The sequence below is a fragment of the Streptomyces sp. NPDC020362 genome, assembly GCF_040642095.1.
In the GTDB taxonomy this organism is placed as follows: Bacteria; Actinomycetota; Actinomycetes; order Streptomycetales; family Streptomycetaceae; genus Streptomyces.
In genome coordinates, this window is the sequence record NZ_JBFAET010000047.1 from 1 (window position 1) to 56,651 (window position 56,651).

General features: G+C 71.7%; 46 protein-coding genes and 1 pseudogene. 19 read left to right on the forward strand and 28 right to left on the reverse strand.

Annotated elements, in window-relative coordinates:
- Positions 1-509 precede the first annotated feature (509 nt).
- Entirely contained in the window at positions 510-2,633 is a 2,124-nt protein-coding gene (locus AB0H32_RS19170; RefSeq protein WP_361121551.1) for a fructose-specific PTS transporter subunit EIIC, read from the forward strand.
- Between the two features lie 276 nt (positions 2,634-2,909).
- The gene (gene lepB, locus AB0H32_RS19175; RefSeq protein WP_361121554.1) at positions 2,910-3,590 is read left to right on the forward strand and encodes a signal peptidase I; all 681 of its coding nucleotides are present in this window, start codon (positions 2,910-2,912) and stop codon (positions 3,588-3,590) included.
- Positions 3,591-3,685: 95 nt separating this feature from the next.
- Here lepB and AB0H32_RS19180 read toward each other — a convergent pair whose 3' ends face one another.
- The 6 genes from AB0H32_RS19180 to AB0H32_RS19205 form a co-directional block, all read right to left on the reverse strand.
- The gene (locus AB0H32_RS19180) at positions 3,686-4,666 is read right to left on the reverse strand and encodes a cation diffusion facilitator family transporter (protein WP_361121556.1); all 981 of its coding nucleotides are present in this window, start codon (positions 4,664-4,666) and stop codon (positions 3,686-3,688) included.
- Between the two features lie 132 nt (positions 4,667-4,798).
- Complete coding sequence (gene manA / locus AB0H32_RS19185) at positions 4,799-5,950, reverse strand: mannose-6-phosphate isomerase, class I (RefSeq protein WP_361121559.1); 1,152 nt, start codon at positions 5,948-5,950, stop codon at positions 4,799-4,801.
- A 107-nt stretch (positions 5,951-6,057) separates the two neighbouring features.
- Positions 6,058-7,185: an SIS domain-containing protein gene (locus AB0H32_RS19190; RefSeq protein WP_361121562.1), complete on the reverse strand. Its 1,128-nt coding sequence runs from the start codon at positions 7,183-7,185 to the stop codon at positions 6,058-6,060.
- Positions 7,186-7,401: 216 nt separating this feature from the next.
- A complete protein-coding gene (locus AB0H32_RS19195) occupies positions 7,402-7,572 on the reverse strand; it encodes a Trm112 family protein (protein WP_359063054.1) in 171 nt (56 codons plus the stop codon).
- A 351-nt stretch (positions 7,573-7,923) separates the two neighbouring features.
- Positions 7,924-9,288: a phosphomannomutase/phosphoglucomutase gene (locus AB0H32_RS19200; RefSeq protein WP_361121565.1), complete on the reverse strand. Its 1,365-nt coding sequence runs from the start codon at positions 9,286-9,288 to the stop codon at positions 7,924-7,926.
- A 162-nt stretch (positions 9,289-9,450) separates the two neighbouring features.
- Entirely contained in the window at positions 9,451-9,876 is a 426-nt protein-coding gene (locus AB0H32_RS19205) for a DUF3499 domain-containing protein (protein WP_361121568.1), read from the reverse strand.
- Positions 9,877-10,182: 306 nt separating this feature from the next.
- Here AB0H32_RS19205 and AB0H32_RS19210 point away from each other — a divergent pair, with 306 nt between their 5' ends.
- Positions 10,183-10,635 carry a metallopeptidase family protein gene (locus AB0H32_RS19210; RefSeq protein WP_361121667.1) on the forward strand — a complete coding sequence of 151 codons (453 nt, stop codon included), beginning with the start codon at positions 10,183-10,185 and terminating at the stop codon, positions 10,633-10,635.
- 260 nt (positions 10,636-10,895) lie between these two features.
- On the opposite strand, the gene AB0H32_RS19215 is transcribed toward AB0H32_RS19210, so the two are convergent.
- From AB0H32_RS19215 to AB0H32_RS19225, 3 genes are all read right to left on the reverse strand, one after another.
- Positions 10,896-12,407 carry a DUF5719 family protein gene (locus AB0H32_RS19215; RefSeq protein ID WP_361121571.1) on the reverse strand — a complete coding sequence of 504 codons (1,512 nt, stop codon included), beginning with the start codon at positions 12,405-12,407 and terminating at the stop codon, positions 10,896-10,898.
- Complete coding sequence (locus AB0H32_RS19220; RefSeq protein ID WP_361121574.1) at positions 12,404-16,039, reverse strand: glycosyltransferase; 3,636 nt, start codon at positions 16,037-16,039, stop codon at positions 12,404-12,406. The genes AB0H32_RS19215 and AB0H32_RS19220 overlap by 4 nt, the downstream gene beginning before the upstream one ends.
- 213 nt (positions 16,040-16,252) lie before the next feature.
- Positions 16,253-16,516 (reverse strand): WhiB family transcriptional regulator, encoded by a 264-nt coding sequence (locus tag AB0H32_RS19225; RefSeq protein WP_003975777.1) that lies wholly within the window; start codon positions 16,514-16,516, stop codon positions 16,253-16,255.
- A gap of 632 nt (positions 16,517-17,148) precedes the next feature.
- On the opposite strand from AB0H32_RS19225, the gene AB0H32_RS19230 reads away from it, so the two are divergent.
- From AB0H32_RS19230 to AB0H32_RS19245, 4 genes are all read left to right on the forward strand, one after another.
- Positions 17,149-17,703 carry a cysteine dioxygenase family protein gene (locus AB0H32_RS19230; protein ID WP_361121577.1) on the forward strand — a complete coding sequence of 185 codons (555 nt, stop codon included), beginning with the start codon at positions 17,149-17,151 and terminating at the stop codon, positions 17,701-17,703.
- Between the two features lie 74 nt (positions 17,704-17,777).
- A complete protein-coding gene (cofD, locus tag AB0H32_RS19235) occupies positions 17,778-18,761 on the forward strand; it encodes a 2-phospho-L-lactate transferase (RefSeq protein WP_361121580.1) in 984 nt (327 codons plus the stop codon).
- On the forward strand, positions 18,758-20,074 hold the full coding sequence (locus AB0H32_RS19240) for a coenzyme F420-0:L-glutamate ligase (protein WP_361121583.1): 1,317 nt from the start codon (positions 18,758-18,760) through the stop codon (positions 20,072-20,074). Before cofD ends, AB0H32_RS19240 begins: the two co-directional genes overlap by 4 nt.
- Before the next feature lie 175 nt (positions 20,075-20,249).
- On the forward strand, positions 20,250-21,260 hold the full coding sequence (locus AB0H32_RS19245) for a DNA-3-methyladenine glycosylase 2 family protein (protein ID WP_361121586.1): 1,011 nt from the start codon (positions 20,250-20,252) through the stop codon (positions 21,258-21,260).
- 597 nt (positions 21,261-21,857) lie between these two features.
- Here the strand turns inward: AB0H32_RS19245 and AB0H32_RS19250 are convergent.
- Positions 21,858-22,940, reverse strand: a complete 1,083-nt coding sequence (locus AB0H32_RS19250; RefSeq protein WP_361121589.1) for an NDP-sugar synthase — start codon at positions 22,938-22,940, stop codon at positions 21,858-21,860.
- 198 nt (positions 22,941-23,138) lie between these two features.
- A complete protein-coding gene (locus tag AB0H32_RS19255) occupies positions 23,139-24,533 on the reverse strand; it encodes an N-acetylmuramoyl-L-alanine amidase (RefSeq protein WP_361121591.1) in 1,395 nt (464 codons plus the stop codon).
- A gap of 129 nt (positions 24,534-24,662) precedes the next feature.
- Here AB0H32_RS19255 and AB0H32_RS19260 point away from each other — a divergent pair, with 129 nt between their 5' ends.
- From AB0H32_RS19260 to AB0H32_RS19275, 4 genes are all read left to right on the forward strand, one after another.
- The gene (locus AB0H32_RS19260) at positions 24,663-25,418 is read left to right on the forward strand and encodes a TIGR03089 family protein (protein WP_361121594.1); all 756 of its coding nucleotides are present in this window, start codon (positions 24,663-24,665) and stop codon (positions 25,416-25,418) included.
- A 334-nt stretch (positions 25,419-25,752) separates the two neighbouring features.
- A complete protein-coding gene (locus AB0H32_RS19265; protein WP_361121597.1) occupies positions 25,753-26,934 on the forward strand; it encodes an LCP family protein in 1,182 nt (393 codons plus the stop codon).
- A gap of 230 nt (positions 26,935-27,164) precedes the next feature.
- Positions 27,165-28,904 carry an LCP family protein gene (locus tag AB0H32_RS19270; RefSeq protein ID WP_361121600.1) on the forward strand — a complete coding sequence of 580 codons (1,740 nt, stop codon included), beginning with the start codon at positions 27,165-27,167 and terminating at the stop codon, positions 28,902-28,904.
- Positions 28,905-29,034: 130 nt separating this feature from the next.
- Positions 29,035-30,630, forward strand: a complete 1,596-nt coding sequence (locus AB0H32_RS19275) for an LCP family protein (RefSeq protein ID WP_361121670.1) — start codon at positions 29,035-29,037, stop codon at positions 30,628-30,630.
- A 312-nt stretch (positions 30,631-30,942) separates the two neighbouring features.
- On the opposite strand, the gene AB0H32_RS19280 is transcribed toward AB0H32_RS19275, so the two are convergent.
- On the reverse strand, positions 30,943-31,971 hold the full coding sequence (locus AB0H32_RS19280) for a glycosyltransferase family 2 protein (protein ID WP_361121603.1): 1,029 nt from the start codon (positions 31,969-31,971) through the stop codon (positions 30,943-30,945).
- A gap of 250 nt (positions 31,972-32,221) precedes the next feature.
- On the opposite strand from AB0H32_RS19280, the gene AB0H32_RS19285 reads away from it, so the two are divergent.
- Positions 32,222-33,607: an LCP family protein gene (locus AB0H32_RS19285; RefSeq protein WP_361121606.1), complete on the forward strand. Its 1,386-nt coding sequence runs from the start codon at positions 32,222-32,224 to the stop codon at positions 33,605-33,607.
- A gap of 94 nt (positions 33,608-33,701) precedes the next feature.
- Here AB0H32_RS19285 and AB0H32_RS19290 read toward each other — a convergent pair whose 3' ends face one another.
- Positions 33,702-34,250: an acyl-CoA thioesterase gene (locus AB0H32_RS19290; RefSeq protein WP_361121609.1), complete on the reverse strand. Its 549-nt coding sequence runs from the start codon at positions 34,248-34,250 to the stop codon at positions 33,702-33,704.
- A 119-nt stretch (positions 34,251-34,369) separates the two neighbouring features.
- Here AB0H32_RS19290 and AB0H32_RS19295 point away from each other — a divergent pair, with 119 nt between their 5' ends.
- A complete protein-coding gene (locus AB0H32_RS19295) occupies positions 34,370-35,662 on the forward strand; it encodes an LCP family protein (RefSeq protein ID WP_361121612.1) in 1,293 nt (430 codons plus the stop codon).
- An 80-nt stretch (positions 35,663-35,742) separates the two neighbouring features.
- Here the strand turns inward: AB0H32_RS19295 and AB0H32_RS19300 are convergent, their stop codons facing one another.
- Together AB0H32_RS19300 and AB0H32_RS19305 are read right to left on the reverse strand one after the other, a co-directional pair.
- On the reverse strand, positions 35,743-36,105 hold the full coding sequence (locus tag AB0H32_RS19300; RefSeq protein ID WP_361121615.1) for a four-helix bundle copper-binding protein: 363 nt from the start codon (positions 36,103-36,105) through the stop codon (positions 35,743-35,745).
- 206 nt (positions 36,106-36,311) lie between these two features.
- Positions 36,312-37,469: an acyl-CoA dehydrogenase gene (locus AB0H32_RS19305; protein ID WP_361121618.1), complete on the reverse strand. Its 1,158-nt coding sequence runs from the start codon at positions 37,467-37,469 to the stop codon at positions 36,312-36,314.
- Positions 37,470-37,649: 180 nt separating this feature from the next.
- Between AB0H32_RS19305 and AB0H32_RS19310 the strand changes: the two genes are divergently transcribed.
- Positions 37,650-38,993: a UDP-glucose/GDP-mannose dehydrogenase family protein gene (locus tag AB0H32_RS19310; protein WP_361121621.1), complete on the forward strand. Its 1,344-nt coding sequence runs from the start codon at positions 37,650-37,652 to the stop codon at positions 38,991-38,993.
- Positions 38,994-39,213: 220 nt separating this feature from the next.
- Here the strand turns inward: AB0H32_RS19310 and AB0H32_RS19315 are convergent, their stop codons facing one another.
- Positions 39,214-39,720 carry a CGNR zinc finger domain-containing protein gene (locus tag AB0H32_RS19315; protein WP_361121623.1) on the reverse strand — a complete coding sequence of 169 codons (507 nt, stop codon included), beginning with the start codon at positions 39,718-39,720 and terminating at the stop codon, positions 39,214-39,216.
- Between the two features lie 129 nt (positions 39,721-39,849).
- Between AB0H32_RS19315 and AB0H32_RS19320 the strand changes: the two genes are divergently transcribed.
- The gene (locus AB0H32_RS19320; RefSeq protein ID WP_361121626.1) at positions 39,850-40,209 is read left to right on the forward strand and encodes a VOC family protein; all 360 of its coding nucleotides are present in this window, start codon (positions 39,850-39,852) and stop codon (positions 40,207-40,209) included.
- Positions 40,210-40,249: 40 nt separating this feature from the next.
- Here AB0H32_RS19320 and AB0H32_RS19325 read toward each other — a convergent pair whose 3' ends face one another.
- Positions 40,250-40,609 carry a MerR family transcriptional regulator gene (locus tag AB0H32_RS19325; RefSeq protein ID WP_361121629.1) on the reverse strand — a complete coding sequence of 120 codons (360 nt, stop codon included), beginning with the start codon at positions 40,607-40,609 and terminating at the stop codon, positions 40,250-40,252.
- Positions 40,610-40,672: 63 nt separating this feature from the next.
- On the opposite strand from AB0H32_RS19325, the gene AB0H32_RS19330 reads away from it, so the two are divergent.
- Positions 40,673-41,803 (forward strand): alkene reductase, encoded by a 1,131-nt coding sequence (locus tag AB0H32_RS19330; RefSeq protein WP_361121632.1) that lies wholly within the window; start codon positions 40,673-40,675, stop codon positions 41,801-41,803.
- Here the strand turns inward: AB0H32_RS19330 and AB0H32_RS19335 are convergent.
- Genes AB0H32_RS19335 through AB0H32_RS19345 form a run of 3 tightly spaced genes read right to left on the reverse strand, consistent with a single transcriptional unit; the run spans position 41,752 to position 44,593 of the window.
- The gene (locus AB0H32_RS19335; RefSeq protein WP_361121634.1) at positions 41,752-42,930 is read right to left on the reverse strand and encodes a dipeptidase; all 1,179 of its coding nucleotides are present in this window, start codon (positions 42,928-42,930) and stop codon (positions 41,752-41,754) included. The genes AB0H32_RS19330 and AB0H32_RS19335 overlap by 52 nt on opposite strands.
- Before the next feature lie 5 nt (positions 42,931-42,935).
- The gene (purE, locus tag AB0H32_RS19340; protein ID WP_361121637.1) at positions 42,936-43,457 is read right to left on the reverse strand and encodes a 5-(carboxyamino)imidazole ribonucleotide mutase; all 522 of its coding nucleotides are present in this window, start codon (positions 43,455-43,457) and stop codon (positions 42,936-42,938) included.
- Positions 43,454-44,593, reverse strand: a complete 1,140-nt coding sequence (locus AB0H32_RS19345; protein WP_361121640.1) for a 5-(carboxyamino)imidazole ribonucleotide synthase — start codon at positions 44,591-44,593, stop codon at positions 43,454-43,456. Before AB0H32_RS19345 ends, purE begins: the two co-directional genes overlap by 4 nt.
- A 182-nt stretch (positions 44,594-44,775) precedes the next feature.
- On the opposite strand from AB0H32_RS19345, the gene AB0H32_RS19350 reads away from it, so the two are divergent.
- A complete protein-coding gene (locus AB0H32_RS19350; protein WP_361121643.1) occupies positions 44,776-45,279 on the forward strand; it encodes a GtrA family protein in 504 nt (167 codons plus the stop codon).
- Positions 45,280-45,430: 151 nt separating this feature from the next.
- Here the strand turns inward: AB0H32_RS19350 and AB0H32_RS19355 are convergent, their stop codons facing one another.
- The gene (locus AB0H32_RS19355) at positions 45,431-46,702 is read right to left on the reverse strand and encodes an ATP-binding protein (protein ID WP_361121646.1); all 1,272 of its coding nucleotides are present in this window, start codon (positions 46,700-46,702) and stop codon (positions 45,431-45,433) included.
- A 172-nt stretch (positions 46,703-46,874) separates the two neighbouring features.
- On the reverse strand, positions 46,875-47,552 hold the full coding sequence (locus AB0H32_RS19360; RefSeq protein ID WP_020940464.1) for a response regulator transcription factor: 678 nt from the start codon (positions 47,550-47,552) through the stop codon (positions 46,875-46,877).
- 493 nt (positions 47,553-48,045) lie between these two features.
- On the opposite strand from AB0H32_RS19360, the gene AB0H32_RS19365 reads away from it, so the two are divergent.
- Positions 48,046-49,551, forward strand: a complete 1,506-nt coding sequence (locus AB0H32_RS19365; RefSeq protein WP_361121649.1) for an oligopeptide:H+ symporter — start codon at positions 48,046-48,048, stop codon at positions 49,549-49,551.
- Positions 49,552-49,622: 71 nt separating this feature from the next.
- On the opposite strand, the gene AB0H32_RS19370 is transcribed toward AB0H32_RS19365, so the two are convergent.
- The 6 genes and pseudogenes from AB0H32_RS19370 to AB0H32_RS19395 form a co-directional block, all read right to left on the reverse strand.
- Positions 49,623-50,912, reverse strand: coding sequence for a hypothetical protein (locus AB0H32_RS19370; protein WP_361121673.1), 1,290 nt, complete (start codon positions 50,910-50,912; stop codon positions 49,623-49,625).
- A 2-nt stretch (positions 50,913-50,914) separates the two neighbouring features.
- Positions 50,915-51,997: a hypothetical protein gene (locus AB0H32_RS19375; protein ID WP_361121652.1), complete on the reverse strand. Its 1,083-nt coding sequence runs from the start codon at positions 51,995-51,997 to the stop codon at positions 50,915-50,917.
- A 278-nt stretch (positions 51,998-52,275) separates the two neighbouring features.
- Positions 52,276-53,037, reverse strand: a pseudogene (locus tag AB0H32_RS19380) (hypothetical protein); the annotation flags it as partial.
- Between the two features lie 274 nt (positions 53,038-53,311).
- Positions 53,312-54,013: an LPXTG cell wall anchor domain-containing protein gene (locus tag AB0H32_RS19385; protein ID WP_361121656.1), complete on the reverse strand. Its 702-nt coding sequence runs from the start codon at positions 54,011-54,013 to the stop codon at positions 53,312-53,314.
- Between the two features lie 165 nt (positions 54,014-54,178).
- Complete coding sequence (locus AB0H32_RS19390; RefSeq protein WP_361121659.1) at positions 54,179-54,739, reverse strand: ATP-binding protein; 561 nt, start codon at positions 54,737-54,739, stop codon at positions 54,179-54,181.
- A gap of 317 nt (positions 54,740-55,056) precedes the next feature.
- A complete protein-coding gene (locus AB0H32_RS19395; protein ID WP_361121661.1) occupies positions 55,057-55,434 on the reverse strand; it encodes an STAS domain-containing protein in 378 nt (125 codons plus the stop codon).
- A gap of 244 nt (positions 55,435-55,678) precedes the next feature.
- On the opposite strand from AB0H32_RS19395, the gene AB0H32_RS19400 reads away from it, so the two are divergent.
- Complete coding sequence (locus AB0H32_RS19400; RefSeq protein WP_361121664.1) at positions 55,679-56,584, forward strand: RNA polymerase sigma factor SigF; 906 nt, start codon at positions 55,679-55,681, stop codon at positions 56,582-56,584.
- Positions 56,585-56,651 lie beyond the last annotated feature (67 nt).

Consider the following 56,651-nt stretch of genomic DNA (forward strand, 5'->3'; position numbering starts at 1 on the left):
TCGGCGACCTTGAAGTCCTGCCGGTTGTCGACAGTCGTCATTGCGAACTGCTCCTCGGGATCGGGTCGAGGTGGGTACGGCTGGTCTGCGCGGCGGCGGACACAGGTGTGCCCGAGATGAGGACACAGGCATGCCCACGTACGCGCAGCGCAGTCCGTCGGAGGCCCTCTCTCCCTCGGTCGGTCCGCATCAGGACCGCCCGACCGCCATCAGCAGCGACGTCTGGCTCTGTCCCAAGCTACACCGGAGCGCCCCGCCGACCCCAGTCCGCCTCCGGACAGTTCGAGCCGATCGAGGAGCTCGGCCGGGGGCGGACGGGGGGCATCGAAGCGGTGGGCCGGTGCCCGGAAAGCATGGGGCACGAGCCAACAGACCAGGATGAACAGGGAATTTCACGTCTTTGAGCGAGAGTCGCGGTGTTGCAGGATGCAGGGTGATCGGGAGTTCCGATCGATCTCGCGGGGCGACCGGGACGGCGCCTCGTGTGACGACGGCGTTAGGAGATCGACGTGACCAGTCCGACCGGCCCTCCCCCCACGGGCAGCGGCGATGACCAGCGGCAGCGGATCAAGCTGCTCGCGGTGACCGCGTGCCCGACCGGCATCGCGCACACGTACATGGCGGCGGAGAAGCTCGCGCAGGCGGCGGCGAGCCGTGGCATCGAGATGAAGGTGGAGACCCAGGGATCCATCGGAGCCGAGAACGTCCTGGATGACAACGATGTCAGAAGCGCGGACGGCATCATCGTCGCCGCAGACAAGGATGTCGACCTGAGCCGTTTCGCGGGCAAGCGCGTGCTGACGGTCCCGGTCGCCGAGGGCATCCACCACCCGGAGCGGCTGATCGAGCAGGTGCGGTCGGCGCCCGTGCACAGGCCCGACGGGGCTTCCGCCGGACCGGCGGCCCCGGCGGGCGGTGGCAAGGAGCGGAGCGCGGTCTACAAGGCGCTGATGAACGGCGTCTCGTACATGATCCCGTTCGTGGTCGTCGGCGGTCTGCTGATCGCGGTCTCGCTGGCGTTGGGCGGCCATGCGACGGCCAAGGGGTACGTGATTCCGGAGGGCACCTTCTGGGCGCATGTGAACGCGATCGGCGGGATCGGCTTCCAGCTGATGATCCCGATCCTGTCCGGATACATCGCCTACGCCATAGCCGACCGGCCGGCCCTGGTGCCCGGCATGATCGGCGGCTGGATCGCCAACACGGGGGCGCTCTACGACTCCAAGGCGGGCGCAGGCTTCATCGGGGCGATCGTGACCGGGTTCCTCGCCGGCTATCTGGTCCTGTGGATCAAGAAGGTCCGGGTCCCGAAGTTCGTGCAGCCGGTCATGCCGATCATCGTCATCCCGATCGTGGCGACGACGGCGCTCGGACTGTTCTTCATCTACGTCATCGGCAAGCCGATCTCCTGGGTGTTCGAGCACCTGACCAGCTGGCTCGGCGGGATGACCGGCACCAGTGCGGTGCTGCTGGGCCTGATCCTGGGGCTGATGATCTCGTTCGACATGGGCGGGCCGGTCAACAAGACCGCGTTCCTGTTCGGTGCGGGGCTCATCGCGAGCGGCAACCAGACGGTGATGGGCATGTGCGCGGCCGCCATTCCGGTGATGCCGCTGGGGCAGGGCCTGGCCACGCTGATCCGCAGGCGGCTGTACACCGAGCAGGAGCGGGAGACGGGGCTCGCGGCGCTGTTCATGGGCTGCTTCGGGATATCCGAGGGAGCCATCCCGTTCGCAGCGGCACGGCCCGCGCAGGTGATTCCGGCCAACATGCTGGGCGGCGCGGTGGCCGGTGCGGTCGCGGGGCTGGCCGGGGTGAAGGACGCGGTGCCGCACGGCGGGCCGATCGTGGCGGTACTGGGTGCCGTGAGCGGCGTTCCGATGTTCTTCGTGGCCGTGGCGATCGGCACGGTGGTGACGGCCTTGACGACGGTGACGCTGGTGGACGTGGCCGAGCGCAGGAGGGGTCCCGCGTCGCCCGGCGGGTTTGAGCCCGTGCCGGCCGGGGCCGGTGCGGTCGTTCCCGGCCAGGCCGGGCACGAGCCCGTGACGGTCGGCGCCGCTGCGGTGGTCGGCGCCGCCCCGTCGGCCACCGCTTCGGCGGTCGTGGAGCCGGTGGCCCATGGCTCGTCCGCCGAAGGGGCGGCCGGCGGTGCGGGTGCCTCCGGTGAGATGCCCGAGGTGCTCTCCGGGCACCTCACGGAGCGGACGGTCAGGACCGCCCTCGCCGCGGACGGCAAGGAGGCCGCGATCCGGGAGATGGCGCAGCTGCTGAGCCGCAGCGGGCGGGTCACCGATGTCGAGGAACTGGTGGCGGTCGCGCTGCGGCGCGAGGAGCAGGGGACGACCGGGCTCGGTGAGGAGATCGCGATCCCGCATGCGAAGACGGACGCGGTGACCGCACCGGTCGTCGGGTTCGCGCGGTCGGACCGGGGCGTCGAGTGGGGGTCGCTGGACGGTACGAAGGCCCGGCTTGTCTTCATGATCGCGGTTCCGGAGGCGGCAGCGGGCGACGAGCATCTGCGGATCCTCGCGCTGCTGTCCCGCAAGCTGATGGACCCCGGCTTCCGGGAGCGGCTGCTGGCGGCAGCGGACGAGCGGGCCGTGCTCGACGTGCTCGGGGAGGTCGGATGAGGTGACGGGAGGGGCCGCGCGGGTCTGCCCCCGGCAGCCTCAGGCCCGCACAGCCCCCACCACACGCACCACGCGCTCCGCGCACCCCAAACGCACCACACGTCGCGCGCCGCGCACATCACGCACCGCGCGCAGCAAACGCACCGCACATCACGCACCACGCGCACCACGCGCCCTGCACACACACCGCAGGCACCACCCGCACCACCCGCACGGGGAGTTCACAGTGGGTCGCTATTCTCCGCGCCGCGGACGGACCGCGTGGGGAGGACGGACATGGCAGGCAGAGGGCGGGGACTGGGAATCGCGGCGCTCGTGGTGGGGCTGCTGGGGCTGGCGCTGGCGGTCGGCACTTTCGTCCATCTGCGGACGGCATACGGAGCCTCGACCATGTCGGGCAGCAGCATGACGCCGACGTACGAACAGGGGGACCGGATCATCTGGGAGCGTGTCGACGGGAGCGAGGTGCGGCGGGGCGACATCGTGATGTTCACGGCGCCGCCGTCCTACGGTGTCGAAGGGCTCCTGATGAAGCGGGTCATCGGCGTGGGCGGTGACCGGGTCGCGTGCTGCACGACCGTGGGCTCGCGGGAGCGGGTGACCGTGAACGGGAAGCCGGTCGAGGAGCCATACGTGTACCGCAACGACCCCGACGGCGTGCACAGGCCGTACGACGTGAAGGTTCCGAAGGGCCGGCTGTTCCTGCTGGGCGATTACCGCGCGAACTCTCAGGATTCGCGTTTCCACCTCGACGAGCAGGGCGGGACGGTGTCGGCGGGCGCGGTGCAGGGCCGGGTGACGGACGATCGTACGGACCCGGCGCTGCTCGTCGGTGCCCTGTTCCTCGGGGGCGTCCTCGTCCTGACCGGCATGGGGCTGGGGATCGGGGCGTGGGCCGTACGGCGGCGAAAGGCGGCGCAGGTGCCGCCCGCGCCGTGGCCGGTGCAGCCGGTCTGACCACGACGTGCGTCCGGCCGGGAGGACGGACGAGGACGGACGACGGACGACGGGGCCCGCCGGACGATCGGCGGGCCCCGTGGCCGTGCAAGGGCTCAGTGGCCGGTCGCGTGCGGGTTCGGGCCGCCCGGGGTCGCCTCCGGGTCCGGCCCCTTGGCGGCCTCGGCCTCGCTGTAGATGTCCGGTTCGAGGTAGATGACGCGGGCGATGGGGACGGCGGCGCGGATGCGGGCCTCGGCCGCGTTGATGGCGTTCGCGACCTCGGCGGCCGTGTCGTCGTGTTGCACGGCGATCTTGGCGGCGATCAGCAGTTCCTCCGGGCCGAGGTGGAGGGTGCGCATGTGGATGACGCCGGTGACCGTGTCGCCGTCGACGATCGCGGCCTCGATCTGCTTGACCACGTCGATGCCCGCGGCCTCGCCGAGCAGCAGCGACTTGGTCTCCGCGGCCAGGACGAGCGCGATCAGGACGAGCAGGACACCGATGCAGACCGTGCCGACGCCGTCCCAGACGCCGTTGCCGGTGAGCAGGGCGAGGCCGACGCCGCCGAGGGCGAGGACCAGGCCGATGAGCGCGCCGAAGTCCTCCAGCAGGACGACGGGCAGCTCGGGCGCCTTGGCACGGCGGATGAACTGCGACCAGGACAGCGTGCCGCGCAGTTCGTTGGACTCCTTGATGGCGGTCCGGAAGGAGAAGCCCTCGGCGATGATCGCGAAGACGAGGACACCCACCGGCCAGTACCAGTGCTCCACGTCGTGCGGGTGGCTGATCTTCTCGAAGCCCTCGTAGATGGCGAACATGCCGCCGACCGAGAAGAGGACGATCGAGACCAGGAAGGCGTAGATGTAGCGCTCGCGGCCGTAGCCGAAGGGGTGCTGCGGGGTCGCCTCGCGCTGGGCCTTCTTGCCGCCGATCAGCAGCAGGAACTGGTTGCCGGAGTCGGCGAGCGAGTGCACGCCCTCGGCGAGCATCGACGAGGAGCCGCTGAACGCGAACGCCACGAACTTCGATGCCGCGATCGCGAGATTGGCGCCGAGTGCCGCCACGATCGCCTTCGTACCGCCTGACGCGCTCATGTGTCCGCGTTGTCCCTTCGCCCTCGTACGTCTACGCCGCCCAGGCGTGTGCCCGGCTTTGCCCCTGCTTTGCCGGTGGGTCATTCTTGCAGCCCGCCGGGGCGGCGGTGCGTCAGGTATCCACAGCCCCGGTCATACGATCACAGTGGCACGGAAGACGGTGCCCGCGCCGGACACCTCGGCCTTCTCGCCCGCCGGGACGAAGACCGACCGGCCGGGGGCGAGTTCGTGATCGCCCGCCCGGACGGAACCGGCCGTGCAGAGCAGGATCTGCGGGGTGTCCAGGGTGAGGTCGTGGGCGGCGGCGCCCTCGGGGAGGACGTACCGGGAGAGCCGGAACTCGTCGATCGGCGTCTCGTAGACCTCCTCGCCGTCCGGGGAGGCCTCGGGGCGCAGCACGCCCGGGTCGCCGGCCTCGAAGCGGACGACGCGCAGGAGTTCGGGGACGTCGATGTGCTTGGGGGTCAGGCCGCAGCGCAGGACGTTGTCGGAGGTGGCCATGATCTCGACGCCGAGGCCGCTGATGTAGGCGTGCGGGATGCCGGCGCCGAGGAACAGGGCCTCGCCCGGCTGCAGGCGGACGTGGTTGAGGAGCATGCCCGCGATGACGCCGGGGTCGCCCGGGTAGTGGTGGGCGAGGACCGCGTAGGGGGCGTAGTCGCCGCCGAGACGGGTGCAGGCGGCGGCGGTCTCGGCGACCGTGCGGGCCATGTCCTCGGGGTCGGCGGTGAGGATCGCGGTGAGCACCTCGCGCAGGGCCGCGTCCTCGGGGTGGGCGTGCAGCACGTCGACGTACGGCTTGAGGGAGTCGACGCCGAGGCCTTCCATGAGGTCGGCGGCCCGGACCGGGTCACGGAAGCCGCACAGGCCGTCGAACTCCGTGAGCGCGCAGATCATTTCGGGCTTGTGGTTGGCGTCCTTGTAGTTGCGGTGCGGGGCACCGACGGGGATGCCGCGCCGCTCCTCGTCGGCGTAACCCTCCTTGGCCTGCTCCAGGTTGGGGTGCACCTGGAGGGAGAGGGGGGCGCCGGCGGCGAGGATCTTGAGCAGGAACGGCAGCCCCGGGCCGAACTTCGCGACCGTCCCGGCACCCAGTTCGCCCTTCGGATCCGCCTCGATGACCTCGAGGAGCGTCCCGCGCCCGGTGCGCGAGGGTGCGCCCGGGTGCGCGCCCATCCACATCTCCGCCTGCGGTTCGCCGGTCGGCTCGTCGCCGAGCAGGTGCGGGATGGCGGTGGGGGAACCCCAGGCGTAGGGGCGGACGGTGTTGTCGAGGCGGTCCATGTGGTTTCTCTGTCTCCCTGCGTACGCTGCTCGGCCGGCGCCGGGGCCGGTTCCGTACCCATGATGGGCGCGGGTCGGCCGGCCCTGAGGGCCGACCCTGAGCAAGGTCAGGCCCCGGAAGCGAGCGCCAGGTAAACGGCGGCGAAATCCGTGATGGCGATCAGTTCCGCGAGGGTCTCCAGTTCGACGCCCTCCTCCGGTTCGAGTTCGCTGATCGGGGTGTCGTGGCTGAGGGCCAGGTCACGGGCGGCGGGGGCGGCGGTGAGGCCGCCCATCGGGCGGTCGCGGAGCAGCACCACGCGCGCGTGCATCGCGGGCGTCTCCTCCACGCGGTCCCGGAAGAAGTCGTCCGGATCGGCGCTGGCCGCGAGCGGGCCGGCCAGCAGCGCGCTGTGGGCGGCGAGCGCCTCGGGGAGTTCGGCAACCAGGGCGGGGCGGCCGGCGAGCTCGGCGAGGGCGGCGGCGAAACGGCGGCCGGCGGGCCCGGCCGAGCTGCCTTCCGTCCATACGACGGGCAGCGCGTCGGCGAGCTCGGCGGCCAGGGTCTTGGCGGGGTTGCTGTAGGTCACGATGGCCGGGCCGCAGCGTTCGGCGATCTGGTCCAGACGGTCGGCGACCTTCTCCAGGTCCTCGGGCGCGGCATCGAGCAGGCCGATGCGGTCGAGGAGCGCCAGCAGCGGGGTGAACAGGGCCCAGAAGACGCCGGGCGAGGACGCGGCGAGGGGCTCTTCAAGGTCGTACGGCGCCGTCGCCATCGGGACGAACAAGCCGTGCGCGCCGGTCACCGCCTCGGCGAGCGGGGTGCCGGCCGGGGCCACGGCGGCGACCGAGCAGCCGTGGCGGTAGGCCTGCTCGGCGAGCAGGGAGAGGCTGGGTTCGGTGCCGTCCGGGGTGGCGATCAGCAGCAGGTCGACGGAGCCGGCCCAGCCCGGGAGTTCCCAGCGCAGGGCGCCTGCGGCCGGGGCGACGCCGGTGGGGGCCAGCCGGGTGACGGGACTGCCGGGGCCGGCCAGGCTGCCGAGCAGGTCGGCGGTGTGGGTGGCGGCGGCTCCCGGGCCGGCGATGAGCACGGCGCGGGGGCGGCCGTCGGGCTTGAGATCGCCCACGCCGGCCTCGGCGGCGTGCCGGGTGGCGGTGCGGACGCGGGCGCCGGCCTCCGCCGCACCGCGGAGGAGGCCGCGACGGTCGGCCTCGGCGAGGTCCTGCGGGGTGTCGAGCAGCGATTCGTCGAGCATGGGCGGCAGCCTCCGATCACCGGGGGTCGAACGCGGGGTGAGCACCTCGTCGTCACGGGGGGTGAGCACCTCGTCGTCACGGGGGGAGCCCTGTGCGCGGGGCTCTACGTCCCTTCGTGCGGGCTCTACGTCCCCTCGTGCGGGACTGGCCCTTTCATCCGGGACTGACGACCCTGTGCGCGGGGCTACGGCCCTGTGCTCAGGGTGGTGGCCGTCTTACGCGGGGCGGCGGGCCTCGTCGACGAGCAGGACCGGGATGCCGTCGCGGACGGGATAGGCCAGGCCGCAGTCCTGCCCGGCGCAGATCAGCTCGGTGTCCTGCTCCTTGAGAGGGGCGTGGCAGGCCGGGCAGGCGAGGATCTCCAGGAGGCCGGCTTCGAGCGGCATGGGGTGTCCCTTCGGGCTGATACGGATTTGCTGATGTGCTGGTCAGCGTACCGCTGGTGGAGGGGTTGGGCCGGGCCTCGCGCGCCGTCCAGGGGGCGCTGCCCCATGGACCCCGGGTTTTTCGCCCGCCCTCCCTCGCGCTCGCGCGCGCAGCGGGGCCCCGTCCCGGCCCGGTCGGCCGGGAAGCGAGCTCCCGGGGGGAGGGCTCGGGCGGCCGAGCGGACCGGGCCGGCGTGAGCGGGCGGGAGGCCCGAGGTCCGGGCCCGATGTGGACAGGCGGGAGGCCCGAGGCCCGGGCCGGACATGGAGCCCCCAGGTCCGGGCCTGACGCGCAGCTGCCCTGTCCCGGGCTCAGGCCCGGATGATCGCCAGAGCCTCGTCGCGGATCTTGTTCATCGTCGCCTCGTCCTTCGCCTCCGCGTTCAGGCGCAGAAGCGGCTCCGTGTTGGACGGGCGGACGTTGAACCACCAGTCGGACGCGGCGACCGTGAGGCCGTCCAGGTCGTCCAGGGTGATGCCGTCGCGGCCCTCGTAGGCGGCGCGGATCGCGGCGAGACGAGCGGCCTGGTCGGCGACGGTGGAGTTGATCTCGCCGGAGCCGGCGTAACGGTCGTACTGGGCGACGAGGGCGGACAGGGGGCCGTCCTGACCACCGAGCGCCGCCAGGACGTGCAGGGCGGCCAGCATGCCCGTGTCGGCGTTCCAGAAGTCCTTGAAGTAGTAGTGGGCGGAGTGCTCGCCGCCGAAGATCGCGCCGGAGCGGGCCATCTCCGCCTTGATGAAGGAGTGGCCGACGCGGGTGCGGGCCGGGGTGCCGCCGTTCTCCTTCACCACCTCCGGGACGGTGCGGGACGTGATCAGGTTGTGGATGACGGTGCCCTTGCCGCCGTTGCGGGCCAGCTCGCGTGCGGCGACCAGCGCGGTGATCGCCGACGGGGAGACCGGGTTGCCGTTCTCGTCCACGACGAAGCAGCGGTCGGCGTCGCCGTCGAAGGCGATGCCCAGGTCGGCGCCCTCCGCCGGGACCCGCTTCTGCAGGTCCACGATGTTGGCCGGGTCGAGCGGGTTGGCCTCGTGGTTGGGGAAGGTGCCGTCCAGTTCGAAGTACATCGGGACGAGGGTCAGGGGCAGGCCCGCGAAGACCGTGGGGACCGTGTGGCCGCCCATGCCGTTGCCCGCGTCGACGACGACCTTCAGGGGGCGGATGGAGGCCAGGTCGACGAGGGAGAGCAGGTGCGCGGCGTAGTCGTCCAACGTCTCGCGCGTGGTGAGGGTTCCCGGCTCGGCGGCGGGCTCCGGGGCGCCCGACTCCAGCCACCGCTCGGCCAGTTCGCGGATCTGGGTGAGGCCCGTGTCCTGGCCGACGGGGGCGGCGCCCGCACGGCACATCTTGATGCCGTTGTACTGGGCCGGGTTGTGGGAGGCCGTGAACATCGCGCCGGGGAGGTTCAGTGCGCCCGAGGCGTAGTACAGCTGGTCCGTGGAGCACAGGCCGATCTCGGTGACGTCCACCCCGCGGTCGGCCGCGCCGCGCGCGAAGGCGCGGGACAGGCCGGGCGAGGAGGGGCGCATGTCGTGGCCCACGACGATCGCCGCGGCGCCTGTCACCTCGGCGAAGGCGGCGCCGAAGAGGCCGGCCAGCGACTCGTCCCACTGGTCCGGGACCACTCCGCGTACGTCGTACGCCTTCACGATCTGCGACAGATCACCAGCCACGGCCAACCCTCCTGAAAGTCCTATGGGTGAGCACAAACTACCCGTCAGGGGTAAGGGCGAGGTGTGCGGACACCATGTGGACTCCCAGCCGTAACCCCTGACGGGGGTGGCGAGGAGTCGCGTGCGGTGGCGTTCGGGGGCCGTGCGCCGGTGGGAGGGGCGTCAGTTGTCCGGGGAACGCAGGACCCGCAGATGGCCTCGGCGGGCCACCTCCATGGGGTCCACGGTGCGTGCTCCGCCGCCGCCCGCCTGCGCCGCCCGCTGCTGGGGCCGGGCCGCCTCGCGCACGGCGTTGGCGAGCGCTTCCAGATCGTCCCCGCTGGGCCGTGCGGGAGCGGAGCCGTCGAGGAGGCGGACGACCTCCCAGCCGCGGGGGGCGGTGAGGCGCTCGGAGTGCTCGGCGCACAGGTCGTAGCAGTGGGGTTCGGCGTAGGTCGCGAGCGGGCCGAGGACCGCGGTCGAGTCGGCGTAGACGTACGTCAGCGTCGCGACGGCGGGTCGGCCGCAAGCGGTGCGCGAACAGCGACGTACAGGGCTCACGACGTTGGACGGTACCGCACTCTTGAGCGGGCCGCGACGACTCTCCACCGGGTCACTCCACCGTGTCGCCTTGTGAAACACCGCACACATCCTACCCAACACGCCCTGCTGACCTGCACGGACGGGTTCACGCAAAGTCCGCGGCCGGGCTGCGCATGGTCATGAGTCGGTACAAACAACGTCAATTGGCTTGAGTTCGGTGGTCTTGGAGGGTTACGGAAACGAGCCAGACCTTGGCCGGAATGGTCAAGCTTCGACATACGGTCGTTAGTGGCTTGTTGCCGTGCGCTCGGCGGCGGGTTGGCGCGTGGGGGCCGGGCGGGCCGAGCGCGCGGGGACTACGCTTCACCAGTGATGGACAACCGTGTACCACCCCGCGCCACCGGCCCCGGGCCCCGTCGCCGTGATCGTCACGGGCGGGGCATGCGCGGGCCGATCGCGCCGCCGCAGGTGCCGCTGGCGGCCAGCCGTGCCGAGGTGTTCGCGGACCTGGTGCAGGACTCTGTCGAGCGTCTTGAGCGGCGATGGCCGCAGCTGGCCGACATCGACTTCCTGGTGCTCGAGGTGCCCCGGCTGGACGGGCGGGGCACGGAGGGCTGGAGCGACGAGGCGGTGCCGCTGGGCGGGGTGATCCCTGCGCGTGAGGGGCGGCGGGCGCGAGTCGTGGTGTACCGGCGGCCGGTGGAGATCCGGACCAAGGGGCGGGACGAGCGGGCCGCACTGGTGCACGAGGTGGTGGTGGAGCAGGTGGCCGAGTTGTTGGGGCTGACTCCGGAGACTGTGGATCCTCGGTACGGGGAGGATTAGGCGGGGTACGGGGGGCTGGGCTGTGCAGGTGCCCCGTGCTGCGGCCGGGCGGGGGTTTCGCACGCCCGCACCGGCGGGGTGCCTCCCCGACTCCCCGCTTCGCTCGAGCGGGGGACCCCCATCGCCCGACCGCCCCGTTCCGGCGGCACGACTGCCCGCAGCCCAGTGAGGCGGCCACGACAGTTAGGGGCGCTGCCCAGCGGGGAGCCACTCCGGGGGCCCGGCTGTTGTGGGCAGCCGGGCGCCGTTTGCGCAGGTGGCTACTTCTGGAGGATCGACAGGTCCTCGTCCGCCTGGGGCACCGAGACCAGGCCGCGGTCGTTCGGCAGGGTCTGGATGGTGAAGCCCGGGATGCCGGACTCGGTGGCCGAGAGGGTGCGGGAAGCGTAGACCGGGGCGCCGGAGACGGGCTCCACCGTGAGGGCGTACGTGCCCTTCAGGCCCGGAGGGACGGGGGCGTCGACGTCCTGGGTGGTGCCCGACTTGATCGTGTACGTCTTCGACACCGCGGTGCCGCCCTCGCTGCCCGCAGAGGCGGTGACCTTGACCGTGGCGGTGCCGGTGGGAGCGGCCAGGGAGAGGGTCGTGGACTTGCCGCTGTTGTCGGCGGAGGTGGCGCGCGTGCCGACGGGGGCCGTGGCCGGGATGAACGCCGTCTCCTGCTTGGCGCCCTTGCCCCGCACCACGCGCAGGGCCGCCACGACCGGGACCGACTGGTCGGTGGGGGTGAGCACCAGGGAGCCCGCCTCGCCGCGGGTGACGTCACGCAGGTCGACTGCAGTCGTCATGCCGGACTTGACGTGCAGGGTCTCGCTGCCCGCCGGGGTGATCAGACCGTCGGGCGAGGCCAGCCGGACCTTCAGGTCCGCGTCCGAGTCGCCGGGTGTGAAGGCGATCAGACGGACGTCGGTGGCGTCCTTGGGGATGCCGGGCAGGACCAGGCTGCCCGCCGGGTCGGCGGCCGCGGCCAGCCAGTCGCCGCCCACCTTGTCGTCGAGGGCCTGCACGGCCGCGCCCACCCGTCCGCTGCGCACGCTGACGTGCACGGTCAGGTCGGTCTGCTGCTGATCGGTGAGCGTGGAGAGCAGGATCGGCTTGCTCGCGTGCGGCGGGATCGTGAAGCCGTCCGGCACCGTGGACTTGATCGCGCCGCCCTTGCCGTACAGCTCGATGTCGACGACGGCGGCGGAGTCGTCCGGGTTGGTGAGGTGCACGTAGTCGGTGCGGTCGGCGGACGTGCTGGCGCCGGGGAACCAGAACTCGGTGTCGGCAGCGGAGCAGTTGACGCCCTGGAGGCCGCGGCCGGTGCCCGCGGCGACCTCGGTGGTCTCCTGGACCGTCCAGCCGGGGGCGAACTTCCCGTCGGCGATGCCGACGAGTGCGGGCGTGTCCGCGCCGGAGGTGTCGCCGGTGACCGGCGTGCCGGGTCCCTTCGGGGTGAGGACCGGCTCGTCCGCCTTCTTCCCGGCGTCCTTGCCGCCCTTCTTGGTGCTGCTCGTGCCGTCCACCGACTGCTCGGCGGCCGCCTGGAGTTCGGCCTTGCCGCCGCTGTCCGCACCCTTGGTGACGGGCGTGAACGACGTGTACGAGGTGTCGGCTATGTCGGAGATGCTCGGCGCGGGGCACAGCAGGCTGGTGCGCTCCACGGGCAGCGCGGCCGCCGCCTTGGCGGGGCCCGCGCCGGACGCGGAGGGCGCATCGAGCGCGGCGAACCCGGTGACGGCGGCCAGCGCGGTCGCGCCGGCGATCAGGGACAGGGTGGTGCGGTTCACTGCTGGCTCCCGTCGGGGCGCTCGCTGCCGGTGCCGTGGGGGTGCTGGGCCGGGTCGTACGCCGGGTCGTAGCCCTGCTGGTAGACCGCAGGGTCGTACGGGAGCTGATCGGCCGTTCCGCCGTAGGCGTAGGGGTCGTACTGGGCGTTCTGGTAGGGGTCGGGCTGGTACGCCTGCTGGTCGTAGCCGCCGGACGGGTACTGGTCGGCGCCCTGGTACTGGTCGGCTCCGTAGCCGTCGTACTCGGTGCCCTGGTAGGACGCGGCGTCCCAGTCGGCGTACTGCTGCTGGTGCGGGACGGCGGCCGGGGTCTCCTCGGGGAGCGGCGGCACACCGGGCTGCTCCTGGTCGGCCGGTTCCTCGGCCTGGGCGCGCAGGCGGCGGGCGCGGCGGCCTTCCCCCGCACTGGCCTGGGCGGGCAGCGGCTGCTCCTCGGGGAGGTCGTCGTCCACGTCGCGGCGGCGGCCGGGCAGGGCGAGGACGACGAGGACGACGGCGAGCGCGCCCTGGGCCCACAGCCAGCCGGTGTGGGTGACCGGGGCGTCGTAGGTGACGTCGAGCCTGCCGCCGGTCGAGGGCAGCTGGAAGCCCTGGGCCCAGCCGTCGACCGTGGTGCGGGTGAGCGGCTTGCCGTCCAGGGTGGCCGTCCAGCCGTCGGCGGCGGCGTCGGCCAGGCGCAGCACGCGGCTGCCGGAGCCGGAAGGGACGGTGGTGTGGATGTCCACCGGTCCGGCGGCGACCGACACAGCCGCGCCGGCGCCGCCCGCGGGCACGATGGTGGCGCGGGAGACCTGCTGGTCGACGCGCCACAGGGCGCTGCCGTTCTGCTGGCTGAGCCGGCTCATGCCGGGTGTGGCGTCCAGGACGCGGGTGACATCGCGGGGAGCGCCCTTGTGGACGAGGACGTAGCGCACGGCGAAGCCGCCGAGCTGGCTCGCCTGGTCGGCGCCGGAGCCGGCGACGAGGTTGGCGACGATCTTGTCGAGTTTCGCGTTCTCGCCGTCGGCGGCGGCGAGTTCGGCGTCGCCCATGCGGGCGCCGGAGCCGCGGACGAGGGTGTAGCGCACGCGTGCGGTGGAGTCGCTGTCGAGGACCAGGGTGCGGGCCTGGTCGCCGGTGGCGGCGTCCTCCGCGACGAATGCGGGCACCTGTGCCGGGTCGCGGCGCTCCAGCGGGCCGTCGGCGCCGCCGATCATCCAGCCGGCGGCGACGAGCAGCGGGCCCGCGGCCGAGGCGAACGCGATCAGGGCGGCGACGGGCTGGCGCCAGCCGAAGCTCTGCTCGGCCACGCGCGCGCGGGCCCCGTCGGCGCCGAGCGCGGCGGCGGCCAGCAGGGCGATGCCGTAGACGAGGGTGGCCGGTCCGGCCCAGGTGGACCTGTTGGACAGGACGGCGAAGACGAGGCCCACCAGGGCGACTGCCCAGGCGGCGCGGATTCCCAGCCGGCGTTCGGAGCGCAGGAGTGCGGCCAGCGCGGCCAGGACGATGCCGATGAGCATCAGGCCGTGCACGGTGCCGGGGCCGCCGGGGCTGGCGCCGAGCAGGTCGACGGCGGAGGCGGCCGAGGAGCCGTAGTCCAGGCCGGCCTCCCGGAAGAAGCCGAAGGGCAGCAGCGTCAGCGACCAGGGGGCGAGGACCAGCAGCGGGGTGCCCAGCTGGGTGAGGAACCGCAGGCCGTGGGCGACGAGGTCGCCGCGGCGCAGGACCAGCACACCGAGGCCGAGGACCAGGGCGATGGGCCAGACGATCGGCGTGAAGGCCGTCGTGATGGTCAGCAGCAGGGCGTAGGCCCAGGTGGCGCGCCAACTGCCGCGCGCCCCGGAGGCATTGCCGAGACCGGCGGCGGCGACGCCCGCGCGTGCGACGAGCGGCAGCAGCACGGCGAGGACGGCGGTGCCGATGCGGCCGCCGGCCAGGGCGCCGGTGGCGGCGGGCAGGAACGCGTAGGCGATCGCGACCCAGGCGCGCAGCAGGCGGGAGGTGACGAGCGGCCGGGAGGCGAAGTAGGCGGTGACGCCGGCCAGGGGGACCGAGCAGACCAGCAGGACGGTGACCGCGAGGCCGGTGGAGCCGAACAGGATCGAGGCGAGGGTCGCGACGACGGCGAGGTAGGGCGGTGCGGACGGGGTGCCGCCCGCGCCCACCGGGTGCCAGGCGTCCGCGAAGCGGGACCAGAGCTCGCCGGCGCCGGCCGGGGCGGGCAGCAGGGCGCCGCCCACGAGGGCGCCGCCGCTGAGCAGGGAGCGGCAGGCGGCGAGCGAGATCAGGAGCAGGGCCAGGAAGAGCACCGGGCCGGGCTTGCGGGCGATCCGCTTGAGCCGGGCGAACTGCTCGACCTCCAGGAATTCGGCGTCGTCACCGCCGGGTCCGGACTCCACGGCGCCGCCGTGCCGGCCGGCCGAGGAGGTGTCGGCGTCGGAGCGGCCGGCGAAGTTGCCCGCGACCTGTTCCACGGTGGCGCGGACGGTCGCGCCCGGCGGCGGGAAGAACTGGCGCAGCTCGTCCTTGTCGATCTGCGAGGGTCCGCGGCGGCGGCGTCCGGCGAGGATCCGCTCCGGCCGCAGCAGGGTGCTCAGCAGGCCGCGGATCTCGTCGACGGCCTGGCCGGGAACCTTGCCCACGAGGTAGGCGACGGTCCTGAGGAGGGTGCCGAGGACGAGCCGCAGCAGCACCCAGGGCAGCGCGGCACCGCGAGTGTTGACGAGGAGGGTGTAGACGGCGCCGGCCTTGTCGACCTTGTGCGGGGAGGCGGCGGTGCGGCCCAGGCAGTCGACGGTGCGGCGCTCGCGGGAGGCCGCCTCGGCGTGCCGTACGACGGCCTCGGGGGCGATGAGGACGCGGTGGCCGGCCCTGTGGGCGCGCCAGCACAGGTCGACGTCGTCACGCATCAGGGGCAGCCGGCGGTCGAATCCGCCGAGCTGTTCGAAGACGTCGCGGCGCACGAGCATGCCGGCCGTGGAGACGGACAGCACCGTGCGGACGTGATCGTGCTGGCCCTGGTCCTGTTCGCGGCGGTCCAGGCCGGTCCAGCGGCGGCCGGAGTTGGCGATGGTGACGCCGACCTCCAGCAGTTGCCGGCGGTCGTACCAGCCGCGCAGTTTGGGGCCGACGACCGCCACGTCGTCGCGGCCCAGTTCGATCTCGTTCTCGACGACCCGCAGCAGCCGGGCGAGGGCGTCCGGTTCGGGTGCGCAGTCGTCGTGCAGCAGCCACAGCCACTGGACGGGCTCGCCGTACGGCAGTTCCGGCATGTCGTAGGCGTCGTCGCGCCACGAGCGCGTGACGGGGTCCCAGCCGCTGGGGCGCTTGAGGTACGGCAGCTCCTCCGGGGTGAGGACGGGCGCCGTGCGGCTCGCCTCCTCGACGGCCTGGCCGAAGCCGGTGCGCCGGGCGAGGTGCAGCACGCGGTCGTCGCCGAGGGCCTCGGTGACCAGCTGGGCGGAGTCGTCCGCGCTGCCGGTGTCGGCCGCCACCGCGTACTGGACGGGGCGCTCCTGGCCGAGCAGCCCGGCGAGCGCGTCGGGCAGCCAGCGGGCGCCGTCGTGGGAGACGAGGACCGCGGTCACCACATGACGCGGAAACTCAGGGATGACAGCTCCGTCTTGGGCTGCCGTTTGGCTGTGCACGGACATCGAGGTACGGGCCCCGGTTCGATGGACTGCGGTGGACGCCTGTGCCCCCAGGGGACAGCGGGGCGTCTCGGACGAGCGACCACACTATCGGCTGGGCATAAGGACGGCCCGCCGCCTGTGGATAACCCACCGGCGACGGGCCGTTCGTATGCCTTGTGTTCAGAAGATCGCGCCGTTCGGTAAGACGGCGACCAGGAAGTGGTCGGAGTCCGGTCAGACAGCGGCCTTCTTCAGCCTTCGACGCTCACGTTCGGACAGACCGCCCCAGATACCGAAACGCTCGTCGTTGGCAAGGGCGTACTCGAGGCATTCGGAGCGCACCTCGCAGGCGAGGCAGACCTTCTTGGCCTCTCTGGTGGAGCCGCCCTTCTCGGGGAAGAAGGACTCGGGGTCGGTCTGGGCGCACAGCGCGCGCTCCTGCCAGCCGAGTTCCTCGTCCGCGTCGTCGACCAGCAGTTGCTGCACCAGCTCGGTCATGTGCGCCCCTCGTCTGTCTTTCACGTCCCCGTGCGTAGCCGTTACCGATTTCGGCTGAACGACACGAGTGAAATTACAAGTGTGCTGCTCCGGGCGAGTCAAGCCGAGATCTGCTATTGAGCCCGTTATTCACTCTGCGGAACCAAGGCCATGCGGAAAGTGTTCAAATCGCCATAAACCTTGACGCGCAGATGAGACCCGGAAGGGCGGCGCACCTCGTACAGATCTCTGACAGATCCCTGTACGAAGAAGGACGCCCCTGCGTTCGATCGCGTTCCGCGGGGCCTGAGCGCTCGGATGTGCGCCATGTGTCCGGGGATCTAGATGCACAAACCTTTCACCTGACAGTTGAACCGGATGAGGTGAAACATGTCCCACATACCGGGCGCCGAGTTGACAGTGCGAGTGTGAACCGGTGTCCTTGTGGGCATGCTCGCGAACTTGGCACTCACCTCGACCCGCACCGCCGGGTCCCTCGGTGCTGCCCCGGTTCGCTGTAGCTGTTGTTGCTGTTCCAGCTGTTGAGCCGACGCGCTCCAGCTGTCGCCGGGTCTCGTGGCCCGGCCGCTCCCTCCCTCGCAGAACCCCCGTTCAGGGCACCCCACTCTTCCGCCGAGGAATCACAGCACCCGATGAACAGCGACAACGACCTCCAGATCGCCGGCGACATCCTCGAAGTCACGCACCTGCTCCAGCCTCCGCGTGAGCACCCGGCCACCGTCGCCGAGTTCGTGGGCCTCGCCCGCGCCATCGCCGCCGACCGCTCCCAGTGGGCGCACCTCGTCCGCTACGACGCCACCACCCGCTGGTACCACCGGCTGCGCACCGGCCCCGGCTACGAGGTGTGGCTGCTGTCCTGGGTGCCCGGGCAGGGCAGCGGACTGCACGACCACGGCCGCTCCTCCGGTGTCCTCACCGTTCTGGAGGGCACCCTGAGCGAGCGCACCGAACGCGCCACGCGCGCGCTGCGACCCGGCACGCAGCGGGTGTTCGCACCGGGGTACGTGCACGAGGTGGTGAACGACGCGCTGGAGCCGGCGGTGAGCCTGCACATCTACCACCCGGGCCTGACCGAGATGCCGATGCTCCCCCAGTCTCAGCTTGATTCGACCGGGGTGACCCCCACGTCCCCGCACTGCGAGGCGCGCACCGGGCCGCGTACGGAGCCCCGAGCGGTGACTGCCTGAACGCCGCGTTGACCGCTTGATTGACGCATCGACCGCCTGACGCGTTGTCGTACCCGCCTGCCAGACTGGGGCCCATGCGCATTGTGGTTCTGGCAGGCGGCATCGGTGGTGCCCGGTTCCTGCGCGGTCTCAGGCACGCCGTGCCGGACGCGGACGTCACGGTCATCGGCAACACCGGCGACGACATCCATCTCTTCGGGCTGAAGGTCTGCCCGGACCTCGACACGGTGATGTACACGCTGGGCGGCGGCATCAACGAGGAGCAGGGCTGGGGGCGGGCCGACGAGACCTTCCGCCTCAAGGAGGAACTGGCCGCCTACGGCGTCGGCCCGGACTGGTTCGGCCTCGGCGACCGGGACTTCGCCACGCACATCGTGCGGACCCAGATGCTGGGTGCCGGCTATCCGCTGAGCGCGGTCACCGAGGCGCTGTGCGACCGCTGGAAGCCGGGTGTGAAGCTGATCCCGATGACCGACGACCGCGTGGAGACCCACGTGGCCGTGACCCTGCCCGACAGCGGCTCCGCCACGGGCGAGGCCGAGCGCAGGGCCGTCCACTTCCAGGAGTACTGGGTGCGGCTGCGCGCCTCGGTCCCGGCCGAGGCGGTCGTGCCGGTCGGCGCCGAGCGGGCCAAGCCCGCGCCGGGGGTCCTGGAGGCCATCGCCGAGGCGGACGTCATCCTCTTCCCGCCGTCCAACCCGGTCGTGTCCATCGGCACGATCCTCGCCGTGCCGGGCATCCGTGAGGCGATCGCGGAGGCGGGCGTCCCGGTGGTGGGCCTGTCCCCCATCGTCGGGGACGCGCCCGTGCGCGGGATGGCCGACAAGGTCCTCGCCGCGGTCGGCGTGGAGTCCACGGCCGCGGCGGTCGCCGAGCACTACGGCTCGGGGCTGCTGGACGGCTGGCTGGTCGACACCGTGGACGCGGGCGCGGTCGAGCGGATCGAGGCGGACGGGATCCGCTGCCGGGCCGTGCCGCTGATGATGACCGACGTGGACGCCACCGCGCAGATGGCGCGGGAGGCGCTGGCGCTGGCCGAGGAGGTGCGGGGGGCGTGAGCAAGGAGCCTCCGCAGAACCCGGAGTACCGGGTCTGGGCCCTGCCCGGAATCCCCGAGGTACAGCCGGGCGACGACCTGGCCAAGCTGATCGTCTCCACCGAGCCCGGCCTGGCCGACGGGGACGTGGTGGTCGTCACGTCCAAGATCGTCTCCAAGGCCGAGGGCCGGATCGTCCGGGCGGACGACCGGGAGGCCGCGATCGACGCCGAGACCGTGCGGGTGGTGGCCCGGCGCGGCGCGCTGCGCATCGTGGAGAACCGCCGGGGCCTGGTCATGGCCGCTGCCGGTGTCGACGCCTCCAACACCCCTTCCGGGACCGTCCTGTTGCTGCCCGAGGACCCGGACGCGTCCGCGCGCGCGATCCGCGAAGGGCTGCGCGAGGCCCTCGGCGTCACGGTCGGTGTCGTCGTGACCGACACGTTCGGGCGCCCTTGGCGTTCGGGGCTGACGGACGTGGCCATCGGCGCCGCCGGCGTGCGCGTGCTGGACGATCTGCGCGGGGACACGGACGGGTACGGCAACCCGCTCGTCGCCACCGTCGTCGCCACCGCGGACGAGCTGGCCGCCGCCGGCGACCTGGTCAAGGGCAAGGCGGCGGGGCGGCCAGTCGCCGTGGTGCGCGGACTGCCCCATGTGGTGGCGCAGGAGGACGGCGAGGGGGCGCAGGCGCTGGTGCGCTCCGCGAGGGACGACATGTTCCGGCTCGGCACCTCCGAGGCGGTCCGGGAGGCGGTGACCCAGCGGCGTACGGTACGGGCCTTCACCGACCAGCCCGTCGACCCCGGTGCGGTGCGGCGCGCGGTGGCCGCCGCGCTGACCGCGCCGGCGCCGCACCACACCACGCCCTGGCGGTTCGTGCTGCTGGAGTCCGAGGAGTCGCGGGTACGGCTGCTCGACGCGATGCGGGACGCCTGGATCGCGGACCTGCGGCGGGACGGCCGGACCGAGGAGTCCGTCGCCCGGCGCGTCCGGCGTGGGGACGTCCTGCGCAACGCGCCGTATCTCGTCGTCCCCTGCCTCGTCATGAACGGCTCGCACACCTACGGGGACGCGCGACGGGACGGTGCCGAGCGGGAGATGTTCGTGGTCGCGGCGGGCGCGGGCGTGCAGAACTTCCTGATCGCGCTGGCCGGGGAGCGGCTGGGCTCGGCCTGGGTGTCGTCCACGATGTTCTGCCGGGACGTGGTGCGCGAGGTGCTCGCACTGCCCGACGACTGGGACCCGATGGGTGCGGTGGCGATCGGCCACCCCGCGTCGGAGCCGGGACCGCGGCCGGAGCGGGACGCCGAGGCGTTCGTCGAGGTGCGGTGAGAGGCCCGTACGACGAGTGCGTCGTACGGGGAGGACGTCGTACGGGGAGGACGTCGTACGGGGAGGACGTCGTACGGCGACCGCTCCATGCGGCGACTGCCCCTTGAGACCGCGGGGTCTCCCCTAGTCTCGTAGGAAAGCCCCTGCAGCACCGGCACCCCTAGGACCTCATCTCGTGGCAGGACGTTTCGCTCCGCGGCCCACGCGTACGACCGTGCGCGGTGGGGAGGTCGCCGTGCCCGCCGGGGTGCCGCGGCAGACCACGGCCCCGGCCCGGGTCCGGCGATGGGTGCCGGAGGGTCCCCTCGACCTCGGGCTGGTGCTGGGTCCGCTCCGGCGCGGGCCCGCGGACCCGACGTTCCGGGCGACCCGCGACGGCTCGGTGTGGCGGACCGCCCGGACCCCCGCCGGGCCCGGGACGCTGCGGGTCTACGGGTACGACGGTGAGGTGCGCGCCGAGGCGTGGGGACCCGGCGCCGAGTGGCTGCTGGAGCAGCTGCCGGACCTGCTCGGTGCCGCCGACGAGCCCGACGCGTTCGTGCCCCGGCACCGGGTGGTGGCACTGGCGCGGCATCGCAGGCCGGGGCTCAGGCTGACCCGGACCGGGCTGGTGCTGGAGTCGCTGATCCCGTCGGTGCTGGAGCAGAAGGTCACGACCGACGAGGCGTACCGGGCGTGGCGGTTGCTGGTGCGGAGGTTCGGGGAGCCGGCGCCGGGGCCCGCGGGGGTGGGCGAGCGGCCGATGTGGGTGATGCCCGCGCCGCGGACCTGGGCGCTGATCCCCTCCTGGGAGTGGCATCGGGCCGGGGTCGACGACAAGCGGGCCTCGACGATTCTGCGGGCCGTGCGGGTAGCCGCGCGGCTGGAGCAGGCGGTGGGGATGCCTGCGGTCGAGGCTCGGGCGCGGCTGGAGGTCGTGCCGGGGATCGGGCCGTGGACGTCGGCCGAGGTCGTGCAGCGCAGTCACGGGGCCGCGGATGCGGTGACGGTCGGGGACCTGCATCTGCCGGGGATCGTGGGGTGGGCGCTGGCCGGGGATCGGCATGCGGACGATGCGGAGATGCTGCGCCTGCTGGAGCCGTATGCGGGGCAGCGGCATCGGGCGGCCCGGTTGATTCTGCTGAGCGGGAACGGGCCGGCCCGGAGGGCGCCGAAGATGCCTCGGGTGGATATCGGGTTGCTGTGAGGCGGGCTGCGCGGGGGCTGGGCGGCCGGGTGGTCGACAGGTCCGGTGCCGGTGCGGCCGGGGGTGGGTTTCGCTCGCCCGCGCTTGCGGGGTGCCGCCGCGCCCACCCTCCCCACTCCCGGCTTCGCTCGAGCGGGGGGACCCCCATCGCCCCATCGCCCCATCGGCACGACTGCCCGCGGCTGAGGAGGACTCACTGCAGCGACGTCGGCGTGCCGAGCTAGATGCGACTGCCCTCTGCTGAGGAGGACTGACCGCCGCGACGCAATCGTGCCCGCGGCTGAGCGCGCCCCAAAGGGGCGCGGGGAACTGCGCGATCAGCCCCCACCGGGCCACACCCGGGCACGGCCTCCCCGGGGGCCCGGGGGCGCAGCCCCCGTGGGAGGTGGTTTCACCGGCGGTGCCCCCTCTGCGGCGTCCCGCCCGTCCGCAGGGCCGCTGGTCCGAAGAGAACCCGCAGGGCCACTGGTCCGAAGAGAACCCGCAGGGCCACTGGTCCGAAGAGAACCCGCAGGGCCACTGGTCCGAAGAGAACCCGCGGGGCTACTGGTCCGAAGAGAATCCGCAGGGCTACTGGTCCGAAGAGAATCCGCAGGGCTACTGGTCCGAAGAGAAGCGGACTGCGCCCGCCGGGATGCGGGCGTCGCACCACACGCGGGCGCCGTCGCGCAGCTCGTTGTCGGGACCGACCACCGCACCGTCGCCGATCACCGTGCCGGTGAGGACGGAGCGTTCGCCGACTCGGGCGCGGGTGCCGATGAGGGAGTCGGTGATGACGGCGCCGGGCTCGATGACCGCACCGGGGAGGATCGTCGAGCCGGACACCCGCGCCCCCTCCGCGACGAACGCGCCCTCGCCGACCACCGTGCCGCCCGTCAGCTTCGCGTCCGGCGCGACTCTGGCCGTCGGCAGGATCAGCCGGTCGCCGCAGCGGCCCGGGACCGCCGGGGAGGGCGCGCGGCCGAGCACCAGGTCGGCGGAGCCGCGCACGAAGGCCGCCGGGGTGCCGAGGTCCAGCCAGTACGTCGAGTCGACCATCCCCTGCAGATGGGCGCCGGCGGACAGCAGGTCCGGGAAGGTCTCGCGCTCCACGGAGACCGGCCGGCCCGCCGGGATCGTGTCGATGACCGAGCGGCGGAAGACGTACGCCCCCGCGTTGATCTGGTCGGTGACGATCTCCTCCGGAGTCTGCGGCTTCTCCAGGAAGGCGAGGACGCGGCCCGTCCCGTCGGTGGGGACCAGGCCGTAGGCGCGCGGGTCCGTCACCTTGGTGAGGTGCAGGGACACGTCCGCGCCCGTCGACTCGTGGGTGTGCACGAGCCGCCGGATGTCCAGGCCCGTCAGGATGTCGCCGTTGAAGACGAGGACCGGGTCGTCGGGTCCGGAGTGCAGGCGCGAGGCCACGTTGCGCAGGGCGCCGCCCGTACCGAGGGGCTCCTCCTCGGTGACGTACTCGATGTGCAGACCGAGTGAGGCGCCGTCGCCGAAGTAGGGCTCGAAGACCTCGGCCAGATAGCTCGTGGCGAGGACGATGTGGTCCACGCCCGCCGCCTTCGCTCTCGCCAGCTGGTGCGTGAGGAACGGCACTCCGGCCGCCCTGACCATGGGCTTGGGTGTGTGCACCGTGAGCGGACGCAGCCGGGTGCCTTTGCCGCCGACCAGGAGGATCGCTTCTGTCACCTGTCGTCTCTGCTTCCTGCCGGGACCGGTCGAACTACTCGTTTCGGCCGGCCAGTGTATGCAGACCGTGCGACGGTGCCCTCGATGGCCGTGCGGTGTCCCGCGAGATCGGCGTCCGGTTTCCTCCGACCGACCCAGCGCCGTCCCCCGAGCCTCCCCCACCCGTCCCCCCGACGGCGGCGAACGCGTTTCCCCGCCTCAGCGCCCCTGATACCGCGCCGCGCTGGAACGGGCGCTGCCGAGCTTGGCGTAGAGCCGCTTGCCCGGGCACGACGTGGAATACCCGTCCCGATGGCCGGAGATCACATTCAGTCGTACGTTCTTCCCCTTGGGGTAGAGATTGCCACCGCCTGACGTCAGATATGTCTTTCCGCGCGGATTGGCCCCATAGAGCCCGAGCTTCCACGCGGCGAGCCGGGCGACGGACTTCACCGCGGCGCCGGACGGTTTGGCCGAGCCGAAACTGCCGATCACGGCGATGCCCATGCTGTTGTTGTTGAACCCGAGGGTGTGGGCGCCGCGCACCGCTTTCGCCACTCCCCCGGCGCGGCCCTCGTAGATGGTTCCGCACTTGTCGACGAGGAAGTTGTAGCCGATGTCCCGCCAGCCCATGCTCTTGACGTGGTAGCGGTAGATACTGCGGATGACCGAGGGGGCCTGGGCGCAGGTGTACTTGTTGCCCGAGGCCGTGTGGTGCACGAAGACCGCCTTGATCTTCTTCGTGTAGACGAAGCCGTGTCCGCGCACCTTCTCGTCCGCGCCCCAGCCGCGGCGCGTCACGATCCGCGGGCGCGGTCCGATGTGCGGCTTCACCTTCGGATCCGGATCGCCTCCCTGGAGGCGGCTCAGTTCCCGCTCGGTGTCGCGCCGGTTCAGTTCGGGGATCTCCAGGGCGCCGTAGGGCGCGACATCGGTGTTGGCCCCGTAGGCGGCGGCCGTCGCATCCGTCGGGGAGCCGGGGCGGGGCGCGCCCTGGGGCGGCGTCCCGTCCCCGGGGTCGACGAGTTCCAGGCGCATCCCCTCCGGCAGGGACGGGGTCAGGTCGCCGGTACGGCCGCCCGGGGAGGGTCCTTTGCCCGCTGTGGAGTCGGCGCGCACCCGTACGTCCACGCCGTCCGAGTCGCCCACCCACAGCGGTGCGGTGGCCCCGCGCACCCGGCCCGAGGACCGCTCGGCCGTGCCCGGGTCCGCGCCGTGGTCCTCGTTGTGGGTCTCGACGTCCTGCCAGCCGGACCACTGCCCGGTCGCCGCGGACCGGGTGCGGACCTGGACCCGGCCCTTCAGCTGGGTGTCCGGGTCGTCCCAGACCACGCCGACCAGCGAGAAGTGCTGTACGTCGACGCGGTACAGGCCCTGCTCCGGGGCCGGTCCGAGGGCGCGCTCGCGAGAGCGCAGGACGAGGGGCAGCGACTGGGTGCTGCCCGGGACCGCGGCCTCGGCCACCCGGCCCGTGGCAGCCGTCCGTTCCGCTCGCGGGGAGGCGGCGGCCATGGGCAGGGCCGCCGGGAGCGCGAGGGCGGCCGCGCACGTGACGCCGAGCGAGGTGGCACGGATCGAGGTGGCACCGATCGGGGAAGTCAGAAATCCACGCATACTTATGATCATGAACATAGTCATACATATATGTCCATCGGTGAACTGACGGACCGTCGGATATCGTTCCGCCGAACCGGTGGCTGCACCGCGCGGTGCGCGGGCCCGCCCCGGCGTACTCTTGCGCGGGTGAACGCCACCGATCGCACCCCTGCCGACCTGCTGCGTTCCGCGCTCGCCGCGGACCCCGGACGCCCTCTGGTGACCTTCTACGACGATGCCACGGGCGAACGAGTCGAACTGTCCGTGGCCACCTTCGCCAATTGGGTGGCCAAGACCGCGAACCTCCTCCAGGGCGACCTGTCCGCCGGCCCGGGAGACCGGGTCGCACTGCTGCTGCCCACGCACTGGCAGACGGCCGTGTGGCTGCTCGCCTGCGCGTCGGTGGGGGTGGTGGCGGACGTGGCCGGGGACCCGGCGTCCGCCGATGTCGTGGTGAGCGGGCCCGACTCACTGGAGGCGGCGCGCGCGTGCCGCGGGGAGCGGGTCGCGCTCGCGCTGCGGCCGCTGGGCGGGCGGTTCCCGCAGACGCCGGACGGCTTCGTCGACTTCGCGGTGGAGGTGCCCGGCCAGGGGGACCGGTTCGTGCCGTTCGCCCCCGTGGACCGGGAGGAGCCGTCGCTGATCGTCGCCGGGGCCGAGTTCAGCGGCGGCGAGGTCGTCGAGCGGGCCGTGGCCGATGCGGGGGCGCTGCACTTGGCGGGGCCGGGGACGAGGGTGCTGTCCGCGCTGCCGTACGACACGTGGGAGGGGCTGAGCGCGGGGTTGTACGCGCCGTTGGCCGTCGGTGGGTCCGTGGTGCTCTGCAGGAATCTCGACCGGCTGGACGAAGAAGGGCTCGCCAAGCGGGTCGAGAGCGAGAAGGTGGCCGTGGTGCGCCGCTGAGCGGAGCCCGGCCGTCGCAGGACCGAGACGGCCGTGAGGGGGCCGGGCGCGGCCGGCGCAGGACGAGTGCGGCCGCGCGGGGAGCCTGGGCTCGGCCGTCATAGGACCAGTGCAGCCGTGAGGGAGGGCCGGGCGCAGCCGCCGTAGGACCGGTGCAGCCGTGAGGGGCTGGTCGCGCCCACTCGGCGGGGCCGCATGTCGGCATCGTCCCGCGCCCTTCCGGGCCGGCCGTCGTCACCCGTATGGAGTAGTCCAGGGCGCCTTCCCTCCGCCCTCCCCTCCATCGTCGTAGGAGCAGGACGCCACGCTCGTACGGCATGAGGGGGCCCGCACCGTGACCGGCACCGTTCGGCGGGCCCCCGGGCCCGGTCTCGGATCCTCGGCCAGCGGGGACGGACTCGTGCGGCGGCGTCGGCGGCGGTGGGTCCGGGGGTCGGCGCTGGCGGTGGCCGCGCTGGTCGTGGCGGCGGCCGGGGGCGGCTGGGCCGTGTACGCCAAGCTCAGCGCCAACATCACCCCGGACGAGGCGGCAGCCGCGGAACTCGCCCGCTACGAGCGGGAGCGGCCCACCGCGCTGGTCCGGGGCGCGCAGAACATCCTGCTGATCGGGTCCGACACCCGGGCCGGGGAGGGCAACCGGAAGTACGGGCGGGACCTGGGCACCGAGCGGTCCGACACCACGATCCTGCTGCACCTGGCCGCCAATCGGCGCAGCGCCACCGCCGTCTCGCTGCCCCGGGACCTGATGGTGGACATCCCGGGCTGCCGGCAGCCGGACGGCAGCCGCAGCGAGCCGGTGTTCGCGATGTTCAACCACGCCTTCCAGACGGGCGGTTCGGCCTGCACCATCCGTACCGTCGAGAAGCTGACGAACATCCGGGTCGACCATCACATGGTGGTCGACTTCAGCGGGTTCAAGGAGATGGTCGACGCCGTCGACGGCGTACAGGTGTGTCTGAAGGAACCGATCGACGACAAGGCGGCGAAGCTGAAGCTGCCCGCGGGCAGGGTCACCCTCGACGGGGAGCAGGCGCTCGGGTACGTGCGGGCGCGCAAGTCGCTCGGCGACGGGAGCGACACCGAGCGGATGGAGCGGCAGCAGCGGTTCCTCGGTGCGCTCGTCGACAAGGTGCAGAGCAACGACGTGCTGCTGAATCCGGTGAAGCTGTATCCGGTGCTGGACGCGGCGACCTCCTCGCTCACCACCGACCCGGAACTGGCGAGTCTTCGTGGTTTGTACCAGTTGGTGCGCGGACTGCGTGACATCCCCACCGAACATGTGCAGTTCCTGACGGTGCCGCGGGAGTCGTACGTCTACGACGCGAACCGCGACCAACTCGTCGAGCCGGAGGCCGAGAAGCTCTTCGCGCGGCTGCGGGCCGACCAGCCGGTGGCGGTGGCGCAGGACGTCGCACAGGAAACGCCCAGACAGGCCCCGGAGGCGGACCGCGCCGACGGACCGTCCCCCGCGCCCACGTTCCGCGGCAGCACGGCCGCCGAACACACCTGTGGGTAATGCGCCTGCCAAGTCGACGAACTTCAGTTCAGGAATATGAGGCGGATTGCCCAGTTGTAGGCAGAAGGAATTTGTCACCGGCGTCGCTTGACGCTGAACTGGGCGGATAGTGTGAGCGATCCGGTGCACCCGGCCACGAGGTCCGTCCTGGGGTCGTGCACCGATTCACCGAGACCCGAGCGCCTTGGGGGGAAGGCGCCGCGTGGCCCCGACGGAGGATTCGGACAACCGTGGACGCGCAAGGCCGTGGGCGGGCGGACAACATCGACCCCGCAGACCAGTGGGTACTCAATCCGAACACCGGCGAATACGAACTGCGACTGAGTCCTTCCGCACCGCAGTCGTCGGTACCCGGTCCTCGCAGACCGAAGGGGGACAGCGGCGGCGGACGTGGCCGGCGCGATTCCTCGGCGGGTCAGACGCGTGAGATGCGGCAGACGCGCGGCGCTGACGTGCCGGCACAGCGCCGGCGCCGTACCGAGCCCGAGCCTCCGCCCGGCCGGCGCAGCCGGCGGCCGGTGAAGAAGAAGTCGAAGGTCAAGAAGGCGCTCGTATGGACCGCCGGCGGCACCGCGTTCGTGCTGGTCGCCGTCGGCACCGCCGGCTATCTCTATCTCCGGCACCTCGAGGGCAACATCAGCTCGACCGACGTCGGCGACGCGGGCTCCAAGGGCTTCAGCAAGGACGAGGCCTTCAACCTGCTGGTCATCGGTACCGACAAGCGCACCGGCAAGGGCAACGAAGGTTACGGCGACAAGGGCAGCGTCGGACACGCGGACACCAACATCCTGCTGCACGTGTCGAAGGACCGGACGAACGCGACCGCGCTGAGCATCCCCCGTGACCTGATCGTCGACGTCCCCGACTGCCCGACGAAGCAGCCGGACGACAGCACCAAAGTGGTCCCCGGCACGGACAACGTGCGCTTCAACACGAGCCTGGGTCAGGACGGCCGCGACCCGGGGTGCACCATGCGCACCGTCGAGGCGGTCACCGGCATCCACGTGGACCACTTCATGATGGCCGACTTCAACGCGGTGAAGACCCTGACGAGCGCGGTGGGCGGCGTCGAGGTGTGCGTCGCGCATCCGGTGAACGACAAGGAGTCCCATCTGAAGCTGCCCGCGGGCAAGTCGGTGGTGGCGGGCGAGCAGGCCCTCGCCTTCGTGCGCACCCGGCACAGCTTCGGCAACCAGGGCGACCTGGACCGCATCAAGGTGCAGCAGCAGTTCATGGGCTCCCTGATGCGCAAGATGTCCTCCGGCGACACCCTCACCAACCCGACGAAGCTGGTCGACCTGGCGGAGGCGGCGACCAAGGCGCTGACCGTCGACACCGGCATCGACAGCATCGGCACGCTCAAGGACATGGCGCTGGAGCTGAAGAAGGTGCCGCCCAAGAACATCACCTTCACCACGGTCCCGGTGATCGACAACCCCGCCGAGAAGGTCCACGCGACGGTCGTCGTCGACCAGACGAAGGGACCCGCGGTCTTCGACGCGATCAAGAGCGACGTCTCCTTCACCGAGGTGAAGAAGAAGCAGAAGGCTGCCAAGGACGCGGCCGCGGCCCGCCTCAAGGGCAGCCGGTCCGCGCCCTCCGAGGTGCGGGTGCGGATCCTCAACGGCGGTGCGGACGCCGGCAGCGCGCAGGAGACCCTCCAGTGGCTCCAGACCCAGCAGGGTGTGCTCAAGTCGGAGAACGCGGGCAACGCACCGGCGGCGCTGGGCAGGACCACACTCGAGTACGCGCCCGACCAGGCGGCCCAGGCGCGGGAGTTGGCGCATCTCATGGGCCTGTCCGGCTCGGCGCTGAAGCCCGGCAAGAGCGTGACCAACTCCCAGGGGCTGCCGGCGATGACGCTGACCCTGGGCAAGGATTTCAAGGGTGCGGGGGTGTCCCTCACCGCTCCTTCGAAGGCGCCGGACGTCGACAAGTCCACGGCGGACAAGGTGAAGTGCGCCTCGTAGGTAACCCAACGGGTCCGTCGTGCGTCTAACTGGGGGCGGGACGGACCCGTTGCATGGCGCAAGGGTGGGGAGGGCAGGAAGTTTGGCGCAGAGCGATGTGCGGGGGAAGGGTCCTGCGGTCGACGACACGATGTCGCTCGCACCGCAGGCGTCGGACGGGCCGGGCGGGCACGGCGGCGGGCGGCGCAGGGGCCGCCCGAAGACCGACCGGCAGCCACGCCGACGGCGGGCTCTGCGCTGGTCCGCGACCGTGCTGGCGGTGGTCATACTCGGCACGGCGGGAGCCGGCTACCTGTACTACGAGCACCTCAACGGCAACATCCGCAAGGGCGAGCGCAGCAACGGCGACGACTCCAAGGCGCACAGGACGCCGGCGAACGCGGCCGGGCAGACGCCGCTGAACATCCTGCTGATCGGCTCCGACAGCCGTAACTCGGACGAGAACGTGAAGCTCGGTGGTGCAAAGTACGACCGCGGCAGCCCACCGCTCGGCGACGTGCAGATGCTCATCCACCTCTCCGCGGACCGCAAGAGCGCCGCCATGGTGAGCATCCCCCGGGACACCCGGGTCGACATCCCCGAGTGCAAGGACTCCCGGAGCGGCAAGGTCTATCCGGCGACCAACGGCATCATCAACACGACGCTCGCCCGGGGCGGGGCCGGCTGCACGCTGGCCACCTGGGAGAACCTCACCGGCGTCTACATCGACCACTGGATGACGATCGACTTCGCGGGTGTGGTGAGGATGGCGGACGCCATCGGCGGTGTCGACGTCTGTGTGAAGCAGAACGTCTGGGACCACTCCACACCGGCTCAGCGCGGCGGCTCCGGGCTGAAGATGACGGCCGGGCGGAAGAAGGTCCAGGGCGTACAGGCCCTGCAGTGGCTGCGGACGCGGCACGCCTGGGGCAGTGACCTGATGCGGGCCCGCGCCCAGCACATGTACCTGAACTCGATGATGCGGACACTGAGGTCGCAGAACGTCTTCACGGACACCGGCCGGCTGATGGACCTGGCCGAGGCGGCCACCAAGTCCCTGCAGGTCTCGGAGGAGATCGGCACGGTCAAGAAGCTGTACGACCTGGGCATGGAGCTGAAGTCGGTGCCTTCGGACCGCATCACGTCGGTGACGATGCCCCAACTGCAGGACCCGCTGAACTCCGAGCACGTCGTACCCGACAAGGTCAACGCCGGCAAGATGTGGCAGATGCTCCGCGACGACGTGCCGTTCGACAAGAACGGCAAGGACTCGGGTGCCGAGCAGGCCGCGAGCAAGCCCGAGGCGAAGGCGAAGACGCCGTCCGTCGCCCCGGGGCGGCTCGGGGTGCTGGTGCAGAACGCCACGCAGACGTCCACCGAGGCCCCGGTTCCCAGCCGGGCGCGGGCGATCGCCGATGCTCTCGGGCAGCAGGGCTACGCCCAGGCGGCGGCCGACACCTCGGGGGCGTCGAAGTCCGCGGACAAGACGGTGGTGCAGTACCCGAGCGCCGAGCTGGAGGGCGACGCCCAGGCCGTCGCCAAGGCGTTGGGGATCCCGATGAGCGCGGTGCGGAAGTCGACCGACGTGTCGGGGGTCACGCTCGTCGTCGGTGCGGACTGGCGCACGGGCACGGCCTTCCCCAAGCAGAAGGCGCCGAAGGCGGGCGACGTCCCCAGCGGCTCCGACGCCCTCAACGGCTCGGACTCCTCGCAGTGCATGGACGTGTACAAGCCCTACCAGTGGTAGATCCGCCGGGGCCGGCCGCCGTCGGGGTGCCTGTGCTCTCCCGAGTGCGGGTCCGCCGTGGCTCGTCGCGCCCCTCGGGGACGTGGCGCCGACCTGTCCGAAGGGGCGCGGGGAACTGTGCGAACAACCCCCCGCGCACCCGCAGACGGCAACGGCCCGCACCGCGACGGCGGTGGCCCATGGCGCAGATGCCTCGCCACGCCGTGCCCCGTGCGCCTTCGGCGGCCCGGCCTGGTGCCGCGCCCGGGGACGTACCTGCGCCGCCGTGGCAAAGGGCCCCTCCCCGGACGGGAAGGGGCCCTTCAAACCTGCTCAGCGGGCGTTCAGCACCGCCGGCCGGCGCGCGGCGACGACCCGCTTCGCCAGCGACTTCGGGCTCGTCAGGAACCCCCAGCCCCACGACATGTGCATGGTCGCCAGGGCCACCGGGATCTTCAGCCGGGCCTTCAGGGGCAGGCCCTTGCCCGCCGGGACCGAGCCCGCCGCGATCGCCGCCAGATAGCCGCCGGGGACCACGAAGGCCCAGGGCGTGAGGGCCGCACCCACCACCGCACCCACGGCGATCGCGCACACCGCGGTCGGCGGGGCGAGGTAGCGCAGGTTGATGGAGCCCTCGTGGTAGCGGGCGACGACGTGCCGCCAGCGGCCGTAGTCCTTGTACTGCTTGGCGAGCGCCTTCACGCTCGGCCGCGGCCGGTACGACACCCTCAGCTCGGGCGAGAACCAGATCAGGCCGCCCGCCTCACGGATCCGGAAGTTCAGCTCCCAGTCCTGGGCGCGGATGAACTCCTCGTTGTAGCCGCCCTGCTGTTCGAGGGCCTCGCGGCGGAACACCCCGAGGTAGACGGTCTCGGCGGGCGCGGCTTCGCCGCCCGTGTGGAAGGCCGCGTTGCCGACACCGATCTTCGAGGTCATCGCGGCGGCGACCGCGTGCTCCCAGTCGTTCTCGCCCTCGGCGTGCATGATGCCGCCGACGTTCTGCGCGCCGGTCTCCTCCAGGAGCCGTACGGCGGTGGCGATGTAGTTCGGCGAAAGCATGCCGTGGCCGTCGACGCGCACCACGATCGGGTGACGGGAGGCCTTGATCGCCGCGTTGAGCGCGGCCGGGGTGCGGCCGGTCGGGTTCGGGACGGTGTGCACGCGCGGATCTTCCCGGACGAGCTCGGCAGCGATCTCGTCCGTGCGGTCCGTGGACGGACCGAGGGCGATCACGACCTCCATCTCGCCGGCGTACTCCTGCGCGAGGATCGCTTGGACGGCTCCGCGCAGATGCCGCTCCTCGTTGAGGACGGGCATGATCACGGAAACGGCGGGGAGGCGCACGTCGGGCTTGGCGTTCATAGGACGCTCACGTTACCGCGAACGGGGGACACCGGTGCGCGCCGCCGGGGCTGAGACGCGGGCTGAGGATCGTATCGGCCTACGGTGCTCACGGATCCCACGTACGGCCGTCGTCCGGAGGTGTCCTTTGCCCAGCCCGCCACGGTCCCCCGCCCGGCCGCAGCGCCGACCGCAGCCGCCCCGCCGTGTGCCCAGGCCGCCCGAGCGGACGGGGCGGCCGGCCCGGCCGCCCCGTCGCCCGCGCTGGGCCATGCGGGCGGTGACCACGCTGTCCGTGGTAGTGCTCGCCTCCGCCGGCATCGGCCACGCGGTCGTCACCAGTCTGGACGCCGGCATCGCCCGGGTCGACGCCTTCAAGGACATGAAGAACCGGCCCCGCGCGGGGCACGGCATGAACGTCCTGCTGGTCGGCACCGACGGCCGGGACAAGATCAGCCAGGCGGAGCGGCGGGCGTACCGGCTGGGCGGTCAGCCCTGCCACTGCACCGACACGGTCATGATCGTGCACATCTCGGACGACCGGGAGCGGGCGACCGTGGTGAGCCTGCCCCGCGACTCCTACGCCGAGGTGCCCGAGCGCGTCGATCCGGCCACCGGGCAGCGGCACCCCGCGCACCCCATCAGGCTGAACGCGGCCTATGCCGAGGGCGGCCCCCAGCTGACGGTCTCGACGGTCGAGGCGCTGACCCATGTGAAGATCGACCACTATCTGGAGGTCGACTTCACCAGCTTCATGAAGACGGTGGACGTCCTCGGCGGCGTCCAGGTCTGCACCCCGACACCGCTGAAGGACTCGTACACCGGCCTCGATCTCGCGCCCGGCACCCACGTCCTCAACGGCGGCCAGGCGCTGCAGTACGTGCGCGCCCGGCACCTGGACGGGGCGAGCGACCTGGGCCGGATGAAACGGCAGCAGCGGTTCCTGGCCGCGCTGATCGAGCGGGCCAGCTCCTCCGGGGTCCTGCTGAACCCGATGCGGTTCCGGGACGTGACCCGGGCGGTGCTCGGCTCGGTACGGGCGGACGAGGGCTTCGGCACGGACGAGCTGCTCGACCTCGGACGGGCGATGCGGAACTTCTCACCGTCCTCCTCGGAGTTCACCACCGTGCCCATCGGGCAGATGAACTACCCGGTCAAGGGCATCGGCTCCACCCTGAAGTGGGACCCGGCGGCGGCCGGCAGGCTCTTCCAGGCCCTGCGCGACGACAGGCCGCTCACCGCGGCCCGTCCGCACCGGGCCACCGCGCAGATGCCGGTGCCGGTGGAGGTCGACCCGCGGCAGATCCGGGTCCAGACGGAGAACGGCACCGCCACGGCAGGGCTGGGCAAGCGGCTCGACGCGGCCCTCGCGGCGGCCGGTTTCGCCACCACCCACCAGCCGGTCACCGCGGCCGTCCACGATGTCGGGCGCACGGTGATCTCCTACGACCCCCGCTGGGACCGCTCCGCCCGTTCCCTGCTCGCGGCCCTGCCCGGCAGCGAACTGCGCGCGGTGCCGGGCCAGGGCCAGATGCTGAAGGTGACCGCCGGGCTGGACTTCAAGGACGCGCGCAAGGTGCGCAGGGTGAAGGCCGAGGACCCGGCCAGGCCGGAGCAGAGCGTGGTGCGCGGCAACGAGGTGGTGTGCGGGGCATAGGCGTGCAGCCCTGCCCCGGCCCTCGAAGCGCTCCGGCCGTCGAGTGCTCTCTGGTCCCCGAAGGTCCTCGAAGCCCTCCGGCCCGCGAAGCGCTCTAGTCCTCGAAGCCCTCCGCCGCCCGCTTCTCGCGCAGCTCGCGGATGTCCCGACGGCGGGCGAGGCGGTGGGTCCGGCGGATCTGGGCCTCCTGGTAGCGGCGGCGGTCGCGGTCGGTCTCGGGGACCACCGGGGGCACCCGGCGCGGCTTGCCGTCGGCGTCCACGGCTGCGAAGACCAGGTAGGCCGAGCCGACCTGGGTGGCCGGGGTCGACTCGTTCCAGCGTTCGGCAAGGACGCGGACGCCGACCTCCATCGAGGTCCGGCCGGTCCAGTTGACCTGGGCCTTCACATGGACCAGGTCACCGACCCGGACCGGCTCCAGGAAGGCCATCTCGTCCATGGACGCGGTGACCGCGGGACCGCCGGAGTGCCGGCCGGCCACCGAGCCCGCCGCGTCGTCGACCAGTTTCATGATCACCCCGCCGTGCACCGTGCCCAGAAGGTTCGTGTCGTTGTGGGTCATGATGTGGCTGAGCGTGGTGCGGGAAGCGGACGTCGGCTTGCCCGGAATGTCCGGCTCCGCATCCAGGGCCTGGTCTGTCATGGCCCCCACCTTATGCCGAAGCGACTTCCGCGGAATTTGTGTCAGCTTCGCAACAGCGCCGCTCTGATTTTCCGACACCCCTTGTAAGGCACACACCCGAGACCTGCACACTGGGGCGCATGAATGACTGGCCCCAGGGATGGTCCGACGACAACCGCGGCCCGCGCTACGGACGCGGCAGCGGCGGCACGCAGCCGGAAGGCGCCCGCGTGATGCGCCAGGTGCAGCGCGGCCCGGTACCGCCCGGGCAGCGCGGGTACGGCGCCGGAGTCCCGCAGCAGCCGTCGTACACCGACGGCCAGGGATACGACGACGGCGCCGGCTACGACGGCTACGACAGCGGCTACAACACGGGCCAGGTCTACGGCGGCGGCCGCGGCGGCTACGTGCCCAACGACAACGACGCGGACCCGGACGTCGCGCGCTACCGGCCGCGGCCGAACTGGCGGCGTCGGCTCAAGTGGACGACGCTCACGCTGGTCACCGTGTTCATCATCACATCGGTGGCGACCTACTTCTGGGCAGACTCCAAGCTGCGCCGCGAGGTGGACCTGTCCAAGGTCATCGACCGGCCCGAGTCCGGCCAGGGCACGAACTACCTGATCGTCGGCTCGGACAGCCGTGAGGGCATGTCCAAGGCGGACGAGAAGAAGCTGCACACCGGATCCGCCGAGGGCAAGCGCACCGACTCGATGATGATCCTTCACGTCGGGGACAACGGCGACACACTGATCTCGCTGCCGCGTGACTCGAACGTCACGATTCCGACGTTCCGCGGCTCCGAGTCCGGCAAGATCCGGCCCGCCATGGGCCAGAACAAGCTGAACGCGGCGTACGCGTTCGACGGCCCGACGCTGCTGGTCCGCACGATCGAGTACAACACCGGTCTGCACATCGACCACTACTGCGAGATCGGCTTCCAGGGCTTCGCCAAGATCGTGGACGCGGTGGGCGGCGTCGACATCACCATCGACCAGGCCTTCAAGGACAAGTACTCGGGCGCGGACTTCAAGGCGGGCAAGCAGACGCTCAACGGCGAGCAGGCCCTGGCCTTCGTCCGCACGCGGCACGCCTTCGCCGCCTCCGACCTCCAGCGCACCAAGAACCAGCAGAAGTTCCTCTCCGCCCTGGCCCATCAGGTGGCCACGCCCTCGACGGTCCTCAACCCGTTCAAGTTCTACCCGACCATGGGTGCGGGGCTGGACTCCCTGATCGTCGACAAGGACATGTCCCTGTGGGACCTGGCCTCGATGTTCTGGGCGATGAAGGGCGTCAGCGGCGGTGACGGCAAGTCCCTCAACATGCCGATCTCCGGCTCCACCGGCGGCAACCTCGTCTGGGACAAGACGAAGGTGAAGACCCTGGTGGACGAGTTGAAGAACGACCAGCCGGTCACCGTCTCCGGCAACTAGCGAGACCGGGACGGCGGAGAACACCGGACAGGACCAAGGGCACCCGCGAGGGTGCCCTTGCTGCCTTCAGGGGCATCGGCTCACATCTTGGCGCCCGCCATCGCGCGGCACATCTCCGCGCAGCGGCGACACGCCTCGGCACAGCGCATCATCTGCGGATCGTCGGGCATGGACATACACGCCTCGGCGCACATCTCGCAGGCCTTGGCGCACATCGCGCACATCTCGGCCGACATCGGCGAGCGCCGCATCATCATGTCGGCGCACATCCGGGTCGTCTCGGAGCAGTCCATGAGCGCGCGCATGATCTGCATCTGGGCCTGGCCGCCCATCTGCATGCAGGAGCTCATGGTCTCCTCGCAGACGGTGTGGCAGTTCATGCAGGCCTCGACGCACTCCTGCATCTGCTTGGTCATGGCGGTCATGGTTCCGGGCTGGGTCATGGCTCCTCCTGAGGGGAGAGGGGCCCGGGCGGGCCCCGTGTGCTTCCGTCCTACGCCGGTGAGCGCCGTTCGGCATGTGACCGACCGGTCGTAAGGCGAGCGCCGGAACGACCTCAGGGGACCCCGGAACGACCTCAGGGAGCCCCGGAACGACGGAAGGCGCCCCGCAGGGCGCCTTCCCGGAGAGCCTGGAACCCGTGGGCCGTTTACGGCAGGTTGCGGGCCATGACGATCCGCTGGACCTGGTTGGTGCCCTCGTAGATCTGGGTGATCTTGGCGTCGCGCATCATGCGCTCCACCGGGTAGTCACGGGTGTAGCCGTAGCCGCCGAGCAGCTGGACGGCGTCCGTGGTGACCTCCATGGCGACGTCCGAGGCGAAGCACTTGGCGGCCGCGCCCTGGAAGGTGAGGTCCTTGTCGCCCCGCTCGGAGGCGGCCGCGGCCTGGTACGTCAGGGCACGGGCGGCCGCGATCTTCATGGCCATGTCGGCGAGCATGAACTGGATGCCCTGGAAGTCGGCGATCGGCTTGCCGAACTGCTTGCGCTCCTGGACGTAGCCCTTGGCGTAGTCGAGGGCGCCCTGGGCGACACCGAGGGCCTGGGCCGCGATGGTGATGCGGGTGTGGTCCAGGGTCTTCATGGCGGTCGCGAAGCCGGTGCCCTCCTCGCCGATCATGCGGTCGGCGGGGATGCGGACGTTGTCGAAGTAGACCTCGCGGGTCGGGGAGCCCTTGATGCCGAGCTTCTTCTCCGGGGCGCCGAAGGAGACACCCTCGTCCGACTTCTCGACGACGAAGGCGGAGATGCCCTTGGTGCGTTTGGTCGGGTCGGTCACGGCCATGACCGTGTAGTACTCGGACACGCCCGCGTTGGTGATCCAGCGCTTCACGCCGTTGAGGACGTAGTGGTCGCCGTCGCGGACGGCCTTGGTGGTCATGCCGCCCGCGTCCGAGCCCGCCTCCGGCTCGGAGAGGCAGTACGAGAACATCGCGTCGCCCTTGGCGAGCGGGGTGAGGTACTTCTTCTTCAGGTCCTCGGAGCCCGAGAGGATCACCGGGAGCGAGCCCAGCTTGTTCACCGCGGGGATGAGGGAGGAGGAGACACAGGCGCGGGCCACCTCCTCGATCACGATGACCGTGGCGAGCGCGTCGGCGCCGGCGCCGCCGAACTCCTCGGGGACGTGCACGGCGTGCAGGTCGTTGGCGACCAGGGCATCGAGGGCTTCCTGCGGGAAGCGGGCCTCCTCGTCCACCGCGGCGGCGAACGGCGCGATCTTCGCCTCGACCAGCGAGCGGACGGCGTCCCGGAGCATGTCGTGCTCCTCGGACGGGCGGTACAGGTCGAAGTCAGCCGATCCGGCCACGATCTCTCACGCTCCAAAGACGCAGTGATACTGACGCTAATTACCGTTAAGTAACTCAAATTTTAGAGGCCTGCCCGAAGCACGCCTACGTGACCTTGGCGACAGCGGGGAAATTGCCCGGTGGACAGCCAGACTATGCTCGGCTCCGCATCACCGACGTACCCGATCTGGAGCACATCCATGAGCCTGAAGATCACCGTGATCGGCACCGGCTATCTCGGCGCCACGCACGCCGCGGCCATGGCGGAGCTCGGTTTCGAGGTGCTGGGGCTCGATGTCGTGCCCGAGAAGATCGCGATGCTGGAGCGCGGCGAGACCCCGATGTTCGAGCCGGGACTCGAGGAGCTGCTGAGGAAGCACGTGGCGGGCTTCGAGGGATCCTCGGGGCGGCTGCGGTTCACCACCGACTGGGCCGAGGTCGCCGCGTTCGGCGACGTCCACTTCGTGTGTGTGAACACCCCGCAGCGGCACGGGGAGTACGCGGCCGACATGTCGTACGTCGACGCCGCCATCGCCTCCCTCGCCCCGCATCTGCGCGGCCCGGCCCTGGTCGTCGGCAAGTCGACCGTGCCGGTCGGCTCGGCCGAGCGGCTGGCCGCCTACCTCGCCGAGCACGCTCCGGCCGGTGCGGACGCCGAGCTGGCCTGGAACCCGGAGTTCCTGCGCGAGGGCTTCGCCGTGCAGGACACCCTGCACCCGGACCGGATCGTGGTGGGCGTGCGCGGCGAGCGGGCCGAGAAGCTGCTGCGCGAGGTGTACGCCACCCCGGTCGCCGAGGGCACGCCGTTCGTGGTGACCGACTTCCCGACCGCCGAGCTGGTGAAGACCGCCGCGAACTCCTTCCTCGCGACCAAGATCTCCTTCATCAACGCGATGGCGGAGGTGTGCGAGGCCGGCGGCGGTGACGTGGCGAAGCTGGCCGAGGCGATCGGCCACGACGACCGGATCGGCAAGAAGTTCCTGCGGGCCGGGATCGGCTTCGGCGGCGGGTGTCTGCCGAAGGACATCCGGGCGTTCATGGCGCGCGCCGGTGAGCTGGGCGCGGACCAGGCGCTGACCTTCCTGCGGGAGATCGACTCCATCAACATGCGCCGGCGCGGCCAGATGGTGGAGATGGCCCGCGAGGCCCTCGGCGGCGACTCCTTCCTCGGCAAGCGGGTCGCGGTCCTCGGCGCCACCTTCAAGCCCGACTCCGACGACGTCCGGGACTCGCCGGCGCTGAACGTGGCCGGGCAGATCCACCTCCAGGGCGGCCAGGTGACGGTGTACGACCCGAAGGGCATGGAGAACGCCCGCAAGGTCTTCCCCACCCTGGGCTACGCCGACTCGGCCCGCGCGGCGGTGCGGGGGGCCGATGTCGTGCTGCACCTGACCGAGTGGCGGGAGTTCCGCGAGCTGGACCCGGCGGCGCTGGGCGAGGTGGCGGCGGCCCGGGTGATCCTGGACGGCCGCAACGCCCTCGACCCGGAGCTGTGGCGGCGCGCGGGATGGACGTACCGGGCGATGGGCCGCCCGACCGCCTAGGCGGAACCGCACGCGGACGAATCCACGCACGGACAGATCCGCGGACGGACAGATCCACGTACGAAACAGATCCGCGTACAAGACAGATCCGCGTGCAGACGAATCCCTGTGCGCGGGGGAGCAAGTGACGCCGGTTCGGCCGAGGCTCAGTCGGCCGAACCGGCGTCTTCCCGCATTCTGCACCACGGAACACATACGTGGCCGATGAACCCCCTGTGGTTCATGGCTCCTTCGCCCGGTACCTGCGCATCTTGGCGCGCGCCCCGCACACCTGCATCGAGCACCAGCGGCCGCGTCCGGCGGGGCTGCGGTCGTAGTACGCCCAGTGGCAGGTCTCGGCCTCGCATGCCTTCAGCCGCATCCAGGTGCCCGCGACGAGCGCCTCGGCGACGGCGGCGGCGACCCGGGAGAGCAGCGGGCCGCCCCCCGCCGGGACGAGGGTCGCGGAGCCGTCGCGGTCGTCGACGGCGACATGGACAGGAGCGTGCGCCAGCAGCTCGCCGAGCGGGGTCGCCTCGCGGTGCGGCGGGTGTCCGGCGTGCGCGAGCAGCGTGGCCCGCAGGGACTCGCGCAGTGCGCGGGCGTGCGGCACCTCCTCCTCGGTGAGCCCGAGGCGCGCCCGGCCGTCCGCCGTGTCCAGCGAGTCGGCGCCCGACTCGATGTCCAGCGTGTTCACCAGGGACTCGACCAGGGCCAGGCCTCCCGGGGCGGGCGATCTCTCACTCATGCCTGCAAGTTACCTTTCGAATCCGGTTGCGGCGTTACCTCCTGTGCGGGAGCATCGAGTAACGGTTACCGGTTGCCTTCATTTAAAGGTAACGCGGACACGAACAACTCCGAATGCGAGGAGAACGTCATGGCTCTCGCCAGGCTGGGTGTGGTCGTCCTGGACTGCCCGGACCCGCGCGCGCTCGCCGGTTTCTACGCCGAGGTGCTCGGCGGCACCGTCGAGGGCGACGGGGAGTGGGTCGATGTGAAGATGCCGGGCGGGCAGGCGCTCGCCTTCCAGCAGGCGCCCGGTTTCGTCCCGCCCGAGTGGCCCGCGCCGGACGGCTCCCAGCAGTTCCATCTGGACCTGGTGGTGGACGACCTGGACACGGCCGAGAAGGGTGTGCTGGCACTGGGGGCGAAGCCGCTGGACGCCGGGGACCGCTCGCGCACCTGGCGGGTGTACGCCGACCCCGCGGGGCACCCGTTCTGCCTCTGCGCCTGCTGATCCCGGGAGAGATGAGCGGGGTGGCCGGGGGGACGGTCTGTCAGGCCTCCCCGGCCACCCGGATCACCTCGTCCAGGGTCTCCCTGGAGCGCACCAGGTCGGCGATGGTGCGGTCGATGCGGTCGCGCTCGGCCGTGAGGTCGGCGACCAGCCGCGGGGTGGCGATCGCGGAGGGCCCGCCGTCCCCGTCCCGCATGCACGGCAGCAGCTGCCGGATCTTCTCGCTGTGCAGCCCGGCGGCGTACAACTCCTGGATCCGGATGACCCGGTCGACGGCCGCCTCCGGGTAGTCCCGGTGCCCGCCGGGTGTGCGCGCGCTGCTCAGCAGGCCCTGGGTCTCGTAGTAGCGCAGCGACCGCTCGCTCACACTGGTGCGCCGGGCCAGTTCGCCGATCCGCATCTGAGCCTCCGAGTTCCTCCGGGACTTGAATCTGACACTGATGTCAGGTTCTAGCGTACGGGCATGACGCAGACCACGGACTTCCTGGCACCGGCCCGGCTCGGACGGCTCGAACTCCCCCACCACCTGGTGATGGCCCCGCTCACCCGCAACCGCGCGGAGGCCGACGGCACCCCCGCCCCGCTCATGACCACGCACTACGCCCAGCGCGCCACGGCCGGGCTGATCATCGCCGAGGGCTCGACGCCGAACCCGGTCGGACAGACGTACCCGAACATCACGGCGATCCACACCGACCGGCACGTGGCCGGCTGGCGTCGGGTGACCGAGGCCGTGCGGGCGGGCGGCGGGCGGATGTTCCTGCAGCTCCAGCACGGCGGCCGGGTCAGCCATCCGGCGACCACCGGTCTGACGCCGGTGGCCCCCTCCCCGGTCCCGCTGCCGGAGACGATCTTCACTCCGCACGGGCACCGGCCCGCGGCCGTCCCCCGGGAGATGACCGCCGACGACGTCCGGGCCACCGTCGCCGACTTCGCCGAGGCCGCCCGCCGGGCCGTCGCAGCGGGTTTCGAGGGCGTGGAGGTGCACTCGGCCAACGGCATGCTGCTGCACCAGTTCCTCGCGGACAACACCAACCGCCGCACGGACGGCTACGGCGGCTCCGCCCGGCGGCGGGTGCGTTTCGCGGCCGAGGTGACCGAGGCGGTGGCCGACGCGATCGGCGCCGAGCGGGTGGGCGTACGGATCTCCCCCGGCTCCACCGTCAACGGCGTCGTGGAGGAGGACACCGACGGCCTCTACGCGGCGCTCCTGGCTCGCCTGAAGGACCTGGACCTCGCCTATCTGCACCTGGTGCGCTCGGACCCGGAGACCGGCTGGTACCGGCGGATCCGCGCCGACTGGCCCGGCGTCCTGATCGGCAACCCGGACCTGACGGACCTCACCACCGAGGCCGTCACCCGGGGCGTGCAGGACCTGCTGGCGGCCGGCGCCGACCTGGTGGCGCTCGGCCGGCCGTTCCTCGCCAACCCGGACCTGGTCGAACGGCTGCGCCGGGGCGCCCCGCTCAACCCGGTCCGGGACCGGTACTTCATGTACGTGGGCGGGGCCGACGGCTACAACGACTACCCCGCCCTGGACGCTCAGCCGTCCAGCGACTCGATGGTGGCGTGGGACGCCGGACGGGTCGCCTGAAGGCCGCGGGCCACGTCCTCCGCCGCGCCCAGTACCCGTACCGAGTTCTGCCAGGTCAGCTTGGCCAGGTCGGTCTTCGACCAGCCGCGGTCCAGCAGCTCGGCGATCAGGTTCGGGTAGCCGGAGACGTCGTCCAGGCCGTCGGGGGTGAAGGCCGTGCCGTCGTAGTCGCCGCCGATGCCCAGGTGGTCGATGCCCGCCACCGCGCGCATGTGGTCCAGGTGGTCGGCGACCGTCGAGACGGTGGCGACCGGACGCGGGGTGCGCTCCTCGAAGGCGCGGTGCAGCTTCATCGCCTCCGGGCTGGTGTCCAGGTGGTGGAAGCCGTGGGAGCGCAGGTTCTCGTCGGCCGCTGCGGTCCAGTCGACGGCCGCCTGCAGCACGAACTTCGGCACGAAGGTCACCATCGCCACGCCGCCGTTGCCGGGCAGCCGCTCCAGGACGTCGTCCGGGATGTTGCGCGGGTGGTCGCACACGGCCCGGGCCGAGGAGTGCGAGAAGATCACCGGCGCGGAGGAGGCGTCCAGGGCGTCGCGCATGGTCGTCGCCGCCACGTGGGAGAGGTCGACGAGCATGCCGAGCCGGTTCATCTCGCGCACGACCTCGCGGCCGAACGCGGTCAGGCCGCCCGCCCTCGGCTCGTCGGTCGCCGAGTCGGCCCAGTCCACGTTGTCGTTGTGGGTGAGCGTCATGTAGCGCACGCCCAGCCCGTACAGCCCGCGCAGGGTGCCGAGCGAGTTGGCGATCGAGTGGCCGCCCTCCGCGCCCATCAGCGAGGCGATGCGGCCCTCGGCGCGGGCGGCCTCCATGTCGGCCGCCGTCAGGGCGCCGCGCAGCTGCCGCGGGTAGCGCTCGATCAGCTGCCGTACGCAGTCGATCTGCTCCAGCGTGGCCGGCACCGCATCGGGCAGGTCCGAGCGGACGTACACCGACCAGTACTGGGCGCCGACCCCGCCCTCGCGCAGCCGGGGCAGGTCGGTGTGCAGATGGGCGTCCTGGCGTTCGGCGACGTCGCGTGCGTCGAGGTCGTAGCGGACCTGCTTGCGCAGCGCGTAGGGCAGGTCGTTGTGGCCGTCGACGACGGGGTACGCGCGCAGCAGCTCGCGGGCCTGGTCCAGTGAGGTCACGGGCCTCACTTCCCGAAGCCGAAGCCGCCGGTGCCCTCGACCTTGGAGCGCAGCCGCTTGCCCTTCTCGGTGGCCTGGTCGTTCAGGTCCTGCTGGAAGTCGCGCATCTTCTGCAGCAGATCCTCGTCGTGCGCGGCCAGCATGCGGGCCGCGAGCAGCCCGGCGTTGCGGGCTCCGCCGACGGAGACGGTGGCGACCGGGACACCGGCCGGCATCTGCACGATCGAGAGCAGCGAGTCCATGCCGTCGAGGTATTTCAGCGGCACGGGGACACCGATGACCGGCAGCGGGGTGACCGAGGCGAGCATGCCCGGCAGGTGGGCGGCGCCCCCGGCACCGGCGATGATCACCTTCAGGCCGCGCTCGGCGGCGTGCTCGCCGTAGCTGATCATCTCGCGCGGCATGCGGTGCGCGGAGACGACGTCCACCTCGTAGGCGATCTCGAACTCGTCCAGGGCCTTGGCGGCGGCCTCCATGACGGGCCAGTCGGAGTCCGACCCCATGACGATGCCAACAACGGGGCTCATTCGGTGATCGTGCCTCTCAGATAGCCGGCTGCGTGACGGGCGCGCTCCAGCACGTCGTCCAGGTCGTCGCCGTAGGTGTTGACGTGTCCGACCTTGCGGCCGGGCTTCACGTCCTTGCCGTACATGTGGATCTTGAGCTTGGGGTCGCGGGCCATGCAGTGCAAGTAGGCGGAGTACATGTCCGGGTAGTCGCCGCCGAGGACGTTGACCATGACCGTCCACCGGGCGCGCGGGCGCGGGTCCCCGAGCGGGAGGTCGAGGACCGCGCGGACATGGTTGGCGAACTGCGAGGTGATCGCGCCGTCCTGGGTCCAGTGGCCCGAGTTGTGCGGACGCATCGCCAGTTCGTTGACGAGTATGCGGCCGTCGCGGGTCTCGAAGAGCTCTACGGCGAGGTGCCCGACGACGCCCAGCTCCTTGGCGATCCGCAGCGCCATCTCCTCGGCCCTGAGGGCCTGCTCCTCGTCCAGGTCGGGAGCGGGGGCGACGACCGTGTCGCACACGCCGCCGACCTGCCGGGACTCGACCACCGGGTAGGCGACGGCCTGGCCGTGCGGGGAGCGTACGACGTTGGCGGCCAGCTCCCGTACGAAGTCGACCTTCTCCTCGGCGAGCACCGGAACGCCGGCGCGGAAGGGCTCCGCGGCCTCCTCGGCGCTCTCCACGACCCACACGCCCTTGCCGTCGTAGCCGCCGCGGACGGTCTTGAGCACGACCGGGAAGCCGTCGCCCTCGGCCGCGAAGGCGACGACGTCGTGCGGATCGCTCACGATCCGGTGGCGCGGGCAGGGCACCCCGATCGCGTCGAGCTTCGCGCGCATCACACCCTTGTCCTGGGCGTGCACCAGCGCGTCGGGCCCCGGGCGCACGGGAATGCCGTCCGCCTCCAGGGCCCTGAGGTGCTCGGTGGGTACATGTTCGTGATCGAAGGTGATCACATCGCAACCGCGCGCGAACTCACGCAGCGTGTCGAGATCGCGATAGTCGCCGATGACGACATCGCTCACGACCTGCGCCGCGGAATCCTGAGGGGTGTCACTGAGGAGCTTGAACCTGATGCCCAACGGGATGCCCGCTTCGTGCGTCATACGCGCGAGCTGCCCCCCGCCGACCATGCCGACTACCGGGAACGTCACACCCCTAGCGTATCGGCCACGCCGGGGCGGCCCGATCGCGTCCCTCTCACGCCCTCTTACCCGGGGCTTTCCCACCTCTTTCCGACCCGTTCCCAAGCTGTGGCCGGGTCCGGGAGCGGCGGGCTGAGCGCCTGGATAGCATGGCTGGGTTGACGAAACCTACGGACGGGAGCTGCACAGCCATGGAACCTCGTTCCTCGGGGCTGCAACGGCTCGTACGCGAGGTGGCCAAGTTCGGCGCCGTCGGCGGCGCCGGCGTCCTTGTCAATCTCGGTGTTTTCAACCTGGTCCGGCACGTCTCCGACCTGCCGGTGGTACGCGCCAGCATCATCGCGACCGTCGTCGCGATCGCCTTCAACTACGTCGGCTTCCGTTACTGGACGTACCGGGACCGCGACAAGAGCGGCCGCACCAAGGAACTCACGCTCTTCCTGCTGTTCAGCGCGATCGGTCTGGTGATCGAGAACGGCGTGCTGTACCTGGCGACCTACGGCTTCGGCTGGGACAGCCCGCTGCAGAGCAACGTCTTCAAGTTCCTCGGCATCGGCATCGCCACCCTGTTCCGGTTCTGGTCGTACCGCACCTGGGTCTTCACGGCGCTGCCCGCCCGGGAGGCGGTGGCGAGCGCGGAGTCGATCCTGGAGCAGGAGTCGAAGAACCCCTCGTCGACGCAGCGCGTCCCCTAGGACCGTCGGTTCCCCCCAGGTCCTGCGGTTCCCTGAGACCTGCGGTTCCCTGAGACCTGCGGTTCCCTGAGACCTGCGGTTCCCTGAGACCTGCGGTTTCGTAGGACCTGCGATTCCCCAGGACCTGCGGGACCTGTCCGGCGGGCCGCTGCTAGCGGACCATCGGCCGGTCCTCGTCCGACTTGCGGGCCGGGGGCGTGCGGGACAGGAAGAGTCCGAACACCGGCGGCTGGGCCTGGAGCAGTTCCAGACGGCCGCCGTCGGCCTCGGCGAGGTCCCGGGCGACGGCCAGTCCGATGCCCGTGGAGTTGCGCCCGCTGATGGTCCGCTCGAAGATCCGCGCGCCCAGGTCGGCCGGGACCCCGGGGCCTTCGTCGGTGACCTCGACCACAGCCTGGTTGCCGGTGACACGGGTGCGCAGGGCGACTGTGCCGCCACCGTGCATCAGCGAGTTCTCGATCAGTGCGGCCAGCACCTGCGCGACCGCGCCCGGGGTGCCGACGGCCTGCAGATGCCGCTTGCCCGAGCTGACGATGGCCCGGCCGGCGCTGCGGTAGGCGGGCCGCCACTCGGCGAGCTGCTGCTGGATGACCTCGTCCAGGTCGAAGGGGACGGCTGAGCCGGTGCGCGGGTCGCGCGAGTTGGTCAGCAGCCGCTCCACCACGTCCGTGAGCCGCTCGACCTGCGCGAGGGCGACGTTCGCCTCCTCCTTCACCGTGTCCGGATCGTCGGTGAGGGTGATCTCCTCCAGGCGCATGGACAGGGCGGTCAGAGGGGTGCGCAGCTGGTGCGAGGCATCGGCCGCAAGGCGCCGTTCCGCCGTCAGTATCCGGCCGATGCGTTCGGCGGAGGAGTCCAGCACGTCGGCGACCCGGTCCAGCTCGGGGACGCCGTAGCGCTTGTGCCGCGGACGCGGGTCGCCGGAGCCGAGGCGTTCGGCGGTCTCGGCGAGGTCGGTGAGCGGGGAGGCGAGCCGGTTGGCCTGGCGCACGGCGAGCAGTACGGCGGCGACCACGGCGAGCAGCGCCACCAGCGCGATGATCAGCAGGGTCCGGCCGACCTCGCGGGTCACTGCGGAGCGGGGCTCCTCGACGGTGACCGTCTCGCCCTCCTCGCCCCGCTGCGTGGAGCGGATGACGTCCCCCTCGGGCCTGGTGCCGATCGCGATCGGCGCCCGGCCCGGAACCCGGATCTCCGCGTACTGCTCCTTGCTGACCGGGTTGCGCAGGACCTCGGCGTTGACGTTCTCCGCCGCGAGGATCCGGCTGTCCACGATGCTGGCCAGCCGCAGCGCCTCGGACTCCACACGCTCCTGGGCACTGTTGCTGATCGTCCGCGTCTCGACGATGACGAGGGACACGCCGAAGACCGCGATCACCACCAGCACGACGGCAAGGGTGGACTGGATGAGACGACGACGCACAGGGTCCTCCGGGATGGCCTACGACGACCAGTGTGCCTCGGTCGGCCGGGCATCCCGGGCACGGCCGACGCCCTCAGGGGCGCGGGGCTCTGCCGACGTGCGGCTCCGCCGCGTGTGCGCGACCGGCCACAACGGACCCGCAGCCGATCCCCCGCATCAGCCCCTACGGCGCCTAGCTCTTTTCGAACCGGAACCCGACGCCGCGCACCGTCGCGATGTACCGGGGGTTCGCCGCGTCGTCGCCCAGCTTCTTGCGCAGCCACGAGATGTGCATGTCGAGCGTCTTGGTCGACGACCACCACGTCGTGTCCCAGACCTCGCGCATCAACTGGTCCCGGGTGACCACGCGGCCGGCGTCCCTGACGAGCACCCGCAGCAGGTCGAACTCCTTGGCGGTCAGCTGGAGTTCCTCGTCGCCCATCCACGCGCGGTGCGACTCGACGTCGATCCGCACGCCGTGCGTGGCCGGCGGCTGCTGCGGCTCCGCCGCACCGCGGCGCAGCAGGGCCCGCACCCGGGCGAGCAGTTCGGCGAGCCGGAAGGGCTTGGTGACGTAGTCGTCGGCGCCCGCGTCCAGGCCGACGACGGTGTCCACCTCGTCGGCCCGCGCGGTCAGAATGAGGATCGGCACGGTGTGGCCGTCGGCGCGCAGCCGGCGGGCGACCTCCAGGCCGTCCATGCCGGGCAGGCCGAGGTCCAGCACGACCAGATCGACGCCGCCCTGCATTCCGGCGTCGAGCGCGGTGGGGCCGTCCTCGCGCACCTCGACCTCGTAACCTTCCCGGCGCAGGGCGCGGGCCAGCGGCTCCGAGATGGACGCGTCGTCCTCGGCGAGCAGTACACGGGTCATGCAGTGATGGTAGACCGCCCGCGTGCAGTGCCGGGGTGTGATCGGTTCCTGGGCTTCTTACCTTGTCGGCGTGGTGGTCCGGACCATTGCCCCGGAGGTGCGATGGTAGGGGGACCTTCGAAAGCGGTCGCGCGGTTCCGTCGACACCTGTGATCCGTGTCTCAAGTCCTTCCATATCCGGCAGTGTCCTGCCGTATGGTGACCTGAACGCCTGTAGTACAACCAGGGACCTTCGGCGGACACTCGACGCTGAAGGTCTTTTTGGTGTGCGGGCTGGTCCAGACCAGCCTTGAAAGGAATGACCTCTGGCCGGGCTCCGGACGCACCGATGCGTCGCCGGGGCGTGGATCCCGGTGGTCGCCGTCCACCGCGCCGTGATCCGGAGCGGACTCCCCCTGGGCGTGGGGGTGGACGACCGACCCTGCCGGTGCCGGCTGCACCCCCACCGGGCGCGCGACGCTCCAACGCGCGTCCCGACCAGCAAGGAACGACCATGGCGTCCAGCCTGACGAAGGACTCGGTCCGCCCGGGCACCCCCGGGTCCGAGAAGACCTTCTTCGGCCACCCCCGCGGACTGGCCACTCTCTTCATGACCGAGATGTGGGAGCGTTTCTCCTACTACGGCATGAGGGCCCTGCTCCCGCTGTACCTGGTGGCCCCGGGTGGCCTGCACCTGAACGCGGGCACGGCGACCGCGATCTACTCGGTGTACGTGTCGCTCGTGTACCTGCTCGCCCTGCCGGGCGGCTGGTTCGCGGACCGCGTTCTCGGCCCCCGCAAGACGGTCGCCGTCTCGGGCCTGATCATCATGCTCGGCCACCTGTGCCTGGCGCTGCCGGCGGCCGCCAGCTTCTTCGTCGGCCTCGGCCTCGTCGCCATCGGTTCGGGTCTGCTGAAGGCCAACATCTCCACGATGGTCGGCCACCTCTACAAGGGCCCGGACGACCCGCGCCGTGACGGTGGCTTCACGCTCTTCTACATCGGCATCAACCTGGGCGCCTTCGCCGCGCCGCTGGTCATCGGCACCGTCGGCGAGAACGTCAACTGGCACTTCGGCTTCGCGCTGGCCGCGCTCGGCATGGCGCTGGGTCTGGCCCAGTACCTGCTCGGCAGCCGCCACCTGAGCGAGAAGAGCAGCGTCGTTCCCACGCCGCTGTCGGCCGACGAGAAGTCCGCCACGCTGCGCAAGGGCCTGACCTGGCTGGCGATCGCCGCGGTCTTCTACGGCGCCGTCAGCTTCTCCGGCCACTTCACGCTGAACTGGGCCCTGATCCCGCTGACCGTCATCGGTCTGATCGTCCCGGTCGTGGTCATCGCCCGCATCCTGCGGGACAAGGACCTGGACTCGGCCGAGCGTTCGAAGGTGTCGGCGTACATCTGGTTCTTCGTGGCCGCCGCCGTCTTCTGGATGATCTACGACCAGGGCGGTTCGACCCTGTCGCTCTTCGCCAGCGACTCGGCCAAGAACACCGTCTTCGGCTGGGAGTTCCCGGTCTCCTGGTACCAGTCGGTCAACCCGGTCATGATCATGGCTCTGGCGCCCGTCTTCGCCTGGCTGTGGCTGTGGCTGAACCGACGCGGCCAGGAGCCGAGCACGATCGTGAAGTTCGCCTCCGGCCTGGTGCTGATCGGTGCGTCCTTCTTCCTCTTCCTCGCACCGCTGTCGATCGCCGAGGGCGGTCACAAGGCCGCGGCGATGTGGCTGGTCGCGATCTACTTCGTCCAGACGGTCGGTGAGCTGACGCTGTCGCCGGTGGGTCTGTCCGTGACGACGAAGATGGCGCCGAAGAAGTACGCCTCCCAGATGATGGGCGTCTGGTTCCTCGCGGTCACCGCGGGCGACTCGGTCACCGCCCTGCTGTCGAACCCGGCCGTCGGCGGGGTCAACCTCGACAAGACGGGCTTCGTCGCCCTGGAGGCGGTGCTCGCCGTGATCGCCGGTGTCGCGGTGTGGATGTACCGCAACAAGGTCAACAAGCTGATGGGCGACGTCCACTGACGTAGTCCGGTGCTCGCAGGAGGGCCATCGCATCCCTGACGGTGCGATGGCCCTCTTGCGTTGTCCGGGAACTACCGCGTCCTGCGCTTCGGCATGAACGTGAACACCGCCGCGCCCAGCAGGATCGCCGTGCCCGCCACCAGACCGAGGGCCTTGAGGGCGCCGTGGTCGCCGGAGCCGGTCTCGGCCAGGCCGCCCGCGCCGCTGCTGCTGCCGCCCGAGGACGAGGAACCCCCGGAGGTCGACGTGCCGCCCGAGGCGCCGCCCGGCTGCTGGGTGGTGTCCAGGGTGAGCGAGACCTCCGACTTGGTGGGCGTGCAGGTCGTCGTCGTGCCCAGGGCCTTGATGGTCAGCACCCCCGGGGACAGGGTCGAGGTGCCGCTCGCGCCCGGCTTGTAGGTGCCGGTGAGGTCGGGGATCTCGATCGGGTCACCGGACTTGATGGGGTTCGCGTTCGCCGGCCCCTCCACGTGCACGGTGCCCTTGTCCGAGCCGCCCAGCGCCACCTCCATCGACGGCTTCACGGAGTCCTTCGGGATGTCGGCGGGGCTGTTCATCACCGACTTCTTGAACTGCACGGTGAGGTCGTAGCTCCCGCTGTTCTTCTTGGCGTTGATCTGCACCGGCGAGGTCGCGTTCTTGTCGCCGATCGGCGTCTTGCAGGCGTAGGGCACCTGGACCTCCTTGCCGGGGAAGTCGGTCTGGCCGGTGCCGCCGGTCGACGTGGCCGTGGCGGTGGAACTCTGCGTCGGCGTAGTCGACCGCGTCGGGGTGGTCGACTGGGTCGGCGTCGTGCTCGACGTGCCGCCGCCCCCCGGCGTCACCTGGATCGTCGCCGCCTTCTGCACGGTCTCCTTCGGCGTGCACTTGGTGTCCGTCGACATCGCGTTGACCGTGTACGCGTCCGGCGTCAGCGTCACCTCGCCGGGCGCCGTCAGCTTCAGGCTCCCTTTCATGTCCGAGAGCACCATGTCGCCGCCCTTGGGGATCGCCGGGTTCTGACGCGGTCCCTGCAGGGCGATGTCGGCGGTCTGCGCGCCGGCCGCCTTGAGCACCCCGGACGGCTGCACCGAGTTGGCGGGCAGGTCGATGATGTTCGGGTTCTTGGAGGCGGCCTGCACGAACTTCCACACGATGTCCACCGTGTCGCCGACCTTGGCCGTGGCCGGCGCGGTGATCTCGACCTTCGTGGTGCCGTCGACCGGGTCGATGCCCGCGGGCGGCACGCAGTGGGTGGCGAACGACACCTGGGCCGCCTGCGCGGGCGTGGCGGCCACGCCCAGCAGCACGCCCGCCGAGCAGAGCGCCAGTGCGGCGCCCGCGGCGCCCGTCCTTCGGGCCGGTGTGCCTCTCCTTCGCATGCTCACGTGGGTCCCTTCGTGGTGGGAGTCGTAGGACTCGTCGGGCTGTCGTCGTGCGGTGCGGAGAGCCGGCCGGCCGGGTCGCCCGGAGCGGAGTCCGGGGTGAACCACGGCAGGGTCGGAGTCTGTTCGGGCCGGGGCCCGGGGGTGCGGGAGCGGGGCAGGCGCAGTGCCGGCCGGGCGAGCCGCCGGTGGCGGACACCGCCGGGCCGGCGCGGCCGTACCCGGTCCACCACGGCCATCCCGGCGCGGAAGACGGCGGTCGGCACGACCAGGCAGAGCAGGATCCAGAACAGCGTCACGCCCCAGGGGCGGCCCACACCCCACGGCTGCTCGGCGAGGACCTTGCCGTCGTACCGGAGGGAGACGGTGTAGTCGCCGTGTGCCCCGGCCGACAGTTCGACGGGCAGCTTGATCTGCGCCCTCCTGCCGGGCGCGAGGGTGCCGCGCCACTGCTGCTCGTCCCACTGGGGTGCGAAGACGCCGTGTGCGGTGCCGACCCGGAAGACCGGGTCCTTGATCGCTGCGGAGCCGCTGTTGCCCGCGGTGAAGACCAGGGTGCGGCTCGGCGGTGCCCCGAACCAGGTCAGCACGGAGCCGGAGCCGGTCAGCCGGGTGTCGGAGAGGATCGACAGCCGGCCTCCCGAGGTCTCGGCGGGCAGCGGGGCGACGGGGTGTCCGGCCACCTGGAGGACGGCGTCCGCCTCGGCCTGCGCGCCGGTCACCGTGGCGACGTGCACCACGCAGGGACACGGCACGGGCGGTTCGGCGACCGGGAGCTTCTTGGCGAAGGAGCCGTCGGCACCGGTGGTCACGGCCCGTCCGTCGCCGTTGGCGCAGGAGTTGGTGCCGCCGATCACGCCCCGGGAGGGGGCGGACCGCCCGCAGATCAGCATCATCAGCAGGGTGTGCGGCCGCCAGCCGCTGCCGCTGACGGTGATCGAACCGCCCGTGCCCGCCTGGGACTCGGACAGCTTCACGGCGGGCCCGTCCGCCAGAGCCGCGGGGGCGGCGAGCGGCAGCAGGAGCAGCGCGAGCACCGCCGCCAGCGCGGGCAGCCGCAGGATTCTCGCCTTGCCGGTCACTTCACCGCTCCTGCCGTCAGCCCGGCGCCGGACCGGGGTACTTGCTCCGCGCCGCTCCCGCCCGGGCCGCCGTCCGCGGGACCACCGCCCGCCCGGCCGCTGCCCGCCGGACCACCGTCCGCCAGGCCGTCCACCGGTTCACCGTTCTCCGGTTCGCCGTCCGCCAGGCCGTCCACCGGTTCACCGTTCTCCGGTTCGCCGTCCGCCAGGCCGCCGCCCGTCGGATCACCGTCCACAGGGCCGCCGTCCACAGGGCCGCCGTCCGCCGTACGGCTCCCCCGCCGTCGTACGACGAACACCGCGCCCGCCCCCGCGAGCACCGCGCCGGCCCCGCCCGCCACCGCCCCCCACGGCACGAACCGCACCTGTGCACCGGCCGTGTCGGGCGCCGCGCCCCGCGCCGTGACCGTCAGCCGCAGGTCGACCGCGTCCAGCGCCGGCCGGTCCGGCCAGGGCTCGGTCAGCCTCAGGCGCGCGCTCGGCCGCAGGCGGACGGGGAGGGTGCGCGGCGCGCGGTCCAGGACCCGGCCGAAGACCCCGTCCGCGCGGACCGCGAGCCTGGGCACGAGGACGGTCGTACCGCGGTTGACCAGCTCGTAGGTGATGCGGTCGCCGTGCACCGCCACCTGCTCGACGGTCAGCGCGGCGAGTGCGGGGCCGCCGACGCGCAGGCGCAGGGGCACGCTCCTCGTCCGGCCGTCGGCGTCGCGCGCGACGATCGTGCCGGAGCGGTCGCCGGGCTCGGCGCCCGCCGGGACGCTCACCGTGAAGGGCACGTCGGCACGGGTGCGGGCGGGGATGCGCACGCCCCGCTCGGCGAAGGCGATCCGGACGCCGGTGCCGGACAGGTGCACGTCGACGGGCGCGCGCCCGGGGTTGGTGACGGACACCGTGTCCTGCAGGACCGTTCCGGGCGGGCCCTCGGCGTAGAAGGACGGGCGCTCGCCTCCCGAGGGCGTGACGGACCAGCCCGCGGCGGCCGACGCCGCGGGCGCCGCGCCCAGCAGGGCGAGCAGGCACAGGGGCGCGAGCCGGCACAGGAACGCGAGCCGGCCCGGGGACGCGGTCCGGGCGAAGGCCGGGGGCAGGCGCCCGGCGCGGGGCAGGACACGGGTGCGAGCGCGGGGCAGGGCACGGGCGGCGGACGGCATGGGCGGCTCCAGCGGTCTTGACCTGTGGTTCGGCGGGGTACGGCCGCCGCGGTGGCGTAGCGCCCGTCTCGGCGGCGTACGGCCGGCTCGGCGGCGTACGGCCGGTTCGGCGGCGTACGGCCGGCTCGGCGGCGTACGGCCGGCTCGGCGGCGTACCCGCGGTTCAGCGGCGTGCCGCCTGGTTGCGTCGGGTCAGCCACAGTGCGCCCGCCGTGCCCGCGAGCAGCACCGTGCCGCCGAGCGTGCCGAGGGCGACGGCGGAGTCCGCGGGGCCGGTCTGCGGGAGCTGGTTCCCGGAGCCGGTACCGCTCGCGCCGGAGGAGCCGTCGGCGGAGGTGCCCGAGGAGCCGCCGCCCGCCGCCGTCACGTCCAGCGTCAGGGAGGGCCCCGGGTTGTTGGCCGGCGTACAGGTCGTCGTCGTGCCGAGGGCCTGGATGGTGAGCGTGGCCGCAGTGAAGGTGACCTTGCCGGTCTTCTTCGGCGTGTAGGTACCGCTCAGGTCGCTGATCTTGATGGGCGTGTTGGCGGGGATCGCGGCCGAGTTGGCCGGCCCCGTCACGGGGAGGCTGCCGCTGTCGGCGCCGCCGAGCCTGATGGTGGCGCTCGGTTTCATCGCGCCCTTGCCCAGCTCGACCGGGCTGGAGGAGACGCCCTTCTGCCAGGACATGGTGATCCTGTAGCCGCTGCCGCTCTTGACACCCTTGATGTCGATGGGCGAGACGGCGCTCTTGTCGCCGATCGGCGTCTTGCAGTGGTAGTTGACGTCGACGACGTCGGCCTGCGCCGCCGGTGCGGCCAGCAGCACCACCGAGCCGGCCAGGGCGGCGGCGGACGCGAGCGCGGCGGTTCGTTTCGGGTACGACACGGTCGGTCCACCCCATTCATTCCTGACGGCATATCAGATTTGGCCGTCAAGGTACGCCGGGGCTCGTGAGGAGGGAAGACGCAGCACACGCCGGAGTTGTGTCGATCCGGCGTGTGGAACGGGGGATTCGAGTGGAGACGGTGGCTCAGGTGCCTGGCGAAACGGTCATGCAGGAGCGCCCAGTTCAGCCCACACCGTCTTGCCCGAGCGGCCGGGGGTGCGCACGACGCCCCAGTCCAGGCACAGCCGCTGCACGATGAACATGCCGTGACCGCCGGGGCGGCCGGCGCGGTGCGGGGTGCGGGGGGCCGGCTGGCCGGTGCCGCGGTCGGTGACCTCGACCCGGATCACCTTGTCGTCGCAGGCGAGGAACAGTTCCTCGGGGCCGCCGGCGTGCAGACAGGCGTTGGTGACCAGTTCGGACACGACGAGCAGCACGTCCTCGGCGGCGGCCCGCCGGTCGGCGGTGGCGGCGGGCAGCCAGCCCCACGCGTACAGTGCCTGGCGGGTGTAGTCACGCGCGAGCGGGACGACGCCGCTCTCGCCGTCCAGGCGCAGCCTGCGGACCTGCCGCCCCGCGGCCTCCTGCACACCCTCGGTCGACTCGGACGGCGCGGCTGCCCCCGCGGACGCGCCGGTCTCCGGCGCACCCCCCTCGGACGCCCCGGAAGCGCCGCAGGGCTCCGGGCCGCGGTCGCCCGGCGAGCAAGGCCGGGTGGTGCTCATCAGCGCTTCACCTCACCGATTCACCGGTTCACGATTCAAAAGTCCGGCACCGTCGGCGCCGGCCGGTCGTACGCCGTCCGTCCCACGGTCCGCGGACGACTCCCGCGCCGTCCACTGCTCTGGTCCGTCCACCGTCCGCCCTTCACACGTACGTCGCACCCGGGTCGTTCGCCGGTTCCCGGGGCGACCCGGCAGCCCGGCGGACGACGGGTTTCAGGATCTCTCCTGCCCGGCCGCCCCGGAGGAACACCCCCGCATCGGGCACTACCGGTGCGACGTACGACACCGGTCCCCGCGAGGACGGCAGGGGCGCGGGCTCAGCCGGCCTCTCCGGCCAGTGCCGCCGCCACGGAGTCGTGGACGGTGAAGACCGCCTCCGCTCCCGTGATCTCGAACACGCGAGCGACCACCGGCAGCATGGCCGCCAGGTGCACGCCGCCCCCGGCGGCCTCCGCCTTCAGCCGGGCGCCGAGCAGTACGTTCAGCCCTGTGGAGTCGCAGAACTCCAGGCGTGAGCAGTCCACCACGAGGCGTGAGAACCCCTTCCCCAGGAGGTCGTCGAGCGGCCCGCGCAGAAGATCGGCGGTGTGGTGATCGAGCTCACCCGCCGGTGCCACTACGGCGCTGGAGCCCTCTTCCCGCACCTCCACCAGAAGCCGGCCCGACCGTGCACTGCCGACTGTCCCGTGGTCCATGCCGTCTCTCTCCCGAGGTCGTGGCTGCTGATGCCCTCGAACATTACGCCTTCTGTGCGCACTCCGACACCTGAACAACCTCGCATTATCGGACATATCACGGCAGAACGCACTTGCGACCGGCTCGGTGGAGCGGGTAGGGCTAGTAGGACACACATCCCTACAGCCGGCCTCGGAGGCGCCGCACACCGCAGTGCACGTACTGGCTTCGGCAGCCATATGCCGAGAACGATGGAGGACACCCATGTCACCCCGGCTCGACGCCTCGCACACCCGGATGGCGACGTCGACACCCCCACCGGAACAACTGGATCATCCCATCGATCCCCTGGATGCCCTCGACCCCCTTGAGGGACTCCCGGAGATCCCCCCCTTCGACGAGGTCGGCGCGGTGGACGCGCGAGCCCTGTCCAAGACCCTCTTCGAGCGGCTGGTGTCGCTGGAGGAAGGCACGCACGACTACGCGTACGTCCGCAACACGCTCGTCGAACTGAACCTCGCGCTCGTCAAGTTCGCCGCCTCCCGCTTCCGCTCGCGCAGCGAGCCGATGGAGGACATCATCCAGGTCGGCACCATCGGCCTGATCAAGGCGATCGACCGCTTCGAGCTCTCGCGCGGCGTGGAGTTCCCCACCTTCGCGATGCCGACCATCATCGGCGAGATCAAGCGCTTCTTCCGCGACACCTCGTGGTCCGTGCGCGTACCGCGCCGGCTGCAGGAGCTGCGGCTCGACCTGGCCAAGGCCGGGGACGAGCTGGCCCAGCAGCTGGACCGCGCCCCCACCGTCACGGAACTGGCCGAGCGCCTCGGCATCTCCAACGACGAGGTCGTCGAGGGCATGGCCGCCTCGAACGCCTACACCGCCTCCTCCCTGGACGCCCAGCCCGAGGAGGACGACACCGAGGGTGCGCTCGCGGACCGGATCGGGTACGAGGACCACGGGCTCGAAGGGATCGAGTACGTCGAGTCGCTGAAGCCGCTGATCGCCGAACTGCCGTGCCGGGACCGGAAGATCCTGTCCCTGCGCTTCGTGGCGGGCATGACCCAGTCGGAGATCGGCGAGGAACTCGGCATCTCCCAGATGCATGTCTCCCGGCTGCTGTCACGGACGCTGGTGCGCCTGCGCAAGGGGCTGACCGTGGAGGAGTGACCCTCCGTCACACTCATGAGGCGGCCCGGCGACCACGCCGGGCCGCCACGCCGAGGTAGAGAACCCC

Coding starts and splice junctions, on each gene's coding strand:
- purE (WP_361121637.1), bottom strand. CDS start 43,457: ATGAGCCCCGTTGTTGGCATCGTCATGGGGTCGGACTCCGACTGGCCC.
- AB0H32_RS19400 (WP_361121664.1), top strand. CDS start 55,679: ATGTCACCCCGGCTCGACGCCTCGCACACCCGGATGGCGACGTCGACA.
- AB0H32_RS19180 (WP_361121556.1), bottom strand. CDS start 4,666: ATGAGCGCGTCAGGCGGTACGAAGGCGATCGTGGCGGCACTCGGCGCC.
- cofD (WP_361121580.1), top strand. CDS start 17,778: ATGCGCATTGTGGTTCTGGCAGGCGGCATCGGTGGTGCCCGGTTCCTG.
- AB0H32_RS19300 (WP_361121615.1), bottom strand. CDS start 36,105: ATGACCCAGCCCGGAACCATGACCGCCATGACCAAGCAGATGCAGGAG.
- AB0H32_RS19330 (WP_361121632.1), top strand. CDS start 40,673: ATGACGCAGACCACGGACTTCCTGGCACCGGCCCGGCTCGGACGGCTC.
- AB0H32_RS19275 (WP_361121670.1), top strand. CDS start 29,035: ATGTCGCTCGCACCGCAGGCGTCGGACGGGCCGGGCGGGCACGGCGGC.
- AB0H32_RS19285 (WP_361121606.1), top strand. CDS start 32,222: ATGCGGGCGGTGACCACGCTGTCCGTGGTAGTGCTCGCCTCCGCCGGC.
- AB0H32_RS19365 (WP_361121649.1), top strand. CDS start 48,046: ATGGCGTCCAGCCTGACGAAGGACTCGGTCCGCCCGGGCACCCCCGGG.
- AB0H32_RS19320 (WP_361121626.1), top strand. CDS start 39,850: ATGGCTCTCGCCAGGCTGGGTGTGGTCGTCCTGGACTGCCCGGACCCG.
- AB0H32_RS19350 (WP_361121643.1), top strand. CDS start 44,776: ATGGAACCTCGTTCCTCGGGGCTGCAACGGCTCGTACGCGAGGTGGCC.
- AB0H32_RS19325 (WP_361121629.1), bottom strand. CDS start 40,609: ATGCGGATCGGCGAACTGGCCCGGCGCACCAGTGTGAGCGAGCGGTCG.
- manA (WP_361121559.1), bottom strand. CDS start 5,950: ATGGACCGCCTCGACAACACCGTCCGCCCCTACGCCTGGGGTTCCCCC.
- AB0H32_RS19210 (WP_361121667.1), top strand. CDS start 10,183: ATGGACAACCGTGTACCACCCCGCGCCACCGGCCCCGGGCCCCGTCGC.
- AB0H32_RS19360 (WP_020940464.1), bottom strand. CDS start 47,552: ATGACCCGTGTACTGCTCGCCGAGGACGACGCGTCCATCTCGGAGCCG.
- AB0H32_RS19395 (WP_361121661.1), bottom strand. CDS start 55,434: ATGGACCACGGGACAGTCGGCAGTGCACGGTCGGGCCGGCTTCTGGTG.
- AB0H32_RS19315 (WP_361121623.1), bottom strand. CDS start 39,720: ATGAGTGAGAGATCGCCCGCCCCGGGAGGCCTGGCCCTGGTCGAGTCC.
- AB0H32_RS19230 (WP_361121577.1), top strand. CDS start 17,149: ATGAACAGCGACAACGACCTCCAGATCGCCGGCGACATCCTCGAAGTC.
- AB0H32_RS19255 (WP_361121591.1), bottom strand. CDS start 24,533: ATGCGTGGATTTCTGACTTCCCCGATCGGTGCCACCTCGATCCGTGCC.
- AB0H32_RS19195 (WP_359063054.1), bottom strand. CDS start 7,572: ATGCCGCTCGAAGCCGGCCTCCTGGAGATCCTCGCCTGCCCGGCCTGC.
- AB0H32_RS19190 (WP_361121562.1), bottom strand. CDS start 7,185: ATGCTCGACGAATCGCTGCTCGACACCCCGCAGGACCTCGCCGAGGCC.
- AB0H32_RS19290 (WP_361121609.1), bottom strand. CDS start 34,250: ATGACAGACCAGGCCCTGGATGCGGAGCCGGACATTCCGGGCAAGCCG.
- AB0H32_RS19370 (WP_361121673.1), bottom strand. CDS start 50,912: ATGCGAAGGAGAGGCACACCGGCCCGAAGGACGGGCGCCGCGGGCGCC.
- lepB (WP_361121554.1), top strand. CDS start 2,910: ATGGCAGGCAGAGGGCGGGGACTGGGAATCGCGGCGCTCGTGGTGGGG.
- AB0H32_RS19225 (WP_003975777.1), bottom strand. CDS start 16,516: ATGACCGAGCTGGTGCAGCAACTGCTGGTCGACGACGCGGACGAGGAA.
- AB0H32_RS19390 (WP_361121659.1), bottom strand. CDS start 54,739: ATGAGCACCACCCGGCCTTGCTCGCCGGGCGACCGCGGCCCGGAGCCC.
- AB0H32_RS19310 (WP_361121621.1), top strand. CDS start 37,650: ATGAGCCTGAAGATCACCGTGATCGGCACCGGCTATCTCGGCGCCACG.
- AB0H32_RS19295 (WP_361121612.1), top strand. CDS start 34,370: ATGAATGACTGGCCCCAGGGATGGTCCGACGACAACCGCGGCCCGCGC.
- AB0H32_RS19220 (WP_361121574.1), bottom strand. CDS start 16,039: ATGTCCGTGCACAGCCAAACGGCAGCCCAAGACGGAGCTGTCATCCCT.
- AB0H32_RS19280 (WP_361121603.1), bottom strand. CDS start 31,971: ATGAACGCCAAGCCCGACGTGCGCCTCCCCGCCGTTTCCGTGATCATG.